Origin of the sequence: Embleya hyalina, from assembly GCF_003967355.1 — a bacterium.
In the GTDB taxonomy this organism is placed as follows: Bacteria; Actinomycetota; Actinomycetes; order Streptomycetales; family Streptomycetaceae; genus Embleya; species Embleya hyalina.
On the sequence record NZ_BIFH01000013.1, the window covers coordinates 550,322 to 606,856 of the forward strand.

At 70.9% G+C, this 56,535-nt stretch carries 52 protein-coding genes (2 of these 52 only partly in view); 27 read left to right on the forward strand and 25 right to left on the reverse strand.

Going from position 1 to position 56,535, the window contains the following annotated elements:
- Window positions 1-662, forward strand: partial view of an ABC transporter ATP-binding protein gene (locus EMA17_RS02390; protein ID WP_126635155.1) — the 3' portion only. The gene continues 160 nt to the left of window position 1, outside the view; only the last 662 of its 822 coding nucleotides appear in the window; its start codon lies beyond the left edge, outside the window; the stop codon is at window positions 660-662.
- A gap of 216 nt (window positions 663-878) precedes the next feature.
- On the opposite strand, the gene EMA17_RS02395 is transcribed toward EMA17_RS02390, so the two are convergent.
- Window positions 879-1,559 carry a TetR/AcrR family transcriptional regulator gene (locus tag EMA17_RS02395; RefSeq protein ID WP_126635156.1) on the reverse strand — a complete coding sequence of 227 codons (681 nt, stop codon included), beginning with the start codon at window positions 1,557-1,559 and terminating at the stop codon, window positions 879-881.
- A 544-nt stretch (window positions 1,560-2,103) separates the two neighbouring features.
- On the opposite strand from EMA17_RS02395, the gene EMA17_RS02400 reads away from it, so the two are divergent.
- Window positions 2,104-3,120, forward strand: coding sequence for a winged helix-turn-helix domain-containing protein (locus tag EMA17_RS02400; RefSeq protein WP_126635157.1), 1,017 nt, complete (start codon window positions 2,104-2,106; stop codon window positions 3,118-3,120).
- Window positions 3,121-3,158: 38 nt separating this feature from the next.
- Here the strand turns inward: EMA17_RS02400 and EMA17_RS02405 are convergent, their stop codons facing one another.
- A complete protein-coding gene (locus tag EMA17_RS02405; protein ID WP_126635158.1) occupies window positions 3,159-3,929 on the reverse strand; it encodes a hypothetical protein in 771 nt (256 codons plus the stop codon).
- A gap of 17 nt (window positions 3,930-3,946) precedes the next feature.
- Window positions 3,947-4,669, reverse strand: coding sequence for a TetR/AcrR family transcriptional regulator C-terminal domain-containing protein (locus EMA17_RS02410; RefSeq protein ID WP_218042597.1), 723 nt, complete (start codon window positions 4,667-4,669; stop codon window positions 3,947-3,949).
- A 135-nt stretch (window positions 4,670-4,804) separates the two neighbouring features.
- Between EMA17_RS02410 and EMA17_RS02415 the strand changes: the two genes are divergently transcribed.
- A complete protein-coding gene (locus tag EMA17_RS02415; RefSeq protein WP_126635160.1) occupies window positions 4,805-5,434 on the forward strand; it encodes an MSMEG_1061 family FMN-dependent PPOX-type flavoprotein in 630 nt (209 codons plus the stop codon).
- A gap of 15 nt (window positions 5,435-5,449) precedes the next feature.
- A complete protein-coding gene (locus tag EMA17_RS02420) occupies window positions 5,450-6,361 on the forward strand; it encodes a PDR/VanB family oxidoreductase (protein ID WP_126635161.1) in 912 nt (303 codons plus the stop codon).
- Window positions 6,362-6,437: 76 nt separating this feature from the next.
- Here EMA17_RS02420 and EMA17_RS02425 read toward each other — a convergent pair whose 3' ends face one another.
- Both EMA17_RS02425 and EMA17_RS02430 read right to left on the reverse strand, forming a co-directional pair.
- Entirely contained in the window at window positions 6,438-7,238 is an 801-nt protein-coding gene (locus EMA17_RS02425; protein ID WP_126635162.1) for an SAM-dependent methyltransferase, read from the reverse strand.
- Between the two features lie 208 nt (window positions 7,239-7,446).
- On the reverse strand, window positions 7,447-7,896 hold the full coding sequence (locus EMA17_RS02430) for a nuclear transport factor 2 family protein (RefSeq protein ID WP_126635163.1): 450 nt from the start codon (window positions 7,894-7,896) through the stop codon (window positions 7,447-7,449).
- Window positions 7,897-8,028: 132 nt separating this feature from the next.
- Between EMA17_RS02430 and EMA17_RS02435 the strand changes: the two genes are divergently transcribed.
- Complete coding sequence (locus EMA17_RS02435) at window positions 8,029-8,571, forward strand: MarR family winged helix-turn-helix transcriptional regulator (RefSeq protein WP_126635164.1); 543 nt, start codon at window positions 8,029-8,031, stop codon at window positions 8,569-8,571.
- Window positions 8,572-8,655: 84 nt separating this feature from the next.
- On the opposite strand, the gene EMA17_RS02440 is transcribed toward EMA17_RS02435, so the two are convergent.
- The 4 genes from EMA17_RS02440 to EMA17_RS02455 all read right to left on the reverse strand — a co-directional run bounded on the left by EMA17_RS02440 (window position 8,656) and on the right by EMA17_RS02455 (window position 12,572).
- Entirely contained in the window at window positions 8,656-10,134 is a 1,479-nt protein-coding gene (locus EMA17_RS02440; RefSeq protein WP_246126442.1) for a GntP family permease, read from the reverse strand.
- Between the two features lie 119 nt (window positions 10,135-10,253).
- Complete coding sequence (locus EMA17_RS02445; RefSeq protein ID WP_126635165.1) at window positions 10,254-10,673, reverse strand: RidA family protein; 420 nt, start codon at window positions 10,671-10,673, stop codon at window positions 10,254-10,256.
- 58 nt (window positions 10,674-10,731) lie between these two features.
- Window positions 10,732-11,487 carry an IclR family transcriptional regulator gene (locus EMA17_RS02450; RefSeq protein ID WP_126635166.1) on the reverse strand — a complete coding sequence of 252 codons (756 nt, stop codon included), beginning with the start codon at window positions 11,485-11,487 and terminating at the stop codon, window positions 10,732-10,734.
- Window positions 11,484-12,572, reverse strand: coding sequence for a sugar kinase (locus EMA17_RS02455; protein ID WP_246126443.1), 1,089 nt, complete (start codon window positions 12,570-12,572; stop codon window positions 11,484-11,486). The genes EMA17_RS02450 and EMA17_RS02455 overlap by 4 nt, the downstream gene beginning before the upstream one ends.
- A 228-nt stretch (window positions 12,573-12,800) precedes the next feature.
- On the opposite strand from EMA17_RS02455, the gene EMA17_RS02460 reads away from it, so the two are divergent.
- Together EMA17_RS02460 and EMA17_RS02465 are read left to right on the forward strand one after the other, a co-directional pair.
- A complete protein-coding gene (locus EMA17_RS02460) occupies window positions 12,801-14,090 on the forward strand; it encodes an amino acid deaminase (protein WP_126635168.1) in 1,290 nt (429 codons plus the stop codon).
- Between the two features lie 10 nt (window positions 14,091-14,100).
- Window positions 14,101-15,720, forward strand: coding sequence for an N-acyl-D-amino-acid deacylase family protein (locus tag EMA17_RS02465; RefSeq protein WP_126635169.1), 1,620 nt, complete (start codon window positions 14,101-14,103; stop codon window positions 15,718-15,720).
- A gap of 481 nt (window positions 15,721-16,201) precedes the next feature.
- On the opposite strand, the gene EMA17_RS02470 is transcribed toward EMA17_RS02465, so the two are convergent.
- Window positions 16,202-17,230, reverse strand: a complete 1,029-nt coding sequence (locus tag EMA17_RS02470) for an alpha/beta hydrolase (RefSeq protein ID WP_126635170.1) — start codon at window positions 17,228-17,230, stop codon at window positions 16,202-16,204.
- 66 nt (window positions 17,231-17,296) lie between these two features.
- Here EMA17_RS02470 and EMA17_RS02475 point away from each other — a divergent pair, with 66 nt between their 5' ends.
- Window positions 17,297-17,851, forward strand: coding sequence for a MarR family winged helix-turn-helix transcriptional regulator (locus EMA17_RS02475; RefSeq protein ID WP_246126392.1), 555 nt, complete (start codon window positions 17,297-17,299; stop codon window positions 17,849-17,851).
- A 52-nt stretch (window positions 17,852-17,903) separates the two neighbouring features.
- Here EMA17_RS02475 and EMA17_RS02480 read toward each other — a convergent pair whose 3' ends face one another.
- On the reverse strand, window positions 17,904-18,824 hold the full coding sequence (locus EMA17_RS02480) for a helix-turn-helix transcriptional regulator (protein WP_126635171.1): 921 nt from the start codon (window positions 18,822-18,824) through the stop codon (window positions 17,904-17,906).
- A gap of 203 nt (window positions 18,825-19,027) precedes the next feature.
- Between EMA17_RS02480 and EMA17_RS02485 the strand changes: the two genes are divergently transcribed.
- The gene (locus tag EMA17_RS02485) at window positions 19,028-20,050 is read left to right on the forward strand and encodes a zinc-dependent alcohol dehydrogenase family protein (RefSeq protein WP_126635172.1); all 1,023 of its coding nucleotides are present in this window, start codon (window positions 19,028-19,030) and stop codon (window positions 20,048-20,050) included.
- A 173-nt stretch (window positions 20,051-20,223) separates the two neighbouring features.
- Window positions 20,224-22,185 (forward strand): bifunctional aldolase/short-chain dehydrogenase, encoded by a 1,962-nt coding sequence (locus tag EMA17_RS02490; protein ID WP_126635173.1) that lies wholly within the window; start codon window positions 20,224-20,226, stop codon window positions 22,183-22,185.
- A 169-nt stretch (window positions 22,186-22,354) separates the two neighbouring features.
- On the opposite strand, the gene EMA17_RS02495 is transcribed toward EMA17_RS02490, so the two are convergent.
- Entirely contained in the window at window positions 22,355-23,077 is a 723-nt protein-coding gene (locus EMA17_RS02495; protein ID WP_078982397.1) for a GntR family transcriptional regulator, read from the reverse strand.
- Window positions 23,078-23,191: 114 nt separating this feature from the next.
- Between EMA17_RS02495 and mtnA the strand changes: the two genes are divergently transcribed.
- Genes mtnA through EMA17_RS02525 form a run of 6 tightly spaced genes read left to right on the forward strand, consistent with a single transcriptional unit; the run spans window position 23,192 to window position 30,044 of the window.
- Complete coding sequence (gene mtnA / locus EMA17_RS02500; protein ID WP_126635174.1) at window positions 23,192-24,262, forward strand: S-methyl-5-thioribose-1-phosphate isomerase; 1,071 nt, start codon at window positions 23,192-23,194, stop codon at window positions 24,260-24,262.
- A 10-nt stretch (window positions 24,263-24,272) separates the two neighbouring features.
- Window positions 24,273-25,415 carry a sugar ABC transporter substrate-binding protein gene (locus EMA17_RS02505; protein WP_126635175.1) on the forward strand — a complete coding sequence of 381 codons (1,143 nt, stop codon included), beginning with the start codon at window positions 24,273-24,275 and terminating at the stop codon, window positions 25,413-25,415.
- A gap of 34 nt (window positions 25,416-25,449) precedes the next feature.
- Window positions 25,450-27,069, forward strand: a complete 1,620-nt coding sequence (locus EMA17_RS02510) for a sugar ABC transporter ATP-binding protein (protein ID WP_126635176.1) — start codon at window positions 25,450-25,452, stop codon at window positions 27,067-27,069.
- Window positions 27,066-28,205: an ABC transporter permease gene (locus EMA17_RS02515; RefSeq protein WP_126635177.1), complete on the forward strand. Its 1,140-nt coding sequence runs from the start codon at window positions 27,066-27,068 to the stop codon at window positions 28,203-28,205. The genes EMA17_RS02510 and EMA17_RS02515 overlap by 4 nt, the downstream gene beginning before the upstream one ends.
- Entirely contained in the window at window positions 28,198-29,415 is a 1,218-nt protein-coding gene (mtnK, locus tag EMA17_RS02520) for an S-methyl-5-thioribose kinase (RefSeq protein ID WP_160161285.1), read from the forward strand. The genes EMA17_RS02515 and mtnK overlap by 8 nt, the downstream gene beginning before the upstream one ends.
- On the forward strand, window positions 29,412-30,044 hold the full coding sequence (locus EMA17_RS02525) for a class II aldolase/adducin family protein (protein ID WP_126635179.1): 633 nt from the start codon (window positions 29,412-29,414) through the stop codon (window positions 30,042-30,044). Before mtnK ends, EMA17_RS02525 begins: the two co-directional genes overlap by 4 nt.
- A 102-nt stretch (window positions 30,045-30,146) precedes the next feature.
- On the opposite strand, the gene EMA17_RS02530 is transcribed toward EMA17_RS02525, so the two are convergent.
- The gene (locus EMA17_RS02530) at window positions 30,147-30,617 is read right to left on the reverse strand and encodes a DUF4232 domain-containing protein (protein WP_160161286.1); all 471 of its coding nucleotides are present in this window, start codon (window positions 30,615-30,617) and stop codon (window positions 30,147-30,149) included.
- A 302-nt stretch (window positions 30,618-30,919) separates the two neighbouring features.
- On the opposite strand from EMA17_RS02530, the gene EMA17_RS02535 reads away from it, so the two are divergent.
- Window positions 30,920-32,038 carry an FAD-dependent oxidoreductase gene (locus EMA17_RS02535; protein ID WP_126635181.1) on the forward strand — a complete coding sequence of 373 codons (1,119 nt, stop codon included), beginning with the start codon at window positions 30,920-30,922 and terminating at the stop codon, window positions 32,036-32,038.
- A 91-nt stretch (window positions 32,039-32,129) separates the two neighbouring features.
- On the opposite strand, the gene EMA17_RS02540 is transcribed toward EMA17_RS02535, so the two are convergent.
- Window positions 32,130-32,651, reverse strand: a complete 522-nt coding sequence (locus EMA17_RS02540; protein WP_281290415.1) for an EF-hand domain-containing protein — start codon at window positions 32,649-32,651, stop codon at window positions 32,130-32,132.
- 195 nt (window positions 32,652-32,846) lie between these two features.
- On the opposite strand from EMA17_RS02540, the gene EMA17_RS02545 reads away from it, so the two are divergent.
- On the forward strand, window positions 32,847-34,055 hold the full coding sequence (locus EMA17_RS02545; RefSeq protein ID WP_246126393.1) for a PP2C family protein-serine/threonine phosphatase: 1,209 nt from the start codon (window positions 32,847-32,849) through the stop codon (window positions 34,053-34,055).
- Between the two features lie 37 nt (window positions 34,056-34,092).
- Here the strand turns inward: EMA17_RS02545 and EMA17_RS02550 are convergent, their stop codons facing one another.
- A complete protein-coding gene (locus EMA17_RS02550; RefSeq protein ID WP_126635183.1) occupies window positions 34,093-37,875 on the reverse strand; it encodes an nSTAND1 domain-containing NTPase in 3,783 nt (1,260 codons plus the stop codon).
- Between the two features lie 488 nt (window positions 37,876-38,363).
- Here EMA17_RS02550 and EMA17_RS02555 point away from each other — a divergent pair, with 488 nt between their 5' ends.
- Window positions 38,364-39,302 (forward strand): helix-turn-helix domain-containing protein, encoded by a 939-nt coding sequence (locus EMA17_RS02555; protein WP_160161287.1) that lies wholly within the window; start codon window positions 38,364-38,366, stop codon window positions 39,300-39,302.
- Between the two features lie 173 nt (window positions 39,303-39,475).
- On the opposite strand, the gene EMA17_RS02560 is transcribed toward EMA17_RS02555, so the two are convergent.
- Window positions 39,476-40,285, reverse strand: coding sequence for a sulfite exporter TauE/SafE family protein (locus EMA17_RS02560; RefSeq protein ID WP_126635185.1), 810 nt, complete (start codon window positions 40,283-40,285; stop codon window positions 39,476-39,478).
- Window positions 40,286-40,377: 92 nt separating this feature from the next.
- Between EMA17_RS02560 and EMA17_RS02565 the strand changes: the two genes are divergently transcribed.
- A complete protein-coding gene (locus EMA17_RS02565; RefSeq protein WP_126635186.1) occupies window positions 40,378-41,175 on the forward strand; it encodes an AraC family transcriptional regulator in 798 nt (265 codons plus the stop codon).
- Between the two features lie 99 nt (window positions 41,176-41,274).
- Here the strand turns inward: EMA17_RS02565 and EMA17_RS02570 are convergent, their stop codons facing one another.
- Window positions 41,275-42,225 carry an NADP-dependent oxidoreductase gene (locus EMA17_RS02570; RefSeq protein ID WP_126635187.1) on the reverse strand — a complete coding sequence of 317 codons (951 nt, stop codon included), beginning with the start codon at window positions 42,223-42,225 and terminating at the stop codon, window positions 41,275-41,277.
- An 89-nt stretch (window positions 42,226-42,314) separates the two neighbouring features.
- Here EMA17_RS02570 and EMA17_RS02575 point away from each other — a divergent pair, with 89 nt between their 5' ends.
- A complete protein-coding gene (locus tag EMA17_RS02575) occupies window positions 42,315-42,896 on the forward strand; it encodes a TetR/AcrR family transcriptional regulator (protein ID WP_126635188.1) in 582 nt (193 codons plus the stop codon).
- 166 nt (window positions 42,897-43,062) lie between these two features.
- Here the strand turns inward: EMA17_RS02575 and EMA17_RS02580 are convergent, their stop codons facing one another.
- Entirely contained in the window at window positions 43,063-43,638 is a 576-nt protein-coding gene (locus EMA17_RS02580) for a TetR/AcrR family transcriptional regulator (protein WP_126635189.1), read from the reverse strand.
- A 115-nt stretch (window positions 43,639-43,753) separates the two neighbouring features.
- Here EMA17_RS02580 and EMA17_RS02585 point away from each other — a divergent pair, with 115 nt between their 5' ends.
- Window positions 43,754-44,764: an NADP-dependent oxidoreductase gene (locus EMA17_RS02585; RefSeq protein WP_174861288.1), complete on the forward strand. Its 1,011-nt coding sequence runs from the start codon at window positions 43,754-43,756 to the stop codon at window positions 44,762-44,764.
- On the opposite strand, the gene EMA17_RS02590 is transcribed toward EMA17_RS02585, so the two are convergent.
- Complete coding sequence (locus EMA17_RS02590) at window positions 44,761-46,119, reverse strand: hypothetical protein (RefSeq protein ID WP_126635190.1); 1,359 nt, start codon at window positions 46,117-46,119, stop codon at window positions 44,761-44,763. The two genes, EMA17_RS02585 and EMA17_RS02590, sit on opposite strands and share 4 nt — an antisense overlap.
- A 284-nt stretch (window positions 46,120-46,403) precedes the next feature.
- Here EMA17_RS02590 and EMA17_RS02595 point away from each other — a divergent pair, with 284 nt between their 5' ends.
- A complete protein-coding gene (locus EMA17_RS02595) occupies window positions 46,404-46,985 on the forward strand; it encodes a hypothetical protein (protein ID WP_126635191.1) in 582 nt (193 codons plus the stop codon).
- Between the two features lie 12 nt (window positions 46,986-46,997).
- Here EMA17_RS02595 and EMA17_RS02600 read toward each other — a convergent pair whose 3' ends face one another.
- The 4 genes from EMA17_RS02600 to EMA17_RS02615 all read right to left on the reverse strand — a co-directional run bounded on the left by EMA17_RS02600 (window position 46,998) and on the right by EMA17_RS02615 (window position 50,428).
- On the reverse strand, window positions 46,998-47,909 hold the full coding sequence (locus tag EMA17_RS02600; RefSeq protein ID WP_126635192.1) for a hypothetical protein: 912 nt from the start codon (window positions 47,907-47,909) through the stop codon (window positions 46,998-47,000).
- Between the two features lie 72 nt (window positions 47,910-47,981).
- Window positions 47,982-48,290 (reverse strand): hypothetical protein, encoded by a 309-nt coding sequence (locus tag EMA17_RS02605; RefSeq protein ID WP_126635193.1) that lies wholly within the window; start codon window positions 48,288-48,290, stop codon window positions 47,982-47,984.
- Between the two features lie 150 nt (window positions 48,291-48,440).
- Window positions 48,441-48,746, reverse strand: a complete 306-nt coding sequence (locus EMA17_RS02610) for a hypothetical protein (RefSeq protein WP_126635194.1) — start codon at window positions 48,744-48,746, stop codon at window positions 48,441-48,443.
- Window positions 48,747-48,874: 128 nt separating this feature from the next.
- Complete coding sequence (locus EMA17_RS02615) at window positions 48,875-50,428, reverse strand: peroxidase family protein (RefSeq protein WP_126635195.1); 1,554 nt, start codon at window positions 50,426-50,428, stop codon at window positions 48,875-48,877.
- Window positions 50,429-50,947: 519 nt separating this feature from the next.
- On the opposite strand from EMA17_RS02615, the gene EMA17_RS02620 reads away from it, so the two are divergent.
- The gene (locus EMA17_RS02620) at window positions 50,948-51,982 is read left to right on the forward strand and encodes a ferritin-like domain-containing protein (RefSeq protein WP_160161288.1); all 1,035 of its coding nucleotides are present in this window, start codon (window positions 50,948-50,950) and stop codon (window positions 51,980-51,982) included.
- An 85-nt stretch (window positions 51,983-52,067) separates the two neighbouring features.
- Window positions 52,068-53,447 (forward strand): pyridoxal phosphate-dependent aminotransferase, encoded by a 1,380-nt coding sequence (locus tag EMA17_RS02625; protein WP_126635197.1) that lies wholly within the window; start codon window positions 52,068-52,070, stop codon window positions 53,445-53,447.
- Window positions 53,448-53,571: 124 nt separating this feature from the next.
- Here the strand turns inward: EMA17_RS02625 and EMA17_RS02630 are convergent, their stop codons facing one another.
- A complete protein-coding gene (locus tag EMA17_RS02630) occupies window positions 53,572-54,045 on the reverse strand; it encodes a carboxymuconolactone decarboxylase family protein (RefSeq protein WP_126635198.1) in 474 nt (157 codons plus the stop codon).
- Between the two features lie 34 nt (window positions 54,046-54,079).
- Complete coding sequence (locus tag EMA17_RS02635; RefSeq protein ID WP_246126394.1) at window positions 54,080-54,946, reverse strand: TetR/AcrR family transcriptional regulator; 867 nt, start codon at window positions 54,944-54,946, stop codon at window positions 54,080-54,082.
- An 85-nt stretch (window positions 54,947-55,031) separates the two neighbouring features.
- Here EMA17_RS02635 and EMA17_RS02640 point away from each other — a divergent pair, with 85 nt between their 5' ends.
- Both EMA17_RS02640 and EMA17_RS02645 read left to right on the forward strand, forming a co-directional pair.
- Window positions 55,032-56,471 (forward strand): MFS transporter, encoded by a 1,440-nt coding sequence (locus EMA17_RS02640; RefSeq protein WP_126635199.1) that lies wholly within the window; start codon window positions 55,032-55,034, stop codon window positions 56,469-56,471.
- 54 nt (window positions 56,472-56,525) lie between these two features.
- Window positions 56,526-56,535: the 5' portion of an NAD(P)-dependent oxidoreductase gene (locus tag EMA17_RS02645; protein WP_126635200.1), read on the forward strand. 638 nt of this gene lie beyond the right edge of the window; only the first 10 of its 648 coding nucleotides appear in the window; the start codon lies at window positions 56,526-56,528; its stop codon lies off the right edge, out of view.

Here is a 56,535-nt window from a genome sequence, read left to right on the forward strand (position 1 = left end):
TCGCGCGCATGCTGGTGGGCCTGGTCCGCCCGGACGCGGGCACCATCGCGGTGGACGGGCATCCGCGCGCGGCACGCGTACGGGGCGCGACGGAACGGCTGCGCCGGGCCCGGGAGATCCAGATGGTCTTCCAGGACCCGTACGTCTCGCTGGATCCCAGGCTCACCGCCGCGCAGTGCGTGGCCGGCGTACTGCGGCTGCACGGCGAGGCGGACCGCGACAAGCGGGTGCGCGAACTGCTCGACCAGGTCGGCCTGGGCACCCGCGAGGCCGACGCGCGTCCGCATCGGCTCAGCGGCGGACAGCGGCAACGGCTGTCCATCGCCCGGGCGCTGGCGGCCCGCCCGCGAGTCCTGGTGCTCGACGAGGCGGTATCCGCGCTGGACGTGTCGATCCAGGCGCAGATCCTGCACCTGCTCACCGAGTTGCGCACGGAGACGGACGTCGCGCTGGTGTTCGTCAGCCACGACCTCGCGGTGGTGCGGCAGGTCACCGACGACCTGCTGGTGCTCTATCGGGGTGTGGCGGTCGAACAGGGTCGCACCTCCGACATCCTGACCGACCCGCGACACGCCTACACGCGGCTGCTGGTCGGTTCCGCACCGCGCCCCGGCTGGGATCCGGCCTCGGTCGGCGCGCTGCGCGCGGAACTCGCCGAGTGAGGCACGCGGTCGCCGGCGTGTCGGGGCGGGTCACGGGCGGGGGAGTTCCGGGACCACCGGGGAGGCGGGGTCGAGCAGGGCGCACGGGTCGACGGTGCGTTCGTCGCACGATCGCGGCCCGAAGCGCGACTTCGTCGATCCGAACCCCCGGAGCCGGACCCCGTCCCCCCCGACCACCCGCAGCCACGCCGCCACACCGGGGGAACGCGCCGTGCGTCAGTTCGAGATGCGGGCCTCGATGCCGTCGAGGATGAAGTCGAGGCCGGTCCGGAAGGTCTCGTCGGGGTCGGGGTGTGGCCCGTCGCGGACCACCGATTCCAGCGCCGGGAAGCGGCCGGTGGCGAAGACCCGTTCCAGATAGGGCCCGAAGGTGGCCTGCCACTGCCGCTTGTCCATCCCCGTGGCCCGCTCGGCGCGCCACTCGGTGATCTCCCGGCGCACCGCGCCGATCACGTACGCGTCGACCGCGTCGACCGCCGGGACGACGATGTCCAGGTCGATGTCGCCCATCGCGGCCAACACGGCCTCCCCCCTGGCCAGCGCGTGCGGCCCGAGCCGGGGTCGCCCACCGATCAGATCGGCGAACCATTCGTGCCGGTGGGCGGCCTGCCGGGTGGTCTCGGCGAGGGAGTGCAGCGCCTCGCGCCAACCGTCTCCGACCGGCCGAATCTCCGCGTGCACCGCATCGACCATCAGGTCGAGCAACTCTTCCTTGGTAGCGATGTAGCCATACAGCCGCATCGGCCCGACGCCCAGCACGGCGGCCACCTTGCGCAGCGACACCGCCTCCAGGCCGTCCACGTCGGCCAGCCCGATCGCCGCTCCCAGGATCCGTTCCCGGCTCAACGGCGCCGGCACCGGCCGACTCGGCGGCTCCTCCCGCTCCCACACCAACATGCCGCCGACGATACATCGCTTGCATCGATACGGCGTATTTGCCTGATACGGCGCATGGAGACCGATCGCGACAGCGCGCAACGCGCGCCGCGTGCCGGAGTGCGGCCGGAGGTGGGCGGATACGCGCCCACCTCCGGCCGGATTCGAGCCCGGTGGAATTCCCGTCCCTCCCCGTCGGACGGGGTCGTGACCCGGGTGCGATCGCCGCATGGTTTCGGGCGGCGTGCCTGTTCGGCCCGTGCTTCCGCCCCGTGTCGGATCCTCGGCCGATTCCGTCGCCCGTACCCATGTGCCTCGCACCCGGAGCCCTCCACTCCGGCTCGCGTGTGCCGGCGGGCGGACGACGTTGTCCGCTCACCTCGTTCCCGAATCCTGGTCGATCGGGCGTCGTCTGAAAACGCCTTTCAGCCTGGGCTGAAACCCGCTGGTCGGAGCGCCGCCGAGGACGCACACTGTCGGGGTCCTCCCGATGAGGTACGCACCGAACGGGAGGCGGCGTACGGCGCGTCCCGGACGAATCGCCCCCGACCCTCGGAGTGCACGAGTGCTGCGGATCCACTTCACCGCGGAGGACCTGGCCCGGACCCGACTGGCCACGACGGTCGGTGCGGCGGCCGAGACCTACCACAGCCTGGAACTGCTGCACGGTCCGCGCAGACCGCTGCCCTTCCGGGCCTGGCGCGCCGAGGTGGCCGCGCGCCTGGAGGCGGCGCCCGGTCCGCTCACCGCGCTGCTGCCGATCCGCGGCCCGGGCCTGGATCTGCGCACGCTGGTCGGGGACTCGCCCTCCCTCGACGAGGGCATCGAGAACCTGCTCGCGGTGCCCGGCGCGCGATTACGCGCGGAACTGGCGCACCTGACCTTCGATCCCGCCCACTCGACCTGGGTGCGCGATTTCCTGGACGGCGCCCTCGAACCGCGCCGCGAGTTCGCCCGGGCGCTGCGCGCCTGCCACGACGTGACGGTCGCGCCCTTCCACGAGCGGGTGCGCTCGCATCTGGAGGCGGCCCGCAGCCGCCATACCCGCGCGTTGCTCGACGGCGGTGTCGAGGGCCTGTTGGCCGGGTTGTACGTGCCGTTCATCCGCTGGAATCCGCCGGTCCTGGAGATCCGGCGGCGCAAGGACCACGACATCGTGCTCGGCGGCCGGGGCCTGGTGATCGCACCGACGCTCTTCGTCTGGCAGGAGTCGGCGGTGCTCTGGGACGTCCAGGACGAAGCCGCGCCGTACATACTGGCCGTGCCCACGGTGCGCGACCTCCGGGACGGCGCCGGGCTGTGGCAACCCGGCGCGGGCGACGACCGCGCGCTCGGCGCACTCCTGGGGCAGACCCGGGCCGCCGCGCTGACCGTGATCAACGACGGTTGCACGACCACGGAGTTGGCCCGTCGGCTGAACGTCTCGGCGGCGTCCGCGAGCCAACACGCGACCGTGCTGCGCAACGCCCGGCTGATCACCACGACCCGCCGGGGCGGCGCGGTCCTGCACGCGCTGACCTCACTGGGTCTGGAACTCCTCGGCGAAAGCCCGCCGCGCGCACGCCACCCGGCGCGGACCTGACCCCACGACGCAACGCGGCCGCTCACGACGCCCGCGGCTCAGTCGGTCGGCGGCAGTGCCTCGATCAGGGCGATCGCCGCGGAGCAGCACAGGATCAGGCCCAGTTCGGCGACCGTGGACGGCACCGCCTCGGGTTCTCCGGGGCGCGTCGGCGGCGCCGGTACCGCGAGCGCCGGCTCCCCGAGGGCTTCGCGGTTGCGCAGCAGGGCCTGGAGCACGTCGAGCAAACCCCATGCGCCCCAGGCCGGTTCGTGTCGGCGGGCACGGTCCGAGGGGTCGACGAGGGCGAGCGAGCGAATCGTTTCGGCGTGACCGGCGGCGAGCTGTTTCGCGGCGTCCGCGCCGATGCGTGCGGCGATGTGGTCGTGCACCAGCGCGCGGCCGGTCGGCACGGCCAAGCTCAGCTTCAGCGCCCCGAGGCCGGTCCGGGCCAACGCGCCCGGGTCCTTGGCCCGACGCGACGCGGCGCGCCGGTGGCGCAGTTCGAAGGCGACGGTGGGGAGCAGGTGCGGGTGGAACGCGGCCGCGGCGGCCTGTTCGGCGTCGAGCCCGGGCACCATGTCCCGGACCAGCGCCGGCGCGGCGGATCCGATCACCGTCCGGGTCGCGTGCAACCACCGCGGCGCGGCGCTGAGTTCGATCCGCGGCAGATCCCGCAGCACGACCTCGGTCACCGGTCCCCGGAGCGTCGCGGCGAGTTCCGCCGTGCGGTCGGCGGTCAGCCCCAGGGCCCCGAGCGCCTCGGTGGGATCGCCCGCCGGTTCGTTCGCCGGGTCGTCCGGCGCACCTCGTCGATTCCACAGCCCCACGTCGACCTCCGCCCGGTTCACGTCCCGTCGCCGCCATCGTCGCACGCCCCGGGAGCCCCGTCGCGGGCCGGCGCCGGCGCATCGGCGGTTCGGGCGTCGGCCGCCGGGGGCGGAGCGGTCGAGTCGAGGAGTCGGCGGCGGAGGCCGTCCAGGAGCAGCCCCACGCCGAACTCGAAGCGCTCGCCCGGATCGGCGTCGAAGGCCGACGTCAGCGCCGTGCGCGCGTATTCGGACTCGGCCCGACCGCGCACCAGGTCGTGCTTGCGCTCCGTCCAGGCGCCCGTCGCCGACAGCCGGGCCTGGGCCTGTTCCTCGATGGTGTGGCCCAGTACGTAGTGGCCGCAGGTCAGCGTGACCCATCCGGCCTGCTCGGCCGGGAAGCCGGCGGCCTCCAGGATCCGAAAGAGCGCGTCCTCGAGCAGGCGCGTGTTGGGCCCGGCCACGTAGGTACCCGCCACCACCCGGGCGCCGTCCCGATGGGCCAGCAACGCGGCGCGCAACCGCCGTGCCAGGAACATCAGTTGCTCGTCCCACGGCCCGTCCGGCACGGGCGCGACGACCGATTCCAGCAGCCGGTCGGCCATCGCGTCGAGAAGCGCTTCCTTGCTCGGGAAATGCCGGTACAGGGCCGGACCCCGAACATCGAGCGAGGCGCCGAGCTTGCGGGTCGTCAGCCCGTCGAGCCCCTCGGCGTCCAGCAGCGCGATCGCGCCTTCCACCACATCCGCGCGTCGCAACAAGGCTGCGTGCTCCCTCTTCCCGGCCGTCGTCTTCTCGATGTTATCCACCCCGGCTGCTACTGTTACCATCGATCACTGTTACCAGTGATAACAGTAGGAAAGGCTAACCTGACCGAAGCTATGCAAGGGATGGCCATGAGCACCACCGAACTCCGCTACCGCCGCCTGACGCCCGACACGGTGCGCGCGATGATCGGCAGCCCCGATCCCATGGCGAAGGCCAAGAAGCTGGATCGGATCGACGCGTACTTCCACCGCTTCATCGCGCACTCGCCGTTCGTCGCCCTGGCGACCGCCGACGGCACGGGCCTCCCGGACTGCTCTCCCCGCGGCGACTACCCGGGATTCGTGAAGGTCCTGGACGAGCGCACGCTGGCCCTGCCCGACCGCCCCGGCAACAAACTCGCGGACTCCTTCCACAACCTCGCCGAGAACGACGGCGTCGGACTGCTGTTCCTGGTGCCCGGAGTCCGTGAGGTCCTGCGCGTCAACGGGCACGCCTACCCCAGCGACGACCCGGACGTGCTCGCGCGTATGCAGGTCGAGGGCAAGGCACCGGCGTTGGCCCTGATCATCGAGGTCGCCGAGGCCTACTTCCACTGCGGCCGGGCGCTGATCCGCTCGCGACTGTGGGAGCCCGAATCCCGGGCACTGGCCGACGAGATGCCCTCCGTCGGGGAAGTGGCCGTCGGACAGCTCGGATTGGCCGTGGAACCCGCCCTCATCGACCGGGCCGTACAGGACAACTACCACACGCTGTACTGAGGAGGCCGACCACCCATGCAGGAAGCGTTGATCGAACGGATCGAATCGGTGGCCCGCCGTACCGCCGTGATCACCTTGCGCCGGACCGAACTGCCGTTGCTCCCCTGGGAACCCGGGGCACACATCGACCTGTCGCTCCCCAATTGGCTCACCCGCCAGTACTCACTGTGCGGATCGCCGACCGACCCCGACCGCTACCGGATCGCGGTACGCCACGATCCGCTCAGCCGCGGCGGCTCGGAATACGTCAACCTGTTCCTTCGCCCCGGACGTCGCGTGCGGATCTCCCGGCCCCGCAACAACTTTCCGCTCGACGGCGCACGCGGATACCTCTTCATCGCCGGCGGCATCGGCATCACCGCGATCCTGCCGATGATGCGGGCCGTCGCCGATCGCCCGGGCACGGCGGCCACGCTGGTCTACATCGGCCGCACCGAGGAGGCGATGCCCTTCGTCGGGGAGATCCGGGACACCCTCGCCGACCGCGCTCGCGTCATCGCCACCGAACGGGACGGCCGCCCGGATCTCGCCGAACTGGCCTGCGGGCTCCCGGCGGACACCTCGGTCTACTGTTGCGGGCCCGCCGGCATGCTCGACGCCTGCGGCGCCGCCTTTCCCCCGGAGCGCCTGCACCTCGAACGATTCCGCCGAGCCGAGAAGACCTTCGCCCCGGACACGCCGTTCGAGGTGGTCTGCGCCCGCTCCGGGGACCGGGTCACGGTCGCCCCCGGCGAGACGATCCTCGACGCCCTCGCCCGCGCGGGCCGCCCGCTCGCGTCCGGATGCCGCGAAGGGGTGTGCGCGAGCTGCGAGGTGGCCGTCGTCGAGGGTGTCCCGGACCACCGCGACGACATCGGCGCCCCCGCCGGCCGCATGTATCCGTGTGTCTCGCGCTCCGTGTCGGCGCGACTCGTGATCGACGTCTGAGCGCGACCGCGCGAGCGGATCCGACGTCGCGCCGAGAACGTCGAGGCGTCCCGGCGGGCGGACCCGCGCGGCGCGGTCAGGGTTTGCGGGCGACGAAGCCCCACTGGTCGACCGGGGTCGTGGTGACCGGTTCGTCGGGGCGCCACAGGGTGATCGAGACGAAGCCGGGTTCCAGGAGTTCGAGGCCGTCGGCGAACGAGCGCAGCACGTCGGCGGGCCGAGAGACGTACGGCAGGGCGCCGCCGTCGGCGTATTCGTCCGACGCGGCCCGCGTGTCCGGCGTTTCGATGGTGTCGCACAGCACGAGGTGGCTGCCGGACGGGAACGCGTCCAGGTAGGTCCGGACCAGGCCGGCGGCCTCGGTGTCGTCGGTGACGTGGCCCAGCGTGGACAGCAGCAACAATGCGATCGGGCGGGCCGGGTCGAGCGTCTCGGCGGCCTCGCGCAACACGGTCTCGGCGTCCGTGAGATCGGCCGGGACGAACGCGGTGGCCCCCTCCGACCGGCCGGTCGACAGCGCCCGGGCATGGGCGAGCACGATCGGGTCGTTGTCGACGTACACGATCCGCGACTTCGGGGCGGCCCGCTGGGCCACCTCGTGGGTGGCCTCCGCGGTCGGCAGCCCGGTGCCCAGATCGAGGAACTGCCGTATCCCGGCCGTCTCGGCGAGATGGCGTACCGCACGCGCCTGGAATCGGCGGGAGGCGCGGGCGATGTCCACGATCTGCGGGAACGACTCCTGTAACCGTGCCCCCAACACCCGGTCGACCGGGTAGTTGTCCTTGCCGCCCAACCAGAAATTCCATATCCGCGCCGAGTGTGGCGTGGTGGTGTCGATCGCGTCGGCCCGCGTCGGGGACCACTGCTCCGCGTTCATCGTGCCGCTCCTTCGTCGGATCCGCCCGGCCGACCACCCGGCCGCGCCGATCCTTTCACCCCGTGACCGGGTCGCGGCGCCCGGGTGCCGGTCGGCGCCGATCTCGAACACGGCTCGGACGCTAGGGAGTTCCGAGACTCGGGCGACGCGTCCGCGAACTCGGACGGGGGAGCGGCGCCACACCCGGTGCCGCCGCGCTCTCCGGGCGCTACGCCGTCTCGGCGGCCGGGTCGTCGCCGATGATCGAGTCGACGGTGATCCAGTCCGGCGGCATCGTGGACGGCGTCTTCCAGAAGATGTCGAGCTTGCTGATCAGTCCGTCGTCGTTCAACTCCAGGTAGTTGGCGAAGCGCATCGCGAGCGGCTGCTCGCCCCGGGCGTAGGTGATGGTCTCCACCGCCTCGTTGAACGCGTAGCGGCCGTCGTCGCTGAGGAACGTGAAGCGCGACCGCAGTTCGTGGGCCCGGGTGCGGCCGATCACGCCGGACACGAACGCGATGTACGCGTCCTTGCCGCGGCAGGTGTCCTCCTCGTTGTCGCGCATGCCGATGCGGACGAAATCGTCGGCGAGGGTGGACGCGACGAGGTCCCAGTCGTGGCTGTCGACACCCTGCCAGAAATTCGCGACGGTCTTCGCCCGCTGCTCGCGATCGCTCATGACGGCGAGGCTCCTTTCGGTGGTTTGCCCGGCCCTGCACCGAACCACAGTTGCGACACTGACGCAACTATCTTGCTAGGGTGGACCCCGCCGGGCCGCCCGGCACCACGCGACGCGACCCGGGAAGCCCAGATGACCGACACCACCCCCCAGCCCGACCCGCGCCCCCGACTCAGCGAGGCCGCCATAGGCGGCGACTCGCCGCACGGTGTCTGGCTGCGCTCGGTCATCCCGCCCCTGCGCGACCTCGTGCGCGTGTCCCGGGACGACCGCCTGGTCGAACGTGTCGGACACGAGGCCGGCGTACGGGTCCCCACGCACCTGGTGCTCGCCCTGACCCGCATCGGCGACTTCCAGCCGGTGCGCCTGTCCGACCTCGCCGACCGGATGGAGGTCGGCCGCACCACCCTCAGCCGTCAGGTCGCCGAACTCGTCGCCGCCGGATTCGTGCGGCGCACCCCCGACCCCGACGACGCCCGCGCCGCCGCCCTCGAACTCACCGACCACGGCGAGGAAACGCTGCGCAGGATCTGGTCGGCGTGGAGCGACGTCATCGCCGAAGTCACCCGAGACTGGCCCGAAGCCGACCGTGAGGCCCTTCCCGTGCTGCTGGGCCGCCTCACCTCGGGCCTGCGATCCCTGACCGAGAACGCACCGAAGCCCCCGACCCGGTAACCGGAAAGGCCGCCTTCCCGTTTCCGGGAGGACGGCCTTCGACCCGCGTGGAGCCGGCCGCGACGTTCGGGCGACGGTGCGGTGCTAGATCACCAGGCTCAGCGACGCCGCGACCGCGAAGCCCGCGACCGACAGGACGGTTTCGAGGACCGTCCAGGACTTGAGGGTGTCGCGCTCGGAGATGCCGAAGTACTTGGCGACCATCCAGAACCCGCCGTCGTTGACATGGGAGGCGAAGATGGAGCCCGCGGAGATCGCCATGATGATCAGGGCGAGGTGGGCCTGCGACATGTCCTGACCCTCGACCAGCGGCACGACGATGCCCGAGGTGGCGACGATGGCGACGGTCGCCGAACCCTGGGCGACGCGCAGGACGACCGAGATCAGCCACGCGAGGACGATGACCGGGAGGCCGACGTTGTCGAAGGTCGTCGCGAGCGCGTTCGCGATACCGGACGCCTTGAGGACCGCGCCGAAGACCCCGCCCGCGCCCACGACCAGCAGGATGTTGCCGACGGGCTTGAGCGAGGCGGTCGACACCGTTTCGAGGGACTTGCGGGACCAGCCCCGGCGGATGCCGAGCAGGTAGTACGCGAGGATCAGCGCGATCGTGAGGGCGACGAACGGGTTGCCGAAGAACTCGATGACCGAACGCACGGTCGACGGGTCGAAGGCGATGGAGGAGAACGTCGCGCCCAGGATCAGGATGAGCGGCGTGCCGATGATGGCGAGCACCGTACCGAGGGCGACGGGCTTCTCCGGCGGCTCGATGCCCGAGGCGGCCTGCTCGGCGGCTACGGCGGCCTTCGCCTCCGCGGCGGCCTCGACCATGTCGTGCGGGACGTCGACGAAGATGCGCTTGCCGATCCACGCGGCGTACGCCCAGGCGGCCAGCACGGCGGGGACGCCCACGACGACGCCCATGAGGATGACCCAGCCGAGCGAGACGTCGAAGAGCCCCGCCGCGGCCACGGGCCCGGGGTGCGGCGGCAGGAACGCGTGGGTCATCGACAGACCGGCGAGCAGTGGCATCGCGTACAACAGGATCGACTTGCCGGAGCGCTTGGCGGCGGCGTAGACGATCGGCGCCAGCACGAAGATGCCGACGTCGAAGAAGACCGGGATACCGAAGATGAGGCCGGTCAGGCCCATGGCGAGCGGCGCGCGCTTCTCGCCGAAGAGGTTCAGCAGGCGGGTGCTCAGCACCTCCGCGCCGCCGGACACCTCGAGGATCGCGCCGAGCATCGTGCCCAGGCCGATGATGATCGCCACGTGGCCGAGAATGCCGCCCATGCCCGACTCGATGACCGAGACGGCGGCGGACTTCTGGACGGTACCGAAGAGCTCGGTGACGGACAGCCCCGCGCCGAGGCCGACGGCTATGGAGACCGCGAGCAGCGCGACGAACGGCTGGAGCCTGACCTTGATGATCAGGTAGAGAAGGAGCGCGATGCCGAGCGTCGCGACGGTCAGCAGGGCGGCCGTGCCGTCGAACAGGAGCAGAAGACCGCCGGTGTGCGGTGGGGACTTGGGGGGCGGCGTCGAAGCCGGCAGCGTGGACAGCACGGAGGGGACCTCATGGTTTCCGGGCGCGTGGGGCAGGGGGGACCGCGGCACGGCGCCATGGGGGAGGAGGGCGCCGTGCCGTGGGGGACAACCGGGAACAATACGGGCAAGAGGTCTCAGCCGAGAACGGCGAGCGCGTCGATCTCGATGAGCAGACCCGCGGGGAGGCCGACGTACACGGTGGTACGGGCGGAGGCGGGCGCGGTCAGACCCTGCTCCTCGAAGTACGCGTTGTAGATCTCGTTCATCTCGGCGAAGTGGCCGGTGTCGGTCAGGTAGACGCGCATCATCATCACGTCGTCCCAGCTCGCCCCGCCCTCCTCCAGGATCGCCTTGACGTTGGCGAAGGTCTGGAGGGTCTGCTCGCGCAGGGTCGGACCGGCGGGGGTGGGCGCCCGGCCCTCGACGGCCGGGAGGAACCCGACCTGACCGGCGACCTGGAGGATGTTGCCCTTGCGCACGCCGTGGGAGAACCGGGCGGGCGGCGCGGTGTGGGTGGAGGGGGTGATCGCGGTCTTTTCGAGCTTGTCGGTCATGAGCGTGCCTTCCGGGTCGGGGCGGTGACCGTGCGCCTGCGGCGCGGTCGTCGAGCGGTCATCGCGGGGGGTGGGTGGTGCCCGAGTACTCCCGCGTGATGGCGTCGGCGGTGCGGCGTACCAGCGGGAGCAGGGTCAGGAGTTCCTCGGCGGTGACGACGACGTTCGGCGCGGAGACCGACATGGCGGCGACGACCAGACCGTCCGCACCGCGGACGGGGGCCGCGATGCAGTTGATGGACTCCTCGTGGCCACCGAGGTCGGTGGCCCAGCCCTGTTCGCGGACCGTCGCCAGTTCCCTGAGGAACGCGGCGGCGTTCGGTATCGAACGGGACGTGTACATGGGGTAGTCGAGCCGTTCGGCGACGGCGCGCCGCTCGGGCTCGGGCAGGTCGCCGAGGAGCAGCTTGGCGACGGCGGCGACGGTGATCGCGACCGGCTTGCCGACACGCGAGTACATCCGTACCGGGTAGCGGCTCTCGACCTTGTCGATGTAGAGGACCTCGTTCTCCTCGTACACCGCCAGGTGGACGGTGTGCCCGCACTGCTCGTTGAGCGCGACCAGGTGCGGGTGCGCGATCTCGCGGACGTCGAGGTTCTCGACGGCCTCCTGGGCGAGCGCGAACAGGCGTGCGCCGAGGCGGTAGCGCTGGTCCTGCTGGCGGTAGACGAGGCCGTGCTCGTGCAGCGTGCGGAGCAGACGCAGGGCGGTGGACTTGTGGACGCCGAGGCGCTCGGCGACCTGTCCGAGATCCGCGGGCCCCTGGGCCAGCAGCGGCAGGATGCTCAGCGCTCGGTCGACGGTCTGGCTCATGGCGTACATACCTCCTGGTCCGCCCCGGTGGCGGTGGGCTCGGTCCAGCCGGGGCCGAGACGCAGTCTGCCCCAGGCCTCGTCGTCCAGCGCCGCCAGCCGATCGGCCACGGCGCGCGGCGGCGGGACGGCGAGGTCGCCCGCGACGGTGAGTGCGGCGGCGGCCATGAGGTGGCCGTGGCGGATGCGCCGGTGGACCGGGAGGCCGCGCAGGGTCGCGGACAGGAACCCGGCCGCGAACGCGTCGCCCGCGCCGACGGGAGCGGCGATGTCGACGGTGAGGGCCGGCACGAAGACCGACGGCCCGTCGTCGGTGAAGACGGTGGCGCCCGCGCCGCCCTGCTTGACGACCACGACGCCCGGCTCGGGGAGCGCGGTCCGAATCGCGTGCGCGCCGCGGATGTTCCACGCGGCCTCGGCCTCGTCCTCGCCGACGAAGACCAGGTCGGCGCCGCGGGCGAGGTCGAGCAGGACGGCGGGCTCGGCGGCCACGCTCCGGCGCTCGTCCCAGAGGTTCACGCGGTAGTTGACGTCGAAGGAGACGAGGGGCCGACCGGGCCGGCGACGGGTCGCCTCGCGCAGGAGCGCGAGGCAGTCGTCGGAGAGGGCGGCGGTGATGCCCGAGACGTGCAGGATGCGGCCCGACCACAGGTCCCGGTCGGGTACGACGCGGGGCGACATGGCGGAGGCGGCGGAACCGGCGCGGTAGTAGACGACCTCCGCGACGGGTTCCGCGGCGGGATCGGCCTCCGCCGCGGCTTCGGCGGTGATCGCGACGGCCGAGGCCGCGGTGTGGGGCGCGGCCCGGTCGCCGTCCCCGACGGCCCGTTCGCCCGCCGTGCGGAAGTAGACGCCGGTCGGACGGAGCCGGTCGCGCCGGACGGCCGACGTGTCGACCCCGTACGCCGCGACCGCCTCGACGAGGTGGTCGCCGAAGCCGTCGGTGCCGACCCGGCTGAGCCAGCGCGTACGGTGTCCGGCCGCGGCCAGGGCGCACGCCACATTGGATTCGGCGCCGCCTATGCCGCGCTCGAAGGACGGTACGTCGGCGAGGCGGCCGGAGCGTGAGGGCACAAACGTGATCATGGACTCGCCGAGGCAGACGACGTCGACGGTTCCTGGTGCGGTCACGCTCACGATCGCTCGGGCTCCTGGTTCATCGGATGATCGAAGATCATCGGGCGGTCGCATCCGCCTCGTCGACGGCCGCGCGACGCCGACCATTGACCCGGCGTTGGCTCGGATGTTAGACAGCACCGAGCGATATACGCAATGGCCGTTGCACAGGATGCAACGATGACTCCGGAGGTGCCCATGGCTGCCGACAACGCCGTCGGACGGCTCGCCAAGCTCGCGGACGAGCGTGTCGACCACCGTTTCAAGGCCCTGCCACCGGACGCCGAGGGCCTGACCGTCGGCGAACTGGCCGCCGAGCGCCGCAACCTGTTCACCGGCGGCTTCACCACGCCGGTCCTGGCCCTGTCCGCCGAATCCGTCGAGCACAACCTCGCCCTGATGGAGACGTACGCGCGACGGCACGGCCTGGCGTTCGCCCCGCACGGCAAGACGTCGATGGCCCCGCAGTTGTTCGCCCGCCAACTCGAGCACGGCGCGTGGGGCATCACGGTGGCCGTCCCGCACCAGGCCCGGGTCGCCCGCGCGTTCGGCGTCCCGCGGATCTTCCTCGCCAACGAGGTGGTCGACGCGGCGGCGCTGCGCTGGTTGGCCGCCGAACTGGACGCCGACCCGGACTTCCGGTTCCTCTGCTACGTCGACTCCGTGCGCGGCGTCGCGCTGATGGACGCCGCGCTGCGCGCCGCCGGGGCACGCCGCCCGGTCGACGTGGTCGTCGAACTCGCGGCGGGCGAGGGCGCCCGCACCGGAGCCCGCACCGAGAGCGAGTGCGGCGAGATCGCCGACGCGGTCGCCGCCTCCCCGGTCCTGCGCCTGGCGGGCGTCGCCGGCTACGAGGGCGAGGTGCCGCGGGCCGACGGCGATCGGGTGCGCGCGTGGCTGCGCCGACTGACGTCCCTGGCCGCCGAGTTCGACAAGCAGGGCCGCTTCGAGCAGCTCGACGAAATCGTGGTCAGCGCGGGTGGCAGCGCCTGGTTCGACGCGGTGGCCGACGTCTTCGCCGAGCTTCCCGCCCTGTCCCGCCCGGCCCTGAGACTGCTGCGCTCCGGAGCGTACGTCTCGCACGACGACGGCCACTATCGCCACATCACGCCGTTCAACCGGGTCCCCGACGAGGGCGCCCTCCAGCCGGCCTTCCGGCTGTGGGCCCAGGTCGTCTCCCGCCCGTCCGCGACGCAGGCGTTCGTCAACGCCGGCAAGCGCGACGCCGCCTACGACCTCGACCTGCCCGAGGCACAGGTCGTGCGCTCCGCGCGCGACGGCTCGGTGCGTCCGGCCACCGGCATCGCCGTCACCGGCCTCTCCGACCAGCACGGCTGGGTCACGACCGACGCCGGCGCCGAGTTGGAGGTGGGCGACTGGCTCGGCATGGGCCTGTCGCACCCCTGTACCTCCTTCGACAAATGGCAGCTGATCCCGTTGGTCGCCGCCGACGGCACCGTGACCGACTACATCCACACCCTGTTCTAGGAGCCGTCGCATGGACCTCGTCATTCGCGATGCACGCGTCGTCGACGGCGCCGGTGGCGCGTCCTACCGGGCCGATGTGGGTCTGGACGGCGGTCGGATCAGCGAGATCCGGCGTGCGGGCGGTCCCCGGCTGTCCGGCCGGCGCACCCTCGACGCGGGCGGCCTCGCGCTCTCGCCCGGCTTCATCGACATGCACGCGCACAGCGACCTCGCGCTGCTGCGCGACCCGGACCACTTCGCCAAGGCCGCACAGGGGGTGACGCTCGAAGTCCTCGGCCAGGACGGGCTGTCGTACGCGCCCGTCGACGACCGCACGCTCGCCGAGGTGCGCAGCTCGATCACCGGCTGGAACGGCGACGGTTCCGACATCGACTTCGACTGGCGCACCGTCGGCGGCTACCTCGACCGCCTCGACCGGAACTTCGGCGGGCAGGGCATCGCGGTCAACGCGGCCTACCTCATCCCGCAGGGCACGCTGCGCATGTACGCCATGGGGTGGGACGGCCGGCCCGCGACCGACACCGAACTCGCGCGGATGAAACAGCTCGTCGCCGAGGGCATGGAACAGGGCGCGGTCGGCATGTCGTCCGGGCTCACCTACACGCCCGGGATGTACGCGGACGACGCCGAACTCGCCGAACTGTGCCGCGTCGTCGCCCGATACGACGGCTACTACTGCCCACACCACCGCTCGTACGGAGCCGGGGCGCTGCAGGCGTACGAGGAGATGGTGCGGCTCACGAAGGCGGCCGGCTGCGCGCTCCACCTGGCCCACGCCACGATGAACTTCGGCGTGAACAAGGGCAGGGCCCCCGACCTCCTGGCCCTGCTCGACGCGGCGCTGGACGACGGTTGCGACATCTCGCTCGACACGTATCCCTACACACCCGGCTGTACGACGCTCGTCGCCGTGCTGCCGAGTTGGGCGAACGAGGGCGGCCCCGAAGCGACCCTGGCCCGGCTCCGGGACGACGCCACGGCCGAGCGGATCCGCCACCACCTGGAGGAGATCGGCTCCGACGGCTGCCACGGTGTCCCCATCGAATGGGACACGATTGAAATGTCCGGTATCACCGACCCGGAGCTGGAAGCCTATGTGGGCCGGACCGTCGCGCACAGCGCCGCCGAGCGCGGCGAGGAACCGTGGGTCACCGCCCGACGCCTGCTGATCGGCGACCGGCTCGGCTCGACGATCCTCCAGCACGTCGGACACGAGGAGAACGTCCGGCGGATCATGCGCCATCGGGTCCACACCGGCGGCAGCGACGGAATCCTTCAGGGGGACAAGCCACACCCGCGCGCGTACGGCACCTTCCCGCAGTATCTCGGCCGGTACGTCCGCGAGTTGGGGGTCCTGGGCCTGGAGGAGTGCGTGGCGCACCTGACCTCGCGTCCGGCGGCCCGACTGCGCCTGCCCGACCGGGGTCTGGTCCGCGAGGGATACCGCGCCGACCTGGTCCTGTTCGACCCGGACACGGTCGCGGCCGGCTCGACGTTCGAAAACCCACGCGTGCCGCCCACGGGAATCCCGCACGTGTTGATCGACGGCAGGTTCGTCATCGAGGACGGCCGGCGCACGAACACCCTCGCCGGAAAGGCGATCCGCCGAACCCCGACGGCCGCCGCCTAGCCCCCGCCCGGCCGCCGGGGGCGCCACACCGCGCGCCGGGCCGCGTGGTCGACCCGCGACCACCCCACCCGACCACCGGCGGCGTTCTCGGCCCGGGAGGGTATCGCCGGGCGTGCTTCGGCTCGCTCGTCCCCGGAGCGAGCGAGCCGAAGCGCGGCTCCCCGTCGGGCCCGCTCGTGGGTACGGCGGACCCGGCGGGGGTTCTCCTCGCGTGGTGGTCCGGCCGGGTCCTCGCGGGATGCAAGCGCGAGGACCCGGGTCCCGGTGGCGAGGCCGAGGACGCCCGCCGGGCGCCTCGTCAAGGCCCAACGACACGGATGCCCGGGGGGAGCGGGTGCGGGGGCGGTTCACTCGAACGCGGTATGCGGCGGCATCGGCGGGTTCGCGCGCTCCGGGTGCGCGGGTGGTCGCCGCCCCCGATCCGCGCGCAACCGTGCGAGGAAGTCGGCGCGTCGGCGCGGCGCGGATCCGGCGTCGACGGTCAGGGGTGGTCGGCGATGCGGTGGGCCAGCCAGGCCAGGGCGGCCGGCATGCGGTACTCGACGGCGTGGTGGCCGCCCTCGAACAGCTCGAAGTGCACGATGTCGTCCGGGACTTCGATGTCGGCGAGGGCGTCGCGAAAGGCCAGTGCGCCCAGGTCGAGGAACCATTCGTCGCGGGTGCCGGCGTCGATCCGGATGCCGCGCTGCGAGCGGAGGGCGTCGGCGTGTGCGGGGGCCATGCGTACCGGGTCCCAGGCCAGCCAGCGTCGCCACTCACTCTCGCGCAGGGCCCCGGTGCGGGGGTCGAACGGCAGGGTGGGGGAGCCGTCGGGGCCGGGGGAGAAGCAGGCGGAGACGCCGAGGATCTCCAGGAGGTTCAGGTCCTCCTCCCTGGTGAAGGCGACGCGTGAGCGGAAGTCGTCCCACCAGCGGAGGATGTCGCCGCCGTAGGGCCGCAGTTGGCGGGCCGCGGTGAGGAAGTGCGGGTGGTACTGGGCCTCGGACAGCGAGTCGCCGGAGTGGGTGGCGAAGGCGCCGAACAGGTCCGGGCGCAGCATCGAGGTGATCGCGGCGCCGAGTCCGCCGCTGGACTTGCCCGCGATGGCCCGGTGGTCGCGCTCCGGAAGTGTGCGGTAGTGGGCGTCGACGTACGGCACGATCTCCTCGCAGAGGTAGGAGTGGTAGCGGCCGGTGCCGGGCGAGTCGATGAACTGGCTGCCGCCGTACGTGGTCCAGGCGTCCACGAAGACCAGCACCGTCCCGGGCGCCTCGCCGCGGGCGAAGATCTCGTCGATCAGCTCGGGGACCGGCTTGCGAAAGGCCGTGCGGTTGCCCCAGATCGGGAGGGTTCCCGCGTAGCCGAGCAGCAGATACGTGACGGGGTGGCGACGTCGCGGCGCCTCGTCGTAGTCGGGTGGGGTGTAGACCCACAGCGGGCGTCGGGTCGGGTCGCCGAGGGGGTTGCCGCGCAGCAACACACTGTCGACGACGTGTTCGTCGATGCGGCCGGCGAGGGTGAAGGTCGACATGGGTCGGGACAGTACTACGATTTCAAAATATCCGAAGTCATAATTTCCGGAGGGTAGGGTGGCTCCGTGACAGCACGGCATGCGGCGGCGGAACCGGCGCGGACACGAGACTCGATCGACCGGCACATCCTCCGTTGGGAGCATGAAGTCCCGGGCCTGGAACCGGATTTGGAGGGCGCCGTCACCCGCATGCAGATGCTCGTGCGACACCTGCGACACGAGAAGGAGGCCGCCCTGGCGCGGCACGGCCTGAAGTTGTGGGAGTACGAGATCCTGTGGCGCCTGCGCTCGGCGGGCGAGCCCTACCGCATGGCGCCCACCCGACTGGCCCGGGGGCTCGGCGTCCACCCCGCGACCCTGACCAGCCGCCTCGATCGCCTGCAGTCGGCGGGTCTGATCACCCGCGAGCACACGACCGAGGACCGCCGCAGTCTTCTCGTCGGCCTGACCCCCCGGGGCGCCGAGACGTGGGCGGCGGTGATCGACGACCAGCGGGAGGCCGAGGCCGGCCTGCTGGCACCCCTGACCGGGAAGCAGTTGGGCGACCTGGCCGCCCTCCTGCGCGTCGTGGCCCTCGCCGTCGAGGAGGACGGCCCGCCCCTCATGGCGCACCTCGACTGAATCGCCGTCGAGCGGGGACGGCAGCCCTGTCCGGCACCGAGGAGGCGGGGGCTCAGGGTCGCGGTCGGGCGCCGGTGTGCGGGGTGGTCGACGATGTGTCGGCACCGGGTCCGCGCGGGGTGTCGTCGGCGGACCAGGAGGCGAGGAGGCGGAGCCCTTCGTCGGCGGGGGAGCCCGGCTCGGCGGTGTAGATGGTGAGCATGAGGCCGGGCTCGGCGGCCATTTCGAGGCTCTGGTAGGCGAGGGTGACGTCGCCGACGACGGGGTGGTGGAAACGTTTGTCGCCGGTGCCGTGGCGGCGGACGTCGTGGGAGCCCCAGCGGGTGCGGAAGTCGTCGCTGCGCGTGGACAGTTCGCCGACGAGGTCGTGCAGGCTCCGGTCGTGCGGGTCGCGGCCGGCCTCGGTGCGCAGGATGGCGACGGTGGTGTCGGCCACGAGGTCCCAGTCGGGGTAGAAGCGGCGCCCGGCGGGGTCGAGGAAGATGAAGCGGGCGAGGTTGGGCCGGTGTCCGCCGCCGGCGTAGATGTCGGCGTAGAAGGCGCGGCCGAGCGCGTTGGCGGCGAGCAGGTCCATGCGGCCGTTGCGGACGAAGGCGAGGCCTCCGGTGACGGCGTCCAGGGTCCACCGCAGGCTCGGATGCGGGTTCCACGACCGGGTCGCGCGGCGCCGGGGCCGGGTGAGGGCGTCGGCACCGGTGGCGGTGTGGGCCAGGTTGAGCAGATGTGCCCGCTCCGCGTCGTCCAGGCGGAGCGCTCGCGCGACGGCCTCGAGGACGGCGGGTGAGACGCCGGCGAGGTTGCCGCGCTCCAGCTTGGCGTAGTACTCGACGCTGACGTCCGCGAGGGCGGCGACCTCGCTTCGGCGCAGGCCCGACACCCGGCGCCGGCCGCCGGCGGGGAGTCCGGCCTGCTCCGGGGTGATCCTGCCGCGCCGCGAGGTCAAAAACTCGCGGACTTCGTCATGGTTGTCCACCCCTCGACCGTACGTCCTCGCCGCGCGGTGAGGGATGTACCGCCGGTACACCCCACACCGGTGACTCCCTGCGGCGCGGGGAATCGGGTTGTCTCGAGGAAGTGGCGCCGCCGGGCCGCGACTTCCCCGGGCCGCCCTTCGAGGACCGGCGGGTCGGTATCCGATCCGCCGGGATGTGACCGGCGAGGCAAGGAGTACTCCCCATGCGTGGTGTCGTGATGCATGCCCCCGGCGACGTCCGGGTGCAAGAGCGCGAGGACCCGACGATCGTCCACCCGACCGATGCGGTGATCCGGTTGGCGGCGACGTGCGTGTGCGGGTCGGACCTGTGGCCGTATCGCGGGATCGATGCCGTCGACGGCCCGGCCCCGATGGGGCACGAATACGCCGGCGTCGTCGAGGAGGTCGGCGGCGCGGTCACCTCGGTCCGGCCGGGGCAGTTCGTGGTGGGGTCGTTCTTCGCCTCCGACAACACCTGCGAGATCTGCCGCGCGGGCTACCAGTCCTCGTGCGTCCATCGCGAATCGCTCGGCGCGCTCGGCGCCCAGGCGGAGCGGCTGCGCGTGCCACTGGCGGACGGGACTCTGGTGGCCACCCCCGGCATGCCGGACGACACGATGGTCCCGAGCCTGTTGGCGGCGTCCGACGTGCTCGGCACCGGCTGGTTCGGCGCGGTCGCCGCGCAGGCCGGGCCGGGACGGACGGTCGCGGTGGTCGGCGACGGCGCGGTCGGGCTGATGGCGGTGCTCGCCGCGAAGCGGCTCGGCGCCGAGCGGATCATCGCGATGAGCCGCCACGAGTCCCGGCAGCAGCTCGCGATCGAGTACGGGGCGACCGACATCGTCACCGAACGCGGCGACGAGGGCGTCGCGCGCGTCCTGGAGGCGACCGACGGCCTCGGCGCGCACTCCGTGATCGAGGCGGTCGGCACCCAGGAGTCGATGACGCAGGCCATCGGCGCGACGCGGCCCGGTGGTCACGTCGGCCACGTCGGCGTCTCCCACGACGTGTCCCTGGACGGTCGACGACTGTTCTTCTCCCACGTGCACCTGCACGGCGGCCCCGCCCCGGTACGGCGATACCTGCCGGAGCTGATCGACCTGATCTGGAACGGCCGCATCGACCCCGGCAGGGTCTTCGACCTCACGCTCCCCCTCGACCGGGCCCCAGAGGCATACCGCGCGATGGACGAACGCCGCGCCGTCAAGGCCCTCCTGCGCGTCTGACCCACCCCGAGCGCGCGAGCCGACCGAGCGGGCCGTCTCCGACGCGCTCGTGGCCGGCCGTCGCCGCCCGGACACCTGACCCGGCGTATTGACCGCGGGCACGCCAGCTCCTAGGTTGTCAGACAAATTGGCTCGGTTGGTCTGATGAATAAGAGGACGAGGACGGTGCACCCATGCGCAATCGATGGTCCGACGCGGACGCCGGCGACGGTCCCCTGGGGCAGTGCGCCTACGGTTCACGGCTGATCGGCGGCGAACCCACACTCGTGCTGCACGGCGGCGGCAACACCTCGGTGAAGGCCGAGATCGCCGATGTCACCGGCGCGCCGGTCGAGGTGCTCTACGTCAAGGGCAGCGGCCACGACCTGGCCTCGATCGGCCCCGAGGGGTTCGCCCCGCTGCGCCTGGCCCGGCTGCGCGAACTGCTCACCGTCACCGCGCTCAGCGATGCCCAGATGGTCAACGAACTGCGCTGCGCGCTGCTCGACGCGTCCGCCCCCGACCCCTCCGTCGAGGCGCTGCTGCACGCGATGTTGCCGCACCGCGCGGTACAACACAGCCACGCCGACGCGATCCTGACCCTGACCAACCTCGCCGACGGCGAGGCGGTGATCCGCGACGTGTTCGGCGACGACGTCGCGATCGTCCCGTACGTGATGCCCGGGTTCGACCTCGCCGTACGCTGCGCCGAGGTGTGGCGCGACCGGGCACACGCCGGGACCATCGGCCTCGTACTGCTCAACCACGGCCTGTTCACCTTCGGCGACGACACCCGCGAGGCGTACGAGCGCCACCTGGACCTGATCACCCGCGCCGAGCGCCGGCTGGCCGAACACAACGCCCCCGCGCCTGCCCCCGCCCCCGCGCGGGCGCGCCCGACGAGCGCCGAACTCGCCCTGCTGCGGCGGGAGATCAGCGAGGCCGCGGGCCGGCCGATGATCGTCGCCCGGCACGCCGACGAGGACACGGCGAGGTTCGTCGCGCGGGCCGACCTGGCCGAGGTCGCGACCAGGGGCCCGGCGACCCCCGACCACGTCATCCGCACCAAACGGGTGCCGCTGGTGGGTCGCGACGTGGCCGGCTACGCCGACCGCTACCGGGAGTACTTCGAACGCCATCACCGGCGTCGCGGCACCGAGTTGAAGCCGCTGGATCCGGCGCCGAGGATCGTTCTGGACCCCGACCTGGGCATGCTCACGGTCGGCGGCAGCGCCAAGGACACCGACGTCGCCCGCGACATCTACCGGCACACGATGGACGTGATCACCGCCGGCGAACGCCTCGGCGGCTACCGGCCCGCGTCCGAGGAGCACATCTTCGACCTCGAATACTGGGACCTGGAGCAGGCCAAACTGCGCCGGGCCGGGGCGCCGCAGGCGTTCGCCGGCGAGGTCGCGCTGGTCACCGGGGCCGCGTCGGGCATCGGCAGGGCGTGCGCACGGGCCCTGGCGGCGGCCGGCGCGAGCGTCGTCGGCTGGGACCTCGACGCCGGCGTCACGCGGACCCTCCCGGGAGCCGGATACCTCGGGCAGGTCGTGGACGTCACCGACCGCGCCGCCGTGGAGAGCGCGCTGCGGGCCGCCGTCGAGCGCTTCGGCGGCCTCGACATGGTGGTCGCGAGCGCGGGCGTGTTCAAGGCGGGCGCGCCGATCTCGGCGCTGGACGCCGACGCGTGGCGCACCTCGATGGCGGTCAACGTGGACTCCGTCGCCGTCCTGTTCCGTGAGACCCACCCGCTGCTCGCGCTCGCCCCGCGCGGCGGCCGGGTGGTGGTGATCGCGTCCCGCAACGTGCCCGCGCCCGGGCCGGGCGCGGCCGCCTACTCGGCGTCCAAGGCGGCCGTCACGCAGCTGTCCAGGGTGGCCGCGCTGGAATGGGCCGCCGACGGCATCAGGGTCAACGTGGTGCACCCGGACGCGGTCTTCGACACCGGCCTGTGGACCGAGGAGGTCCTGGCCAAGCGGGCCGCCGACTACGGCATGACGGTCGAGGAGTACAAGCGGCGCAACCTGCTGCGTACCGAGGTGAGCAGCACCACCGTGGCGCAGGCGGTCACCCGGCTGTGCTCCGACGACTTCGCCGCGACCACGGGTGCGCAGATCCCCGTCGACGGAGGCAGCGAACGGGTCGTGTGAGCGCCCGCCGTGCCCATGGCCGGGCACGGCGGGGGTGGTTGGGGCGGGTACGCGCGGAACTCCCCGCGCGTACCCGCTCGTTGCCGTGCGCTCGCGCGGGTGGGCCGGGGACGCCGCGCGCTCGTGCGGTCGGGCCGCCGGGCCGGGCGCCGGCACCGTACCGGTGTGGTCAGGCCGTGCGTACCAGCTGGAACTCGTAGGAGCCCTCGACGAAATAGGTCTTGCAGTACGCGAGCAGCCGGTGGTCGTCGTCGTAGTGCAGCTGGTCGAGCAGCACGAACAGGCGGTGTTTGGCCGCGTCCGGACCCCACGCGATGTGCGCCGACGAGACGGCGTGCACCTTCGCGAGGCCGAGCGTCGGATGGATGCCCAACTCGGTTTCGAAATAGGCGAACAACGACCCGCTCAGCTCCTCCGGATCGAACGCGGCCGGCAGCAGGCCGCGGGGGATCACGTCGTAGGAGTAGGCGACCACGTCGCCGTCGGCGGTCACCCGGCGGCGTAGTTCCAGCGCCTCGGTGTCGGACGGCACGCCCATGCGTTCGGCCTCGTCGGGCAGCACCTGGCGCAGCGTGCGCCGCCCGTACTCGTGCCCGGGCTCCTTGCCGCTGCGCCGGATCGACTCGGTGATCGAGCCCATGCGCTCCAGGCCGTCGCGTACCGCGGGGCGGGTGCGCACGAACGTGCCCGCGCCCTGCTGGGTGCGGATCAGGCCGAGCACGTCGAGTTCCTTGAGCGCGGTGCGCACCGTGGCCCGCGAGACCCCGAACCGCCTGCACAGATCGGCCTCGGTCGGCAACCGTGCCCCCGCGGGATGGACGCCGTCGCGGATCTCGATCTTGAGTTCCCGAACGATGTCGTCGGCCAGCGGCCGCCGTGTCTGGGTCGCCATGTCGGACATCTTGACACGCTTCGAATTGTCTGACAACTTCGGCGCACTCGGATCATGAGGACGGCCCCCGGAGGCATCGACGGGTCGTCCCACGAAGAGACGGAGACGCGGCGGATGCGCACGATCGACTGGATTCCCGCCGACGACGCCGAGCGGGAACCCGGCAGGGGATTCATCAGGCTGGTCGACCAAACCCTGCTGCCCGACAGCCTCGTCGAACTCGACATCCACGACCTCGACGTCCTGGTGGACGCGATCCAACGACTCGCGGTACGCGGAGCCCCCGCGCTCGGCGTGGCCGGCGCCCTGGGCGTCGCGCTCGCCGCGCAGAACCTGCCGGCCGACCTGGCCCGGCAGGCCATCGCCGAACTGCGCGAGGCCCGGCCCACGGCGGTCAACCTGGCCTACGGCGTGGACACCGCGCTCGCCGCCCTGGAGCGCGGCGGCGCGCTCGCCGCCCTGGAGGCCGCGCTGCGGGTACGGGACGCGGACATCGCGGCCTGCGTCGCGATGGCCGAACGCGGTACCGACGCGCTGACGCGGTTGATCCCGGACCGGGCCGCGCTGACCGTACTGACCATCTGCAACACCGGCGCGCTCGCCGCCGTCGAGCACGGCACGGCGCTCGGCGTGGTGGCGAAGCTGCACCGCGACGGCCGACTGGTGCGCGCCATCGCGTGCGAGACGCGGCCACTGCTCCAGGGCGCCCGGCTGACCGCGTGGGAACTGGGCCGCATGGGCGCGTCGTACGACGTGATCGTGGACTCGGCCGCGGCGATCACGCTGGCCCGAGGTGGCGTCGACGCGGTGCTGGTGGGCGCCGACCGGATCGCCGCCAACGGCGACACCGCCAACAAGATCGGCACGTTCGCGGTGGCCCTGGCCGCGGCCCGGGCCGGGGTGCCGTTCCTCGTGGTCGCCCCCGAGACCACGATCGACCCGGCCACCCCGAACGGCGACGCGATCGAGATCGAGGATCGCGGCGGCGCCGAGGTCCGCTTCTTCCGCGGTGTACGGGTCACCCCGCCCGACGCCACCGCCCTCAATCCCGCCTTCGATGTGACGCCCGCCGACCTGATCACGGCGATCGTCACCGACGCGCGCGTCATCGACGTCGTCGCGGGCGACACCCCCGCGAGCGACACCCCCGCGGCCCGGCCGGTCGCGGCCGAGACCACCGAGTGAGGAGAACACCATGAGATCCAAGGCCATTCGCGTGATCGGGGCCGCCGCCGTCGGAATGTCCCTGCTCGCCGCATGCTCGCAGAGCACCGACGACAACAAGGCGGAGCCCGGCGCGTCCGGCGCCGCCGGCGGCGCCGGCAACTGCGCGACCCAGCGCACCGTCGACAACGCGCGCAAGCTGCCCGAGGCCAAGCCCGCCGGGCTGAGGGGCGACTTCAAGGTGGCGCTCGTCCGCCAATCCGGCGTCGGCGACTACTTCGAACAGTGGGGCGACGGCGCGACCAAGCAGATCAAGGCCGCCGGCGGCAGCGTCACCGTCTACGACGCGCGGGGCAACAACGCGACCCAGGTCAGCCAACTCGACCAGGCCATCAACGCCAAACCCGACGTGATCATCGTCGACCACGGCCTCGCCGACTCGGTCAACCCCAAGATCGACGACGCGATCGCCAAGGGGATTCCGGTCGTCGTCTACGACGTGGCGATATCCAACTGCAAGGCCACCTACATCTCGCAGGACGACGCCTCGATCGCCGACAAGATCCTCGGCTACATGAAGCAGGACAACCCCTCGGGCGGCAAGCTTGCCTACGTCAACGTGTCCGGCATCGCGCCGCTCGACTCCCGCGACAAGGTGTACCAGCAGTTCCTCAAGGACAACCCGACGTTCACGCAGAAGGCGCGCTTCGGCAAGTACACCGAGTCGGTCGCGGCCGACACCGCCACCGAGGGCACCGCGGCGCTGTCCGCCGCCCCGGACACCACGCTCGCCTTCGCCGCCTACGACGAACTCGCCAAGGGCACGCTGATCGCGCTGCGCCAGAACGGCATGACGAACAAGGTGAAGGTCTACGGCGTGGACGTCTCCACCGCCGACATCCAGCTGATGACCGAGGCCGGCAGCCCGTGGCGGGCCACCGCCGCCACCGATCCGGCGAACGTGGGCGCGGTCGTGGCCCGGGCCTCGATCGCGGCGGCCGGGAAGGTCGACCTGCCGCAGAAGATGACCATCCCCGCGACCCTGATCACCCAGGACACGCTCAAGGCGAACGGCGTGACGAACATGGACACGCTGCGCAAGGCGCTGCCCGAACTGGCCACCCCGGACGTGCTCGGGGCACCGTGGATCACCGCGATCCGGCCGGGCGCCTGACCCACCCTCGGTCGAAACCGGAAAGGAGGCACCCGTGCAGCCCCGACAAGACGACGGACGCGAAGACCGCCGAGACCGCCGCCGGGACACCGTCCTCGAAGTGCGGGACATCTCGAAGAGCTACGGCCCGAACCGGGTGCTGCGCGGGGTCGGCCTCCGCATCGGCGCGGGTGACATCTACGGCCTGATGGGCGCCAACGGCGCGGGCAAGTCCACGCTCATCAAGATTCTTTCGGGCGCGGAGTCCCCGGACGGCGGCGAGATCCTGCGCGACGGCGAGGTGGTGGTCTTCCCCGACCCGCTCGCCGCCCAGCGCAGCGGCATCGGCACCGTGCACCAGAACCCCAACGACGGGGTGATCCTCGACATGACGGTCGCGGAGAACCTGGCCCTGGACCGGCTCGGCGACCGATCCTCGCCCATCCTGTTCAGCCGGCGCCGGACCGAGGCCCAGGCCGTCGAGGTCGCGGCCACCCTGGGCCTGCGCTTCGACCGGCAGACGTTGCGCTCGCCGGTGCGCGACGTGGGCGTCTCCGAGCGGCAACTCCTGGTCCTGGCCCGGGCGTTGTCCCGCAAACCCAGGCTGCTGATCCTGGACGAACCCACTTCGGCGCTGTCCGCGGAGGAGAGCGCGCGCCTGTTCGACCTGGTGCGCGCGCTCGCCGCGGACGGCATGACCGTCCTGTTCGTCACCCACAAACTCGCCGAGATCGACCAACTGTGCGACCGCGTCGGCGTGCTGCGCGACGGGGCCATGCAGGGCGAGTTCGAGCCCGTACCCGGGCGGGGGTTCGACTGGACGACCGTGCTGACCGCCCTGTTCGACCGCACCCCGGCCGAGTCCGAACGCGCCGAACTCCCGCCGGGGGAGCCGGTATTGGCGCTCGAAGGGGTCCGCCTGCGGGAGGACGACCCGCACTCCCTCGACCTCGAACTGCACCGCGGCCATGTGACCGTGCTGCTCGGTCTGCTCGGCAGCGGCAAGACCGAACTGCTCGAATGGATCTTCGGCGCCACGTCGATCGGCGCGGGCCGGCGAACCCTCGACGGGCGCCCCTTCGACCCCGGGTATCCGGGCGCCGCGATCAAACGCGGCGTCTACCTCGTCCCCGAATCCCGGCACGAACAGGCGATCATCCCCGGCTGGCCGATCCGCTCCCAACTCACCCTGCCCTTCGCGAGCACGTTCACCCGGGGCACCCTGATGCGCACCGGCGCCGAACGTCGGGCCACCGCAACGATGATGCGCGACCTCGGCGTGGTGGCCGCCGGACCCGACGCGCCGATCGAGACCCTGTCCGGCGGAAACCAGCAGAAGGTGGTCATCGGCCGCTGGCTGCTCGGCGAACCGCGGGTACTGCTGCTCGACGAACCGTTCCGCGGCGTCGACATCAACGCCCGCCACGACATCGGCGCGACCGTCCGCGAACTCGCCGCGACCGCCGCGGTCCTGGTCGCCACCTCCGACGTGGACGAGGCCCTCGAGGTCGGCGACCGCATCGTGGTGCTCGACCGGGGCCGGATCACCGCCGACCTCGCCCTGGGCGACGCCGGCCGCGACCGCCTCATCGCGGCGATGAGCGTGCGCCGTACCCCGTCACCACCGCCCTCGGAGGCCGCGCCGAGCGCAGCCGGAAAGGAAAGCCACGCATGAATCTGCGCGACTCGACATCGACCGCGCGGCGGACCCCGCTTCCGGCCGCGTTCCCGGCCGCGCTCGGCGACTTCGTGGTCCGCTACGGGATCATCCTGGTGGGCGTCACGCTCTACATCGCGTTCTCCGCCACCACGACGGGCTTCGGCACCTGGGACAACACGGTGTCGATCCTGCAGATCCAGGCGGTCGCGGCGATCGCCGCGCTCGGGATGACGCTGACCGCCATCGTCGGCGACCTCGACCTGTCGGTCGGCGCGGTCACCGGCCTGTCGGTCACCGTGGCCGCCGAGGCGATGATCCACTACGAACTCACCGGCCCGAGCGCGATCGTGATCTGCCTCCTGGTCGGCCTGCTCGTCGGATGTGTCAATGCCACCCTCATCGTGTTCCTGAACATCCCGCCGCTGCTCGCCACCCTCGGCACCATGTTCACCATCCAGGGCCTCAAACGCTGGCTCGTCGACGGTCAGACCCTGACCACCGGCATGAAGCTCGGCGACGGCACCGTGGTCAAGGGCAGGTTCACCGACGACTTCACCGCCATCGACGGCGACAAGCTGTTCGGCATCCCCTACTCCGTCTACCTCTTCCTGGTCATCGCCCTGCTGTTGTGGGTCTTCCTGCAACGCACCCGCCACGGGCGGGTGTTCTACGCCGTCGGCGGCAACGAGGAGGCCGCGCGCCTGGCCGGAACCCGGGTCAAGCGCTACAAGTTCGCCGCCTACGCCATCTCCGGCGTACTCGCCGCCACCGCAGGCATCATCCTCGCCTCGCGCCTGCGGCAGGGCGATGTCACCGCGGGCGATTCCTCGCTGCTCGACGCGGTCGCCATGACTCTGGTCGGCTACGCGGTCCTGGGCGCCAAGAAGCCCAACGCGCTCGGCACGTTCGTCGGCGCGGTGTTCATCGGGCTGATCCTCCAGGGCCTCACCATGCGCGGACTGCCCTACTACACGCAGGACTTGATCAAGGGGCTCGTGCTCATCTTCGCCCTGCTGATGTCCTTCTCCCTACGCCGCGGCCGGCGCCGCCGGGCCGTCGCGGCGACACCCGCCTCCGCCGACCCGAGCACCGGCACCGGCGCCGATGTCCCCACCACCGCACCGGCGATCGCGGAGAGCACCCATGGCTGACCGGATCCTGACCTCCGCCGAGGTCCCCGCCTACATCGCCGAACGCGCCACGCTGCGCGACCTGATCGACCCGACGACGCTCACCGTCGCCGAGGTCGGAGACGGCAACCTCAACCTCGTCTTCGTCTGCGCCGACGCCGCGGGCCGACGGCTCGTGCTGAAGCAGGCGCTGCCGTATGTACGCCTCGTCGGCCCCGAATGGCCGATGACCGAACAGCGTGCGGTGCGCGAGGCCGCCGCCCTGCGGATCCACGGCGCCCTGTCCGAACACGTCTGCGGTCTCCTCGACTTCGACCCCGACGCGTATGTGCTCGCGCTCGAGGACCTGTCCGACCACGAGGTGTTCCGCACCCGGCTCAATGCCGGCGGAGCACACGAGGGCGTCGCCGAACGACTCGCCGAATACCTCGCCGACGTCGCGTTCGGCACCTCGGTCGACAGCCTCACCGAGGCCGAGTTCCGGGCCCGCGCCGCCGCCGCGATCAATCCGGAACTCTGCGAGATCACCGAGGATCTCGTGTTCACCGAGCCCTTCCTGGGCGCCGAACGCAACTCGGTGCGCCCGGTTCTCGACGCGGCCTACGCCGAACTGCGGGCGGACCGGGCGTGGCAGGCCGCCGCGATGGCGATGAAGCACACGTTCCTCACCACGCAGGAAACCCTGCTCCACGGCGACCTGCACACCGGCAGCGTCTTCGTTCGGGGCGGCGCGCACGACGGCGACCTGTCGGTGCGGGCGTTCGACCCCGAGTTCGCGTGCTACGGGCCGATCGGTTTCGACCTCGGCATGTTGTGGGCGAACCTGCTCTTCGCGGGCGCCCGGGCCGCGGCGCTGGGCGAACAGGGGCGCGCGGAGGCCCTGTTCGGGACGCTCGCGACGAGCTGGGACGGGTTCGGCGCACGGCTGCGCGGGCACTGGCCGGGGCGGCGCGCGCCGGAGCGCTACCCCGACTCCTACCTCGACGGGCGGCTGCCGGCCATCCTCGCCGACGCGTTCGGCTTCGCGGGCTGCGAGGCGGCCCGCCGTACCGTGGGGTTGGCCAAGGTGAGCGATCTGGAGACGCTGGACGACGATCGGTACGCCGTCGTCGGTGCCGCGATGTTGCGGCTGTCCCGAATCCTGCTCGTGGACCGGGCCACGCTGACCCCGGCGCGTGTCGCCGAGGCCGCGTCCGCCCTGGTGGGCGCCGAGGGACGCGGGCCCCGATGACGGCAGAGCACATCCTCGCCGCCCTGGTCGACGCGGGCCGACAGTGCGTGGACAGCGGCCTCGTCCTTGCGAGCGGCGGCAACCTGTCCGCCCGGCTGCCCGGCACCGACACCTTCGCGGTGACGGCTGCCGGCAGTCGGCTCGACCGGCTGACCGAACGGGACTTCGCGATCGTGCGCCTCGACGGCGAGCCGCGCGCGGGCACGGATGCGGCGACACCGTCCAGCGAATGGCGCCTGCACCGACACACCTACCTGGCCCGACCCGACGTCGAGGCGGTGGTGCACGTCCACCCCGAATACGCGGTGCTCGTCGACGCCATGGGCGAGCGCATCCGCCAACTCACCCTCGACCACGTCGCCTACGCCCCCGTCATCACCCGCGTGCCGTTCCACCCCAACGGCTCCCTCGAACTGGCCGAAGCCACGGCGGCCGCGACCCGCCACAGCGACTGCGTGGTCCTCGCCCACCACGGCTGCTCCACGGTGGGCACATCCCCCCAGGACGCGCTACGCAAGGCCCAAAACCTGGAAAGCGCCGCCCGCTACACCTACCGCCTACTCACCCTCGGCAACCACACCACCGAATTCCCCCAACCCGCCCGCACATCGGCAACCCAACACCACTGACACCCCTGCCCACGATGCGTCGAACGCGCGGGGGTGTCGGGTCTCGGGTCCGACATGCGCGGGGGCGGGTGGGTTGTGCGTCCCGAGTGTGCCGCGAGGCGGTCAATCGCGCGGGTGCCAGGGGCCGATGCCGAGGCGTCCGGTGTTGCCGAGGTCGATGCCGCCCGGGACGGCTATTCGTTGGCGGGCTTGGCCCGGAAGCGGCTCTATGTCGAGGTAGAGGCCGTTTTGCGCGGAACCTGGCGCGTTCGTAACGGTGTTGCGCCATACGACCACGGAGACCGCCTGCTCGCCGGGGCGCAGCGTCACCGGTCGGGGCTCGGCCTGGAGGCTTTCCGTGGTGGTGATCGACGCCGCCCCCGGATCGATCTCGACCCCGAGCCCGGCTCGGTCGGCGTCCAGGACCCGCAGGCCCGGATATCCGGTCACGGTACGGGGCGCACTCCCGCAGTTGACCATCGTCAGGGTCATCGCCCGCAGTCCCATCGCCGCACTGGGCTCCTCGCCCGTGACCCGCACGCCCGACTCCGGACAACCGGCGGGCGTGGCCGGGGCGGTCGGCTCCGTCGGCACGCTCCGGGGCGTGTGCGCGGACGATGGCCCGCCGCCTTCCCGGGCCGTCGGAGCGGACGTCGACCCGCCCCCACCTGCGTGTGCGGTCGACCCCGACTCGTCCCCGCATCCGCCGGCACCCATCACGACGGCCGCCACGAGCAGGCTGTAACTCCACGTCCGCCGGTCACGCCACACTGTGATCATTCGGGGATCCTCCCATCTTCCTGGTGGTCGGCGGCGCGGGGGTGGGACGGCGGCCCGGTCGGGGCGCACCTCGCAGTGTTGCGATGCACTGTAGCGAGCCAATACAGTGTATCGACATGAGACAGCGCATCGCCGTAGTCGGAAGCGGCCCCGCCGGCCTGACCTTCGCCCGCGTTCTGCACCGCCATGGCCACCCCGTCACCATCCTCGAACGAGATCCCTCCCCCGACGCGCGCCCCCCGGGCGGCACGCTGGACCTGCACGAGGGCACGGGCCAACTCGCGCTGGAGAAGGCCGGGTTGTCGGCGGAGTTCCGGGAGCTGTCCCGCCCCGAGGGGCAGGCCATGCGCATCCTGGACCCGACCGGGACCGTCCTGCGCGACTGGCGACCCCGTCCCGACGACCGCGCCAACCCCGAGATCGACCGCGGGCAACTCCGCGACCTGCTGCTCGGCCCGCTCGACGTCCGGTGGGGGAGCGGCGTCACGGAGGTGGTGCCGCGGGCCCGGGACGGCGTGTCGGTCCGTTTCGCGGACGGGCGACAGGAGACGTTCGACCTCGTGGTGGGTGCGGACGGTGCCCGGTCCCGGGTCCGCCCGGCGGTCTCGTCGGTGACGCCGCACTACACCGGGGTCACCATGGTCGAGACCTCCCTGGACGACGTCGACACCCGCCACCCCGACCTCGCCCGGATGATCGGCGACGGCTCCATGGCCGTGTACGGCGTGAACCGGGGTCTCGTCGCCCAACGCAACAGCGGCGGCCACGTCAAGGTGTACGCCCAGTTCCGCGCGCCGCTGGACCGGCACACGAACCGGGAACCGGCCGACGTCGACGCCGTGCGATCGAGCCTGTCGGCCCTGTTCGACGGCTGGGCCCCTTCAGTGCTCGACCTTCTCCGCCACGGCACCGATTTCGCCCACCGCCCGCTCTACGCCCTGCCCGAGTCCCACACCTGGACCCACGTCCGCGGGGTGACGCTCCTGGGCGACGCCGCCCATCTGATGCCGCCCCTGGGGGCGGGCGCGAACCTCGCGATGTCGGACGGCGCCGAACTCGCCGAGTCCATCGCCGCCGGCTCGGGGGATCCGGACGACGCCGTCCGCGCGTTCGAGGAACGCATGTGGGTACGGGCCGCCAGGTGGGCGAGGATCACGACGGCCGGCCTGGCCCGCCTCGTCGGCCCGAACCCCGCCGACGCCATCGCCCTCTTCGACGAGGTCCAGTCCCCCTGACCACCGATCCCACACCGTCGGGAGCCTTCCGGTCCGGCTCGGGGATCGTCGGGGATCCTTCCGCCCCGGATCGACGGCTTCGCCGGCCGGATCAGGAACGACCCGGCACCGGTTGTGCGGCTCCGTAGGCGGCGGCCATGGGGGAGTTCGCGTTGGTCACGAAGCTCCGGATGCCCGCCAGGTAGGCGTCGCGGTCGACCAGTCCGTCGCGGTCGGTGTCGAGGGCGTCGAATGCCGCTGCGGCGTCCGTTTCCGCGTTGCCCCCGGCCGTACGCAGGCGGATGAACCGGTCCCGGTCCAAGCGTCCGTCGGCATCGGTGTCGGCGATGTCGAACAGGGAACCCAGGGCGGGTCGGCAGGAGCGTTCGAACGCGTCGTGCCCGACCCACGTGCGGTATTCCTCGAACGTCACGCGCCCGTCGCGGTCGGCGTCCATGTCCCGGAAGACCGCCTCGTGAGCGGTCCGCGACGCGGCGACGATCGCATGGTCGGCGTCGCGGCCGACGGCGGAGGCGACGCGGTCGACCCGTGCGAGGTATTCCTCGTGGGTGATGGCGCCGTCGCCGTCCACGTCCAACATGGCGAAGATGCGGTGTTGCGGCGAGTCGGACACTGCGTTTCCTCCGGGTGCTCCGCGGTTTGGCAACCGCAAGATACCCCGGGAGTTCCAAAATGCTCATAAGCCGAATAAATAATATAAAGGTCTCAAAAGGAACGAAAGTCGCCTCCGAGTCCGAAGGCTCGGGACCCGGCTCCGGCCCGCGGGGCCGGGCTCGGTGTGAAACTGGGCGAGGAAGGGGTGGTCCTCGTGTCGGACACACCGCACGTCTTCTCCGTTCCCGACGGCGGCGTCGACGAGAATCGCCTGGAAGAGCTGATCATCGAGGCGCAGACCGCACTGCCGGTCGAGTTGCCCGCTCTGGCGAATCGGTGCGCCGACCTCCTCGGCCTGGACACCGCGTCGATCTACCTCGTCGACCTGCAACAACGTCTGCTCGTGCCACTCGACGAGATCGGCGAGCCGTTGCGGGTGGATCGCACGTCGGCCGGTTGGGCGTATCGCACGGTCTCCCCGCGGGTGGCCGAGGTCGACGACGGCCTGATCCTGTGGATGCCCCTGGTCGACGGCGCGGAGCGGCTGGGCGTGCTGAGGGTGCGGACCGCCTCGCTCGACGCGGTGCGCATGCGCCGCGGCCGGATGCTGGCCCATCTGCTCGCCATGCTGATCACCTCCAAGCGGGCCTACAGCGACTGGCTCGCCGCTCTCACCCGCACCGAGTCCATGGGGGCGCCCGCCGAGATGTTGTGGGCCTTCCTGCCCCCGCGCACCATCGGCAGCAGACGGTGCGTGTCGACCGCGGTCCTGGAACCCGCCTACGACGTCGCGGGTGACGCCTTCGACCATTCGGTGGTCAAGAACATCCTGCACACCATGATCCTCGACGGCATGGGTCACGATCTGACCGCCGGCCTGACCACGTCGGTCGCCATGGCGGCGGCGCGCAACGCCCGTCGGGAAGGTGCCGACCTGCCCGACATCGTCGGCTCCGTCGACCGGGCGCTCGCCCGATGGCTGCCCGACCACTTCTGTACCGGCGTGCTGTGTCGGCTGGACGCGGAGACCGGGGTGCTGCACTGGGTCAATTGTGGTCACCCTCCGCCGCTGTTGATCCGCGCCGAGCGGGTGCTCGCCGGGGCGCTGGACCGACCCCCGCAACCGCCGATCGGCCTGGCCGGCGCCCTCGCCCCGGCGGCCCGGGACGTCCACGAGACGACCCTGGAACCGGGCGATTGTGTGCTGCTCTACACCGACGGTGTCGTGGAGGCGCGCGACGCGAACGGCGTGGAGTTCGGCCTCGACCGGTTCACCGACTTCATCATCGGCTCCTCCTCCGCCGGACAGCGCCCGGCGGAGGTGTTGCGGCTGCTCATCCACGCCATCCTCGACTACCAGCGCAACCCGCTGCGCGACGACGCGACCATCATGCTCTTCGAATGGAGTCCGCAGCCCCGGTGACGCGGCCGGGCCCGCCGCGACCGCGAGCGGATCCGGGTCACCCCGCGCCGCACGTGTGTCGATAGGGCCGTTCCGGGATCAGCCGATGCCATTCCTCCCGGGTCAGGTCGCGGGCGAGGGTGGCGCACAGGTCGGTCGCCGTGCGGGCGGGGTCGGTGTCCCACAGGCGGACCACGCGGTCGTCGCCGCCGGTGGCCAGGGTGTGACCGTCGGGGCCGAAGGCCACGGTGCGGACCTGTCCGGTGTGACCCGTCAGGGTGGCCAGACGCGTGCGGTCGGCGACGTCCCAGATCATCACGGACGTGTCCGCGTTGGCCGTGGCCAGAGTGCGGCCGTCGGGGCTGAAGGTCAGCGAGATCGTGGTGCCGGTGCTGCCCGCGAGCACGGCCCGTCGGGTGTGTCGGGCGGGGTCCCACAACTGCACGGTCTGATCGATGCCGGCGGTGGCCAGGGTGCGGCCGTCGGGGCTGAAGGCCACCGCGCGGACCTGCCCGGTGTGTCCGGTGAGGACGGCCGTACGAACCCACCGGGTCGTATCCCACAGGGTGACGCGTCCGTCGTAGTTGGCGGTGGCCAGGGTGCGGCCGTCGGGACTGAACGCGATCGCGTTGACCCCGCTGCCCTCCGCGCCGGTGTCCACGACCAGGCGGGCCGATTGTGTGTGCCGCACGGCGTCCCGGACGATGACCGTCTTGTCGACGCTGGCGGTGGCGATCGTGCGACCGTCGGGGCTGAAGGCCACGTCCGTCACCCGTTCGGCGTGGCCGATCAGCCGCACCGGCGGGCCGCTCCCCGCGAGGTCGAAGAGCGTGAGGACCTGCTCGTCGGGGTCGGGGGGTTGGGCGGGGCCGTTGGTGCTGTCCGGGGAGACGCCCGCCACGGTGGCCAGGGTCCGGCCGTCGGGGCTGAAGGCCACCGCCCGGATCGCGCTCGTCCCGGGGGCGAGCGCGCGCGGGCGGGAGCCGCGAGCGAGATCCCACAGCAGGGTGGCCCGATCGGTGCCGACCGTGGCCAGGGTGCGGCCGTCGGGGCTGAACGCGATGTCGTTGACCCGGTCCGAGTGCCCGTCGAGCGGACGCCTGGTCGGATCCCACAGGGAGACCGTGCCGCTCTCGCCCGCCGCGGCCAACCGGTCGCCACGCGGATGGAAGGCGAGGCCGTAGATATTGGAACCGTGCCCGACGAAGGTGGCCCCGAGCGTGTGCCGCGCCGTGTCCCACAGCTTGATCAGATGGTCCTGGCCGGCGCTCGCGAGCGTGCGGCCGTCGGGGCTGAAGGCCACCGCCCTGACCTCCGCCTCGTGGCCGCGCAGGACGGCCACGCTCGTGCCGCGGGCGATGTCCCACAGCTGCGCGGTGCGATCCTGGCTGCCCGTGGCCAGCAGCGTTCCGTCCGGGCTGAACACCACGGAGTCGACGGAGGCGGTATGGCCGGTCAACACGGCCAGCGGGGCGCCGTCCTCGGTGCGCCACAGCCGGGCCGTGCGGTCCGCGCCGGACGTGGCGATCGTGCGGCCGTCCGGGCTGAACTCCACCGACCACACCCGGCCGGCGTGCCCGGTCAGGGTCAGCCGTCGCTGCCCGCTCTCGACGTCCCACACCGCGGTGGTGCCGTCGTCGCCGGCCGCCGCCACGGTCCGGTCGTCGGCGCCGAACGCGACACCCCTGATCGAGGCCCCGTAGCCGGTCATGGCCGCCCTCGGCCTGCGCTGCGCCACATCCCACACCACGACCCGGCCGTCGTCCCCACCCGTGGCCATCGATCGCCCGTCCCGGCTGAAGGCCACCGCCCGCAACCAACCGGGATGAGCGGTCAGCGTCGCCAGGAGGACGCGGCGAAGGGAGTCCCACAACATGACCTTCCCGTCCCGCCCGACGCTCGCCAGGGTGCCGTCCGGGCTGTACGCCACCTCCGACACCGCGTCGGCGTGACCGGCCAACTCGGCCTGATAGAAGCGACGCGTGGACATGCTCAGCAGGGCGCCACGCGCCTCCGCGGTGTGCGCGGTGCGATACGCCTCCACACTCAGCAGCATCGCCGTCCCGGGCCGGGAATCGGCCAGGTTCAGCGCCTGGGCCGCCAACTGGCGCGACAGCGCGGTCTCCCGGGAGCGCAGGGCGCTGCGACGCTGCTCCAGCGCCACCGCGCCGACGACCGTCACCGCGACCAGCAGCAGGGCCAGGCCCGCCGCGAGATACCGCAGACGACGGGTGCGCCGGGCCGCCGCCGCCCGCTCGCGGTCCTCGGCGGCGATGCTCGCGGCGAGGAAGTCCTCTTCGCGTTCGGTCAGTTCGTCGCGATGGCGATCCCGGTCGGCCCACTCCCGCGCCACCGCCAGCCGGGTGCCCCGGTACAGCGTGCCCGGGTCGCGCGCGAAGTCGGCCCACGCGCCGGCCGCCTCCGTCAGCCGCCGGTGGGTGAGGATTCCCTCGCGGTCCTCGTCGATCCAGGCCCGCAGCCGGGGCCAGGCGGTGATCAGCGCCTCGTGGACCAGATCGACGTTGTCCCCGTCGAGGGTGACCAGACGGGCTTGCACGAGCTGTTCGAGGATCGACGAGATGCCCTCCGCCCGCCCCGTCCCGTGCCCGGGCCCGCTCGTACCGACCCCCTCCAACTCGGCGCGGGCGACCGGACGTCGGGTGTCCTGCGCTCCCTCGCCCGGCGTGATCAGCCGCAGCAACACCCGGCGGACCAGCACGAGTTGCTCGGCCGGAAGCCCAGCGCACACCTGTTCCGCGGTGGCCGCGATCGCGCCGTGGACGCCACCCGCGGCCTCGTACGCCTCCACCGACAGGGTTCGGGCGCGACGTCGGCGCCAGATCTCCCGCATCACGTGCGACAGCAGCGGCAGTCCGCCCGGTTCGCCCCGCACCTCCTCCACCAACCGTGCGGTCAGGGCCCGTTCGACGATCAGGCCGTGCGTCTGGGCGGGCCCGACGACGGCCTGACGCAGTTCGGCGGGCGTCATGGGGCCCACCAGGAGGGTGGTTTCGCGCAACGCTTCGGCGAACTGCCGGTGTTCGGCGCAGCGACCGTAGAAGTCGGCGCGTACCGCGATGACGACGCGCACCCCGCTCTCGGGCCGGCGGACGGCCGCGATCAGGCCGTTCAGGAACTCGGTGCGTTCGGCCCGGTACCGGCAGAGCGTGAAGATCTCCTCGAATTGGTCGACGATCACGACGATGTCGCCGGTGTGCCCGTCGGCGTCCCCGCCCACGTCCGCTTCCCCGTCGCCGCCCCGAGGGGCGAACGCGGTGAGCACATCGGCGGGATGCGACCCGGGGGTACGGATCCGGATCTCGGGGGGACTCGCGAACGGGGCCGCGGCGCCGGGGTCGCCGTCGGGTCGCCGCAGCCGGGGGATCAGCCCGGCGCGCAGCAGCGAGGACTTGCCGCTGCCCGAAGCCCCGACGAGCGCGGCCAGCCGACGGGTGCGCACCAGGTCGAGGACGTCGTCGACCAGTCGATCCCGGCCGAAGAACCGCTCGGAGTCCTCGATCTCGAACCGGGCCAGGCCCGGATAGGGCGACGGGACGTCGTCGAGCGGCCGGGAGTCCTCGTCCGCCGCCTCCTGCCATCGCCGCTTCCAGGTGTCCGGATCCCCACCGCACGCGGCGACATAGGCCAGCGCGACCTTCAGGGTGGGCAACTGCTCGCCGGCCGCCGCACGGGACAACACCGTGACCGAAGAGCCGGCCTGCCGAGCCATCTCGCGATACGTGGGGCCGCCCGCGTCGGCCCGTAATCGCCGGAGTTCGTACGCGAACCGCTGCACCGGCCCGGCACCCGGGTCCAGCGGCTTCTCCGGACGTCCCGCCACCGGTTCCCCTCCCACGAGCGTTGCCGAGAAACCCGAATCCCACGCCACCCGGAACGGTACCCGCGTCCCGCCGGCCCCGACCAGTGGCGAATCCGGCCGGATCCCGAAGATCACCCCGGGAAACCCGTTGATCCCGAGGATTGTTTCGGTCGCCCGACCCGCCTGCGCAACAATTCCCCGCCCCCGAAGGCTTGGACGTGTCCCCGGCGGCACGACCACCGGACCGCGCCGGGGCACGGGGCCGGGCCGGCGACGGCCGTGTCGTCCACGTACCGGGAGTCGCCCGCACGTCGGGAGTCGTCCGGTCGGAGAGTCCGGTCGATCCGAACGGGGGAATCATGGAAACGGTGTTCGACAAAGAGGCGTTACCCCGGGACGGCAGCCCGGCCCGGGCGCGGGGGACGGGCGGGCCGGCGCGGGGGACGGACACGCCGCAATCGACGATCGCGGCGTCCGAGCCGCCGAACCCACCCGCCCACGGAGCGCGCGTGTCGATCGTGACCCGGGGGATCGTCCGGATATCCGCGGTCTCCCACGGGTCACGGGTATGTCGGCGGACCCCGGCGGCGATCCGGCGCGCGGACCCCGAGGTGTATCTGCTCGCCCTGCTCCGCCACGGACGTCAGGGTGTCGAACAGGCCCACAACCACGCTTCGTTGGGACCGGGCGACCTCGTCCTGGTCGACAGCTCCCGCCCCTTCGACGTCCGTGCCGAGGACTGTGACACGGCGTCCGGGTCGGTACTGCTGCAGTTCCCGAAACGACTGCTGCCCGTACCGGAGCCCAGGGTCGCGCGACTGCTGGCGACCCCCCTGTGCGGCACTCGCGGAGTCGGCCGGCTCCTGGCCCGGTTCATGACCGACGTGGCCGACGAGCCCGCGCTCTACACACTCGACGACCATGCCCGGCTGGGCCATGTCGCGCTCGACCTGGCCGCGGCCGTGGTGGCCCACCACGCCGACGGCGAGGGCGCGCCGGCGTCGGGATCCTCGCAGCACGTCCTGTTCCTGCGGATCGTCTCGTTCGTCGACCGTCACCTGCACGTCCCGGAACTGAGCCCCGCGGCGATCGCGGCGGCCCACCGGATCTCGACCCGCTACCTGCAGCGGATCTTCCGGTCGCACGGCACGTCGCCGAGCGCCTACGTCCGCCACCGGCGCCTGGACCGTTGCCGACGGGACCTGGCCGACCCGGCCATGGCCCACCTGCCCGTGCACGCCGTCGCCGCCCGCTGGGGATTCACCCGGCCCGCCGAGTTCAACCGGGCCTTCCGCACCGCCACGGGCATGCCCCCCGGCGCGTACCGCGTCGCCGCCGTCGCCGAGGACGTCCCCACGACGGGTACCCGACCGCGCCCGCCCACGCCCGTCGGCCCGCCCGGGCGGCCCGCGGCCACGACGTGGCAGCGCAGGCTCCGCACGGCATAGGCCCGGCGCGCGGCCCGGCGCCGGGCCGCGCGCCGGAACCCGTCGCCCGCGGATCACCGTCCGGGGCCCTGTCACGCTGGGCGAACCACGTCGCGGCCCACCGGATCCCCGGCGCGGGACGACGGTGACGGGAAGGTTGTGCGGCTTCGGCCGAGGCATGGTGCGGGCCGGGATCACGGTCCGGTCGTGAGCATCGCGAGCAGGACGACGACGAGTAGGGCGATGTAGGCGATGGAGTGGACGCGGTCCGGGACGCGGCGGCCGATGCGCTTCACCAGGGCGATCGTGGGCAGCGAACCGCAGAGCAGCGCCGCGGAGGAGATCAGGTCGACGTAGCCGACCCGGCCCGTGTGCGCCGAGGAGGTGGCGGCGAGCGCGTACACGATGCTCCCGACCACGGCGACGGGCAGGCTCAGCGGGTTCGCCATCGCGGCCGCGTCGGCCATGGGGAGGCCCCTGCGCCGCAGGAGCGGAACCGTCATGACGCTTCCGCCCACTCCCAGGCACGCGGCGACCGCGCCGATCCCGGCTCCGCCGAACGTGGTGGTGAGCCGTCCGAGGGGCGCCGGTCGTACCGCGTGCGCGGGTACGAGGAATCCCTTTCGCAACAGGCTGTCGATGATCGTCACGGCCAGATAGACGGCGAAAAGGAGGTGTAGCAGCGGGCCTTCGACCCAGGTGGTCGTGAGGGATCCGAGTCCGGCGCCGATCGCGACGAAGGCCGGCAGCGGCCACATGTACTCCCGGCGGAGCCGCCCGTGGCGCAGCTGTACCAGGGTGGCGGTCAGCGAATTCACCAGCATGACCGCCGTCGACGTCGCCACCGCGACATGCATCGCGTCGGCGCCGGAATCCGCCGTGACCGTCCGGAAGCCGTAGACGACCGGAACGGTGATGAAACCGCCGCCGAAACCGAAGAGCACCGTCGTGACGCCGGTCAGGCAGCCGAACAGGAAGAGGACGAGGAAAGAGGTGGTCGGCACTGCTGGAACGCTACGGACGTGCGTAGCCGGCGGGCAATCGATCGATCGCCATGTTCCTACGCGCAGCGGACAGGAGGAGGTAGCTTCGTTTCATGCGCAACATCCCCGTCGCGGAGGTGGACGACCTCGACCGCGCCGTGCTGGCCGTCGGCACCGACTATCCCCACGACCACCTGCTCCCGTTCCACGAGCATCGGCGGACCCAGTTCCTGTACGCCGTCACCGGCGTCATGCGGGTGGAGACGATCGACGGCACCTGGACCGTCCCCGCCGACCGCGCCGTACTGATCCCACCCCTGACCGCCCACCAGGTCACCATGACGGGCGTCCGTACGCGCAGCCTCTACATCGAGCCGAGCGCCGTCCCGTGGTTCCCCTCGCGCTGTCGCGTCGTCGACGTCTCCGCGCTGCTGCGGGAGCTCATCCTCGACGCCGTCGACATGGAGCCGCGCTATCCCGACCACGGCCGCGACGCCGTCGTCATCGAACTGCTCCTCCACGAGATCAGAAACCTCACACCGCTTCCGCTCGACGTGCCGCTTCCCGCCGATCCGGGGCTGCGCCGGTTGTGCGACGCGTTTCTCCGCGAGCCCGACATCCACGACCCGCCGGCTCGCTGGGCGACCGCCCTCAACGTGAGTGAACGCACTCTCGGTCGTCTGTTTCGTGCCGGTACGGGCTTGAGTTTCACCCAGTGGCGACAGCGTGCCTGCGTTCTGCACTCCCTGCGGCACCTGGCGGAGGGGGTGCCGGTCTCCCGGGTCGCGACCTCACTCGGCTACGAGAACCCCGCCGCGTTCACCACGGCGTTCGGAACCCTCCTCGGCAGCCCACCGACCGCGTACGGACCGGCACCGGTCCGCCGAGCCGGCGTCGAGCGACGGCGGTGAGCGGGCCGGTGGTCGGGCCGTTCGGTTCGTGCGCCGGAGGAGAGGTCCGGTGCCGCTCCTTGTCGAGTCGGTCCGGCCTTCTTGGGGTCGGCAGGGGGGTCACGGGACGAGGACGAGTTTGCCGCCGGGGTGGCCGGAGCGGCTGAGTTCGGCCGCTTCCCGGATGCGGTCGAGCGGGTAGGTGCGGGCGACCGGTACGACCAGGACGCCTTCGCCGGCGAGCCGGGCGAACTCGTCCATCCGGTCATAGCGGATCTCGGTGGTGATCCGGACGCCCAGTTCGGCCGCGGCGGCGAAGTCCGAGACGGTGAGGACACGGTCGGGATCCCCGGTCAGTTCGATCAGGGTCGGCAGCGACCCGCCGGCCGGGCCGGGCCGGTCGGCGCGGTCGATCCGCCCGCCGGTCGGCGCCGTGTCCAGGGCGCGGTCGACGCGGCCTTCGACCAGTGCGCCGACGCGTTCGGACATGCCCGGGCCATAGGCGACCACCCGGGCGCCGATCCCTTCCAGGGCGGCGGCCCGAGTCGGCCCGGCGGTGGCGATCACCCGAATACCCCGGTGCAGCGCGAAACGCACCGCCGCCTCGCCCACGGTGGAACCCGCGCCGTGGACGAGCAGCAGCTCACCCGGCCGGACGCCCAGGTCGTCGAGCGCGCGCCAAGCCGTCTCGGCCGCCATCGGCAGTGCGGCGGCCTGCTCGGAGGTGACGCCTTCGGGGATGTGTGCCCAGGCCGGCATCAGCGCGTACTCGGCGGCGCCGGCCGTCGGGCCGTCGAAGGCGGCCGGGCCGAACACGCGGTCGCCGATCCGGACGCCGGTGACGCCCTCGCCGAGCGCGTCGACGGTGCCCGCGACCTCGAGGCCGAGCCCGCGCGGCAGCGGTGGCAGCCGGTCGGCGAGGAGACCGTCGACGACGTGCCAGTCGGCCGGTGTCAGGCCGCACGCCCGCACGGCGATCCGGATCCGACCGGGTCCCGGCTCCGGCTTCGCGACGTCGCGGAGCACGATCACGTCCGGGGAACCGAACCGGTCGAATTGAAGAGCCCTCATGACGATCTCCCACGCCGAAATGATGACAGCATCTGTTGTCATCGACCGTACCAGCTGATGACAGCTTCTGTTGTCGTACTCTGACGGGTATGCCGAGATGGGAATCCGACGCACAGGGCCGGCTCGAGCGCGCGGCGCTCGAACTGTTCGAGACACAGGGCTTCGAGCGCACGTCGGTCGCGCAGATCGCGGGCGCCGCCGGTCTTAAAGAGCGCTCCTTCTACCGCTACTTCCCCGACAAGCGGGAAGTCCTCTTCGCCGGCGACGAACTCGAGGCCCACCTCGTCGCCGGGGTCGAGGCGACCGACCCGGACCTCACGCCGCTCGAGGCACTGCTGACCGCGCTGAGAACCGCCGAGGAGACCTTTCGCCCGCGCGAGTTCCTGCTGCGTCGCGCCAAGGTGATCGCCGCCAATCCGGCACTGGCCGAGCGCGATCTGATCAAGCTCGCCGACATCGCCGACGCGCTGGCGCGGGCGCTCGAGCGCCGCGGCGTCGAGCCCGGCAGGGCACGCTTCATCGTCGACGTGGTGCTGGCGATCCACCGCCGCGCCGCGTCCCGATGGCTGACCGACCCGGACACGACCCTCTCCCGGCTGATCACCCGGGCCGCCGACGAACTGCGCGAGGAGGTCACGCCGCCGACTCCGCCGGCCGACGTCGCTCCCTGACCTCCGGTTCCGACCGCGACCGGACACGAACCGAGTGGCTACGTCGGCGAGTTCACCCGAGGGACGGGAGCCGGGGCGACCGCCGCCCCGGCGGCCCGCCCGTCGACCTGCCGGTGGCACGTGACGCCGGTCCGGTCGCTCCGCCGCGTGTGGTCCCCGGCGGGCGTCAGCGCGTTTCGGTGTCGGCGCTGCCCGTGCCGGTCAGGATCGCGTTCGCGATGACGTCGAAGAGGTGATCGGCGCGTGGCGCGAGTGCGGGCTGATCGCCGAGCCAGGCGAGCATGGCCACCAGCGCGAACAGGTCGTCGCCGTCGAGGTCGCTTCGTGCCGTGCCCGCCGCCTGGGCGCGGGTCAGGAGCCGCGCGCCGGCCGCGCGCAGGGTGACGCACGAGGCGTGGAGTGCGGAGTCGATGTCCGCGATGGCCGCCGCCATCAGTACGGTCACGCCCCGATACTCGGTTGTCCACGCGACACAGTCGCGCACCCACGAGACGAGGGCGTCCTCGGGCGGGCTCGACGTCTCGGCGAGTTCGCCCGCCCGTGCGGTCAGTTCGTCGAAGTTCGTGCGGAGCAGGGCTTCGAGCAGCGCCTCGCGGGTCGGGAAGTGCCGCAGCAGCGTGGCGAGTCCGACATCGGCCCTGCGCGCGATGTCGCGCATCGACACGTCGATGCCCTGCTCGGTGAGGGCGGTGCCCGCCACTGCGAGCAGGTGGTCGCGGTTCTTCCTGGCGTCGGCCCGCATGCGCACGTCCCTCTTGACTATCCGGTTCAGTGGTCCATATATTCGGATCAGTGATCCACATATGCGGATCGCTGATCCGAATAAGCGTATCCCGTGGCCTTGACAGGAGAGAACGATGCCGACACGCACCATGAGGGCGATCCGGCTCCACGCGCACGGCGGCCCCGAGGTGCTGCGGTACGAGGAGGTGCCGATTCCCGAGCCGGGGCCGGGCGAGGTGCTCGTCCGCGTGCGGGCGGCCGGCATCAATCCGCCCGACTGGTACCTGCGCGACGGCATGTCCAACCTGCCCCCGGAGACGAGGCCGCGGTTCGACCTGCCCGTGATTCCGGGGACGGACCTGTCCGGCGTCGTCGAGGCCGTCGCCGCCGACGTGGACGGCCTCTCCGTCGGCGACGAGGTCTTCGGCCTCCTGCGCTTCCCCGGCTTCGACGGCCACACCTATGCCGAGTACGCGACCGCGCCCGCGGCCGACCTCGCCCTCAAGCCGGCCGGCATCGACCACGTGCACGCCGCCGCGGTACCCATGGCCGGGCTCACCGCGTGGCAGTTCCTGATCGAGCTCGGACACGATCACCCGTCGCCGTTCCAGGCGGCGAGGCATCGTCCGGTACCGCTCGGCGCCGACGTGACGGTGCTCGTCAACGGTGCCGCGGGCGGCGTGGGGCACTTCGCGCTACAGCTGGCGAAATGGAAGGGCGCACGGGTCGTCGCGGTGGCATCGGGCGCGCACGAGTCGTTTCTGCGCGGGCTCGGCGCCGACGAGTTCATCGACTACACCAAGAGCCGACCCGAGGACCTCGTACGCGACGTCGACCTCGTCCTCGACACCGTCGGCGGCCCCGACAGCAGGCGCCTCCTGCGCACGCTCAAGCGCGGCGGCTCCCAATTCCCGGTATTCTTCGGCGAGTTCGACGAAGCGGAAATCGCCGAGCTGGGCGTCACGGTCACGGGCACCCAGGTCCGTTCGAACGGCGCGCAACTCGCCGAACTGGGACGCCTGCTCGACGCGGACACGATCCGCGTCGCGATCGACGCCACGTTCCCACTCGCGGACGCCAGGGCGGCGCACGAACGCGCCGCCCGAGGCCACATCCGGGGCAAGATCGTACTCACGATCCCTTAGGACACGTTCACGGTGATATCCGTTCCGGTCGGCGTGCCGCCGGCCGGTGTGTAGGACACGTGTACCGTGGCGTGGCCCGCGCTCGAAGCCTTCACCTGTTGCCGGGCCGTACCCTGGATTCCGTCGACGGGTCCGGTCCGGACCTGCCCCGACAGCGGCTCCGTGAGGCTCAGACCCGTCGTGCCGGGGTTCGTCACGGTGAACACGACCGTCTTGTCGTCGATTCCGTGTCCACCCTTTGTCAGCACGGCTTTCAGGTCCGTCGGCACACCCGCGTTCGTGTTCACCGGAGATACCGGCGTCAGCGTCCACTCGTCCGTCACCACATCCCCGACCTTGAAGTCGATCTCGCCGACCTTGGCTTCGCCTACGAACACGTCGACGGTGAAGTAGCCCTCGTGTCCTCCCGCTTTCACGACCCCGGTCGCCAAAGACACGTATCCCTCGGAGTCCGTGCTCGTGTCCCGTGTCGTCTGTTCGCCGGACGTGAAGTGCGCGCCGGTGCCCTGCGGCTTCAGCGCCAGGCGGACCTGGGCGTTCGGCAACGGCAGATGCTCCTTGTCGTCGACCACCCGGAATCCCACCTCGCCGAACTTCTGGTTCACCGGGGCCGTCACGGGCTCCTTGGGGCTCACCTCCTCGATCTCGTACGTTCGAGCGGGAACGGTCTCCCGCACGCTCACATCGGTGAGCTCGACACCCGTGTGACCCAGGGCGTCGGGATCCGACAGGTCCAGTGGCACACGGGCACTCCTCCCGGCGTTGCCGAACCGGATCGTGGTTCGACTGCTTCGGGCAACGAACTCCAGCGTGACGGCTCGCCAGTTCGGCGTGTTCCGCCAGTCCAGTCCCTGCGGTGTGTACTGCCCCGTGCGGTGGCTCGGAATCACGTCGACGCGGTCCGCCAAAGGAACTCCGAGGCGCGGATCGCCGAACCCTCCGTCCATGACGGTGGCCCGGATGGAAGGGCTGAATCCCTGGTCGTGGTTGTTGGACTCGGGATATCCGATGAAGTATTTCAGCTCGTAGGACGTACCCTTCTGCGTCACGATCGTCTGTTCGAGCCAGCCGAGTGTGTTGTAACCATTCACGTCCACGACGTTGGATCCCATGGCATCCATTCCGGGGGCGGTCATCTGGGAGTGCAGGCCACCCCGGTCCAGGGGATCATTTCCGCTCAGGACATCCACGTCACTGCGATCGGTGGCGATGTATTGTCCGGTTCGCCAGCCTCCGAAGGAAGAAGACCTGAAGTAGTTGTCTCCGGTCACCCGAATGCCGAGGCGAGTGATGTAATTGAAGTGCGCATCGTCGGAAAAGTTACCGTTCGTCACGAGATGACCCGTCCAGGTCATTATTCCGTCCTTTCACGTTCCGTCATCGCAGAGACGACCCATGGCGGTCATTAATTAATTTGGTGTGACAAATATGCTATGGATGCGGGCCGCGCAGCCGGGCGAAACCGAAAGGAAGTGCGCGGTGAATTCGGTCGAGTGGAGCGTTTCACCCGTTTGGCCTCGTGCAATGAGAGGCGTCGAGGCCGGATCATCGAGAGCGGGCGGCCTCCGAAGGTGAGCGATCACCCGGCATGAAAGGAATACCGATGAACGGGTACGGAAGCACCAGAGGAATTGCGATTGTGAATGTGATCGCCGCTTTGTTGTCCGCGTCGTCGTTCCTCGTGTATCCGGCGGCTGCGACGGAATCGCAGTTGATTCGAAACGGCGACTTCGAACGACCCGCTGTCGGGGGGTACGACTACAGACTTGTCGACGAATCCAATCAATTCCTGCTCGAGGGGTGGAATCTGATCGCACCTCGCGTGGGGGTGAAGGTGTACGGCACCACTTTTTCGCGCAATCAATATCAGGCGTTGGGTCTCAACGGCGACGACAAGAGCGGTATCGCGCAGAGCTTCTATCCCGGCCGCTTGCACTCGAAGGTGACGATCACCTGGCGGCATGCGCAGAACCCCTACCAATACGAGGGGTGTCCCACGGCACCCACGCAGTCGTACGACGCGAGTGTGAAGGACACGACCGGACGGATCGTTGCGAGTGATGTGTACGAGCCCGTCGGTGGCCCGGGTAACTGGGCGGCCGCGAAGGCATTGACCTTCGATGTCACCGACAACCACTACACGCTCACGTATGCCTCTCGCACCAATGGAGTGTGCGGCGCGGTCGTCACCGACGTCATCGTCGACGAGTACCACCCCTGATCCGCTGCGCACTCACCCGATCCACCGGAAGAGAATTCGGTTGTAATCCCCCTCGACCCGCCGGGCCTCGAGACCATTGGGCAGGTTTGTTTCGTCGGCATCGATATCGATGCGGCCGGTGGCGCGATCCAAGGTGAAAGCGATGAAACCGGCGGCCTGATCCACCGCGTCGCGAAGCACGGTCACCGTGTGCCCCCTGGTCACGTCGCCATGTCGTATCTCCGGAGTGAACGAGGCCGGATAAGGGCGGGCCCGTCCGGCCTCGACATCGACCCGCCGTGCGTTCTGCTCCAGGCTCAGCACGAATCCGGGATCCGCGGCGAACGCCACGCAAATCTCCGTTGTGCCCAGTCGCCCACAGTCGTCCACCGGCGAGGGCGGTGTCGACTCGAGTTCGACCCTGGCGATGAAGGCACCCAAATAACCGACACGATCGGCCGCGAACTCGACTTTGGTCCGGGTGGTCGTGGGTGTGTACTCGAACGTCCGGGAGACCCAGTCGCGCGGGCCGGCACCGGACGGGTGGTAATCCCGACGCAGCGAGTCCGTCGAACCGTCCGTCGGCCCGATGGTGACCGAATACCACTGTTGTTCGGGCGCTCCGGTGTGATCGTCCTCGACGAAATCGGGCGCATCCATCCAGGCGATGACGATCGCACGTCGAGGGACGGTATCGATGGTCTGGTGGACGGCTCCCGGCAGGTCGATCTCGCTTGCCGGTGGGTTCCCGCCGCTCTTCAGCCGCAGCGCCTGGGTTGTTCCCGGGCATCGGTGTCCCGGCTCGAGGGCGTGGAGTTCGACCCCGTCCCGGGAGACCGTCCAGCCCGGGATTCCGGGGGAGCGGTCTCGGGTGTAGGTCTCGGCGCGTGGGGGCGGACCGAGATCCGGCCGATCGAACGAGGCGTTGTCGAAGCCGACGGTCATGTGCCCTGCTTCCTTCCGCAGGCGGACGATGTGCTTCTTCCGGGAGGCGGAGGCAAAGAACGGCGTCGATTCCTAGGTGGGGACGAAGGCGATGTTCATCGAGTTGCTCCTGACGCCGAATTCCGTCTCCACGCAGACGGCCACGGTTTGCGGTGCGAGGTTGTCCCACGGGCGACGCGACCGTGCCTCCGAGTCCTTGCCGAAGGGTTCGGCCGGCGCGCGCCCGATCATCTCGCCCACCCGATCCCCATCCAGGCGGAAGAAGACCGCCTGCGTCACCTGAAGCAGATCCCGGCCTCTGAAGACGATCTCGTCGCCCCAGGCGAAGCCGTGTTCGGCGTACAAAACACTCGTGATCCTCGGCGTGACGACGTCGGTCATCCGCGCGGACTCCGTTTCCTTCCGGGCGATCGGCGTCCGGCGACTCGCGGGAGAACGAAGGGCTCTCCGACGCGGCCGCAGGAGCGGTCGTCGCCGTCCTGGGGGGACGTGGAGGCGGCCGGGCGGCCCGGAGGCCACCCGGCCGTATTCCTACGGGTTCACGAACCGGACCGGGCCGGCGAGATTGCTGGAGCGACTTCCGTCCGCGGTGACAAGCTGCAGGTACACCTGCTGCTCCTTGAGCTTGTCGTCCAACGAGCGCCGCGCGGCGACCTCCGAATCCTTGCCTTGCGGGTGGGCTTCGAGCAGCACGCCCAAGGACTGTTGGTTCTTGTCGTAGACGACCGCGTGATCGACATCCTCGAAGTACTCGCCGAGGAAGACGATCTCTTCGCCCGGGGCAACCCCGTGCTTGTCGTCGTAACGCAATGCATCAATTCTGGGTGAATCGGACATGAATTAAACTCCGCCTTTTCGCTCGTGGGAAGTCTCGGATGCCGGATGCCCCCGAGACGAGATGTGGAATTCGGTGACCCGCACCGACAGCCGGAGGCGGATTCATCCGCTCCCGGTCGGGCGAGCCGTCAGACGGTCCCGGCGACGCGCAGCAGGTCGGACATGTAGAACGTGCCGCCCTTTTGGCCGAGGGTCGGTTGCCACTTCGTGTCCGCCGACGCATTATGCATGAGATAGGACTCGGGATCGGCCTTCACCAACGCGAAGATCACCTCGCCGACGATCGCGCTGCCGACGATGCCGAGTTTGAGGCTTCCGACGTCCGGGCGCTTGGCCTTGACCTCGTCGATCGCGCCCTCGCCGAGGATGTAATACCAGAGCGGGACGTTCGCGAAATCCTTGGTGAAGCCGGCCGTCTTCGTCAGGTTGAAATCCTGCACCGTGTAGGGGTCCCGCTTGATTTCGTATGCCTTGAACACGGCTGCGGCCACGGCTTCTCCGGACGGAAGTCCCTTGCCGTGTTTTCCGGTGAAACTGTTCGCCCGTCTCATGTTGCGAATGGCGATGGAACACAGCGGAGCGTAGTCCTGATCCTGGTACGGAGCGGTTTTCGGCAACGGCTTTCGGTCGGCCGAGTTCTCCAGCCAGTTCAACGGACTGTCGATCGGCGGCGGCATCTGCAGGAACCCGTGGATGACGCGCCGATCGAACCTCTTCGCGTATTGGGTCTGTGGTGCGTCGCCGCCGTGTGATCCGGTTGCCGGTACGACGAAGAACCGTCGCCAGTCGACGACCCGGCTGGGGCGCAGGCGGGAGAACGGCCTGCGCAGGTCGAAGAGGTGCCCGGTCGTGACGTCGTTGAGTGTGTATTCCTCGACCGGGAGGGAGTGCAGTCGATATGCGGCCGCAGTGAACTCGACGGGCAGGGCGACGGGTTTCGCGGGATCGGGGTTGAAGAGCGGGAACCGGGCCTTCGGCTCCTCGGCGATCTTCCGGAGCCTGTCGTAGACGTCCTTCGCCAGGATTCTCGGAAGCCAGTCGTTCAGGATCATCCACTGGTAGTGCCAGACGACCTGCCGTTTCGCCTCGGTGAACAGGGAGGCGTCCGGGACCGAACCCTTGAGCATGTCGACCACGGCGTTGTGAAACTTCATGAACGCCAGATGCAGTTGAATCGTGATGATCGTGTTGTCGTCGCGTGGATCCGCGATGACGGGCACGTCCTGGGGGTTTCGCGGAACGTCGTACTCACGATCCGGGTCGATCCAGAACTTCCCGGCTTCCACGTTGTCGTAGAACGCGAACGACTGTGTCTTCGGGCCGAGGCCGTACACGTGCGAAAGATCGACCCGGGCGTCGCGATAGTTCGTCGTCTTGGCCGGATCGTTCCGGTCGAACTCGGCGTCGGCCTGGAAGGTGATGTTGTGGTCCAGGAACTGACCGACGTACGTGTATCCCGCCGGGATGCCGGCGTCCGCGGGGGTGGTGCTCGACAGGTCGGCCGGTTTCGCCAGGTAGGCATCCGGGATGCGTTCGCCCGGCTGGGCGCATCTCTTGGTCTTCGGGTCCGGTCGGTTGACGTCCATCGGGCCGCCGGGAGTACCGAGTTCCTCGATCTGGTCGTCGCCCGGCGCGTAGGGACCCAGGTCGAGAAAGAGTCTTTCGTACACACCGGTTTCCACCACCGGCCCCTCCGGGGCGGTGCCCCCGCCGCCTCCCGCGCCGGGGCCGGCTCCGTCGAGCGAAGGCAGTCGGAGGGGGCATCCGTGGCTCGTGAAGGTCGGGTCCGCGATCGGGCCGTGGACGAGGCCGAGGGGGACGTGCCCGTCCCCGTTCCCCAGGAGTTGGTCGAGAAGTCGTGCGCGGACCCGCCCGCGGAGGGCGGTGACATCGTCGGGAGCTTCGGTCGGCGTAGCCAGGGCCATCGAGGGTGTGCCTTTCGCGTACGGCATCGCGTGTGGGCGTTGGGAGGACGCGGGAAGCGCTCGGTGACCGGATGGTCCGGACCCGCCGAGACGCAGCCATGGTTGCCCCGCGTCGGCCCCTTTGGCGTCCCAGGGGAGACAAAGTCACTACAACGGGTTGGTTGTTTGCTCTGGATGGCGGTCAAGAGGTCGCCGGCCGACCGTGCCGGGCGCACGCTCGGACCGTCGAGCGCCCTTCGGCGCCACCGCTCGTCCATCGACCCACCGGAGGATCAGATGACCACGACCCTCGTCGAACCGTCCCTCGCGGAGCGGATCTCTCACCACGTCCTACGCGACAACTCGAAGGACATGGACGAGATCCGGGATCAGCTGCAGTGCGCGATCGACCTGGAACTCGCCACCATCCCGGCCTATCTCTGCGGCCTGTGGTCGATCAAGGACAAGAAGAGCGCCACCGGCAAGCCCGCGTACGACCTGATCAAGAGCGTCGTCCTGGAGGAAATGCTCCACATGGGCCTGGCCTGCAACATGCTCACCGCCATCGGAGGAGAGCCGAAGATCGATCCTCCCGCCTACCCGAAGACTCTGCCGGGCGGAGTGGGCGGCGACCTGGTCGTTCACCTCCAGGGCTTGACCAAGGACTACGTCAAGGGCACCTACCTGGCCATCGAAGCCCCGGAAATCCCGTCCCTTCCGCCGCTGACGACCGGCACTCCGGTCACGATCGGGTCCTTCTACGACACGCTGCTGAGACGGCTGAGGCGGCACAGTCCGGCACTCACGCGCGCGCATCAACTGGGCGACGTGGGACTCGGTCTCTTCGAGATCCAGGACTTCGCCGACATCGAGCGTGCGATCGCCGAGATCAAGGCACAGGGCGAAGGTACGGCAACCGTCCCCGGCATCTCCGACGAACCCGATGAACTCGCCCACTACTACAAGTTCGCGCAGATCGTGGCGGGTGGCCAACTCGTCAAGAAGGGCACGGGACGATGGGAGTACAGCAAGGACCTGCCCGTGCCCTTCCCCGAGGCATGGCCCATGGTCGAGGTACCCAAGGGCGGTTATGCGACCAAGTACACGGTGAGCGCGGACGTCCAGAAGAAGATGACGGCTTTCAACGGCGCGTACAAAGTCGTACTCGGGCTCCTGCGGGACGCGTGGACGACATCCGGGGACGGGCGGAAGTCGCTGTCCGCGGCGGTCTCCGCGATGGGAAAACTGGAGAGTCTGGCGACCCCGCTTCTCGAGGAGGCGGACCCCAAGAACCCGGCACAACACTTCGGACCGGAATTCCTCGGCGCGTGAAGAACTCCGCCGCCGCAGGACGTGGGGATCGTTCGATCCGTGCGTCGCACCCGTCAAGTCACCGCAACGTCAAGGAGCTTGAATCATGACGACCACATCTTCGCGGAAGACCGTCGCACCGGACGCGGATGTCGCCCTTGCCTCGAGTGTCGACCGGGCGGTGTCGATCGAACGCCTGAGGCGGATCGCCGACCCCGAGGAACGCCTTGTCGCATACACGCGGATCGTCACGGAGAAGGTGTTCAACCTCGGCATCGCGAACAACGTCCTGTTGTTCGACATGCTGAACAAGGAAGTGTTCACCCAGGTGAAACTCGCAGAGCCGGACGCCGAGTACGTATTGCCGCCGTACGGACAGCAGGACCTGCTCGATCCGATCACCACGTTCCTGCAACACACCTTCTCACCCGCCATCGATGCCGAGTACGACGTGTACGCCACCGCCGGTGGTTCGGGGGCGCTGGAGTCGTTGGCGTTCGCGCTGATCCACGGCGGGGTGCTGGCCCCCGGCGACCGGGTTCTGTTGCCGGCGCCCTTTTGGCCCGGCTTCCTGTGGTGTTTCGAACAGCGCCCCCAACTTCGGTGCGTACCCGCGCGCCTGGACGGTCCCGATCGACTCGACCTGACCGTGGACGCGTTGAACCGCGCCTACGAAGCCGTATCGGATCCCAAACCCAAGCTGCTCGTACTCACCAATCCGCACAACCCGCTGGGCGTCAACTACGAGAAGAAGTTGCTGGAGGACGTGTGCCGGTGGGCACTCGACCGCCAGATGCACATCGTCTCCGACGAGATCTACGCGCATTCCCAGAGCACGGGTAAGGGCGGATTCACCAGCGTCCTGTCCCTGGACGCCTACGCCACCGCCCCCGACCGCATCCACCTTGTGTACGGTCTGACCAAGGACTTCGGCCTGTCGGGGTTTCGCATCGGCTTCCTGGTCTCCAAGTCGAACGACGTTCGCAAGGTCATGCAGGGCGACGAGACCTGGAAGTCGTTGTCGTGGTTCGGCCCGCTCGACTCCCTCAAGGCCGCATACGCGCGCAAGATGTTCGGCACCACCCACGAACCCGGCGACTTTCCGACGAAGCTGATGCAGCACTACGCCACACAACTGAAGGCCGCCCACGACAAGGCCGCCAAGAAGCTCGACGACGAGCAGATCGCCTACGTGGGAAAGGGCCAGAACGGCCGCAATGCCGCCCAGTTCTTCCTGCTCGACCTGAGCAAGTACCTGGACAGCGCCAAACTTCCGGATGACCTGGTACTGATCAACCACGAGATCGATCGACGAGAAGCCCGTCTGGAGGCGTTCCTCCGCACGGACGCCAAGGTGCTGCTCCTGCCCGGCGGAGAAATGCACTGTCCGCGTCCCGGCTTCTTCCGGCTTTGCTACACCGCCGACACGGTCGAGCGAGTCGGCACGGCGATCACCAACATCGCCACTTCACTCAAGAAACTCTGAGCCTCGGTACCCGCGTCGCGACGACGTCGACCGACGTCGGTCCGGTCCGGTTCGGCAGGGCGTACCAGGGGAGGCGGCTCGGTTGTCGGTCTCCCCTGGTACGCGGGTGTGTGGAGGTCTCGGGTTATCCGTGTTGCCCGGGGTGGTAGTCGCCGGCGGGCGTTTGGATCATCACGTTCCCTCGGTTGAAGGCGTTGATGATGGCGATCTGGGCGACCAGGTCCGCGAGTTGGTCCTCGTCGTAGTACTTGGCGGCATTCGCCCAGACCTCGTCCGGGACGCCGCCCGCGGCGTCGGCGATGCGGGTGCCCTGTTCGGCCAGTTCCAGGGCGGCGCGTTCGGCATCGGTGAACACGGTGGCCTCCCGCCAGGCCACGACCAGGTTCAGGCGTACCGAGCTTTCCCCGGCGTGGGCAGCGTCCTTGGTGTGCATGTCGATGCATCCGGCACAGCCGTTGATCTGACTGGCGCGAAGCATCACCAGTTCCCGCGTCGCGGCCGGCACCGTCGAGTCCGCGAGCGACCTGCCTGCCGCGATGAGGTGCTTCATGGCCTTGGCCGCGACGGGGCTGGTCATGAAGTTCAGACGGGCGTTCATGGTGCGCTCCCTGCTGTTGTCCGCTGTTGCCCCTCTAAGACAGGGCGCCTCGGCGGCTTGTGACAGGTGCGGGTGTGACGTGCGTCTCCCGGTCGGGCGGTGACGGTGCGCCGGGGGCCGGGTCGGGTGCGGCGGGGTCGTTCCCGTCGGATGTGGGCCGTCGAGGGGGTTGGGCGAGGAGGCCGTCGATGATCACCCGGAGTTTCCAGGCGGCCCTGGCGTCCTGGTCGCCGCCGGTGAGTCTCGGTGCCAGGGCCCGCAGGGTGGGGTACCGGTCGGCGGGCAACGTCCGGAAGGTGGCGTCGAGTCGGGCGGTGAACGTCTCGGGCACGGTCGGGTCGGTGTCGGTCGCGGTGTCGGTCGTGGTGTCGGCTCCGGTATCGGACGAGGGTGCCGCGGGGGGCCGCCGGGAGTGGGGGGCGCCGGTGTTCTCCAGGGCGGTCGAGTAGATGTACTGGCCGAGCAGGTCGATGGCCCAGGAGCAGGCGTCGTCGTCGAGCCCGCCCGCCCGAAGCAGGCGTGCCATCTCCTCGGTCAGGCGCAGGCCGTGCCGGCCGGGCAGGGCGTCCCGCAGGCCGACGGAGGCGATGTCGTTGTGGCGGGCCAGGGCCGCGACGATGCGCCCGACGAGCAGTTCGAGGCGGGTACGCCAGTCCCCGGCGCCCTCGTCGGGCACGACCACGTCCGCCACCGCGTGGTCGAGGACGAGCGCCATCAGCTCCTGCCGGTCGCGGACGTAGACGTAGAGCGAGGCGGGACCGGTCTCCAGGGCCTGGGCGACGCGTCGCAGGCTCACCGCTTCGCAGCCCAGCTCGTCGACGAGCGTGATGGTCGCGGCCAGCACGGCGTCCAGGCCGAGCATGGATTTCGAGGGGCGGGAGCGTGAGCGGGCTTGCGGCATGGCATGAGCCTACCTTGACGAATGCTGTTCGTTAAGGGCACTCTGCTTGACGAACAGTGTTTGTTAAGCGTGTGAGGGAGACCCGGTGACCGTTCCCGCTTCGACGTCGGCCGTCCGTACGGCGCCGCCGACCGCCCATCCGCATCGGTGGCGGGTCCTGGCGGTGGTGCTGCTCGCCCAGGCCCTGGATCTGCTGGACGCGACCGTGATGAACGTGGCCGCCCCGTCGGTCCGCGCCGGGCTGGGCGGTGGCGCGGCGATGATGCAGTGGCTCACCGCCGGGTACACGCTCGCCTTCGGCGTCCTGCTGATCATCGGCGGGCGGCTGGGTGATCGGTGGGGCCGGCGGCGGTTGTTCGTCCTGGGCGCCGCCGGGTTCACGGTGGCCTCCGCGGTGTGCGCGGCGGCACCTTCGCCGATCGTGCTGGTCGCGGCTCGGGTGGTGCAGGGCGCGCTCGGCGCGTTGATGATCCCGCAGGGGTTCGGCGTCCTGACCTCGGTGTTCGACGAACGCGAACGCGGCCGCGCGTTCGCGACGTTCGGGCCGGTGATGGCGCTCGCCGGGGTCGGCGGCCCCGTCCTCGCGGGCGGCCTCATCGCCCTGGACCCGGTCGGACTCGACTGGCGGCTGATCTTCCTGATCAACCTTCCGCTCGGCGCGTTGGCGGTGGCCGGGGCGCTGCGGTGGATGCCGGCCGACCCGGGGGACCCGCTCGTGCGGATCGACCCGCCGGGTGCGCTCCTGGTCGCGGCGGGGTCCGCGCTCGTCGTGCATCCGCTGATCCAGGGACGGGAGGCGGGTTGGCCGTGGTGGACGTTCGCGGAGATCGCCGCCGGTGTCGCGGCCTTCACCGCCTTCGGCCGACGTCAACGCACCAGCCGCTCGCCGGTGCTGGTGCCGAGCCTGCTGCGCAAACCCGCGTTCGTCGGGGGTCTCGCGGTCACCGCGGCGTTCTTCACCGGCCTCGGCGGACTGCTGCTCGTCCTCTCCCTCCACCTCCAACTCGATCTCGGCCGGTCCGCGTGGGGAACCGCGCTCTGCCTGTCGCCGCTCGCGGTGGGTATCGGGCTCGCCTCGCTCTTCGCCCCGGCGGCGTCGGCCCGGCTCGGCCGCTCGCTCCTGCATCTGGGGCTCGGGGTCGAGGCGCTCGGCACGCTCGGCCTCGCGGCGGCGGCCGCGTCGGGATCCCCGGTCCCGGCGTTGTCGATACCGACTCTGGTCGTGGGCCTGGGAGTGGGACTGGTGTCCGGCACGCTGGTCCGGTCGATCCTGGCGGCGGCCGAACCCGCCGAGACGGGCAGCGCGTCGGGAACGCTCAACGCACTCCAACAACTCTCCACCGCCCTGGGCGTGGCGGTGTTGGGGACGGTGTACTTCGCCGCGCACGATGCCGGTGCCCCGGAGGCGGGAGCGGACGGGCTGGTCATCGGTGCGTTGGTGGTCACGGCGACCTGTCTGGTCGGCGCGGGCCTCGTGTTCCTGCTGCCTCGCACACGCGACGAGCGACCCGCCCCAACCCCTTGAACCCCTTCGACCCCTTCGACTCCGGCAACCCATCGACCACGTGAGGACCCCGTCATGAGCAACG

Coding starts and splice junctions, on each gene's coding strand:
- EMA17_RS02630 (WP_126635198.1), bottom strand. CDS start 54,045: ATGAACGCCCGTCTGAACTTCATGACCAGCCCCGTCGCGGCCAAGGCC.
- EMA17_RS02415 (WP_126635160.1), top strand. CDS start 4,805: ATGAGCACCACCGAACTCCGCTACCGCCGCCTGACGCCCGACACGGTG.
- EMA17_RS02610 (WP_126635194.1), bottom strand. CDS start 48,746: ATGTCCGATTCACCCAGAATTGATGCATTGCGTTACGACGACAAGCAC.
- EMA17_RS02525 (WP_126635179.1), top strand. CDS start 29,412: ATGACGGCAGAGCACATCCTCGCCGCCCTGGTCGACGCGGGCCGACAG.
- EMA17_RS02605 (WP_126635193.1), bottom strand. CDS start 48,290: ATGACCGACGTCGTCACGCCGAGGATCACGAGTGTTTTGTACGCCGAA.
- EMA17_RS02590 (WP_126635190.1), bottom strand. CDS start 46,119: ATGACCTGGACGGGTCATCTCGTGACGAACGGTAACTTTTCCGACGAT.
- EMA17_RS02635 (WP_246126394.1), bottom strand. CDS start 54,946: ATGCCGCAAGCCCGCTCACGCTCCCGCCCCTCGAAATCCATGCTCGGC.
- EMA17_RS02585 (WP_174861288.1), top strand. CDS start 43,754: ATGCCGACACGCACCATGAGGGCGATCCGGCTCCACGCGCACGGCGGC.
- EMA17_RS02580 (WP_126635189.1), bottom strand. CDS start 43,638: ATGCGGGCCGACGCCAGGAAGAACCGCGACCACCTGCTCGCAGTGGCG.
- EMA17_RS02490 (WP_126635173.1), top strand. CDS start 20,224: ATGCGCAATCGATGGTCCGACGCGGACGCCGGCGACGGTCCCCTGGGG.
- EMA17_RS02445 (WP_126635165.1), bottom strand. CDS start 10,673: ATGACCGACAAGCTCGAAAAGACCGCGATCACCCCCTCCACCCACACC.
- mtnK (WP_160161285.1), top strand. CDS start 28,198: ATGGCTGACCGGATCCTGACCTCCGCCGAGGTCCCCGCCTACATCGCC.
- EMA17_RS02420 (WP_126635161.1), top strand. CDS start 5,450: ATGCAGGAAGCGTTGATCGAACGGATCGAATCGGTGGCCCGCCGTACC.
- EMA17_RS02535 (WP_126635181.1), top strand. CDS start 30,920: ATGAGACAGCGCATCGCCGTAGTCGGAAGCGGCCCCGCCGGCCTGACC.
- EMA17_RS02450 (WP_126635166.1), bottom strand. CDS start 11,487: ATGAGCCAGACCGTCGACCGAGCGCTGAGCATCCTGCCGCTGCTGGCC.
- EMA17_RS02465 (WP_126635169.1), top strand. CDS start 14,101: ATGGACCTCGTCATTCGCGATGCACGCGTCGTCGACGGCGCCGGTGGC.
- EMA17_RS02575 (WP_126635188.1), top strand. CDS start 42,315: ATGCCGAGATGGGAATCCGACGCACAGGGCCGGCTCGAGCGCGCGGCG.
- EMA17_RS02620 (WP_160161288.1), top strand. CDS start 50,948: ATGACCACGACCCTCGTCGAACCGTCCCTCGCGGAGCGGATCTCTCAC.
- EMA17_RS02625 (WP_126635197.1), top strand. CDS start 52,068: ATGACGACCACATCTTCGCGGAAGACCGTCGCACCGGACGCGGATGTC.
- EMA17_RS02565 (WP_126635186.1), top strand. CDS start 40,378: ATGCGCAACATCCCCGTCGCGGAGGTGGACGACCTCGACCGCGCCGTG.
- EMA17_RS02600 (WP_126635192.1), bottom strand. CDS start 47,909: ATGACCGTCGGCTTCGACAACGCCTCGTTCGATCGGCCGGATCTCGGT.
- EMA17_RS02515 (WP_126635177.1), top strand. CDS start 27,066: ATGAATCTGCGCGACTCGACATCGACCGCGCGGCGGACCCCGCTTCCG.
- EMA17_RS02505 (WP_126635175.1), top strand. CDS start 24,273: ATGAGATCCAAGGCCATTCGCGTGATCGGGGCCGCCGCCGTCGGAATG.
- mtnA (WP_126635174.1), top strand. CDS start 23,192: ATGCGCACGATCGACTGGATTCCCGCCGACGACGCCGAGCGGGAACCC.
- EMA17_RS02570 (WP_126635187.1), bottom strand. CDS start 42,225: ATGAGGGCTCTTCAATTCGACCGGTTCGGTTCCCCGGACGTGATCGTG.
- EMA17_RS02485 (WP_126635172.1), top strand. CDS start 19,028: ATGCGTGGTGTCGTGATGCATGCCCCCGGCGACGTCCGGGTGCAAGAG.
- EMA17_RS02425 (WP_126635162.1), bottom strand. CDS start 7,238: ATGAACGCGGAGCAGTGGTCCCCGACGCGGGCCGACGCGATCGACACC.
- EMA17_RS02435 (WP_126635164.1), top strand. CDS start 8,029: ATGACCGACACCACCCCCCAGCCCGACCCGCGCCCCCGACTCAGCGAG.
- EMA17_RS02430 (WP_126635163.1), bottom strand. CDS start 7,896: ATGAGCGATCGCGAGCAGCGGGCGAAGACCGTCGCGAATTTCTGGCAG.
- EMA17_RS02395 (WP_126635156.1), bottom strand. CDS start 1,559: ATGTTGGTGTGGGAGCGGGAGGAGCCGCCGAGTCGGCCGGTGCCGGCG.
- EMA17_RS02455 (WP_246126443.1), bottom strand. CDS start 12,572: ATGATCACGTTTGTGCCCTCACGCTCCGGCCGCCTCGCCGACGTACCG.
- EMA17_RS02470 (WP_126635170.1), bottom strand. CDS start 17,230: ATGTCGACCTTCACCCTCGCCGGCCGCATCGACGAACACGTCGTCGAC.
- EMA17_RS02495 (WP_078982397.1), bottom strand. CDS start 23,077: ATGGCGACCCAGACACGGCGGCCGCTGGCCGACGACATCGTTCGGGAA.
- EMA17_RS02460 (WP_126635168.1), top strand. CDS start 12,801: ATGGCTGCCGACAACGCCGTCGGACGGCTCGCCAAGCTCGCGGACGAG.